This window comes from Chloracidobacterium sp. (assembly GCA_015075585.1).
In the GTDB taxonomy this organism is placed as follows: domain Bacteria; phylum Acidobacteriota; class Blastocatellia; order Pyrinomonadales; family Pyrinomonadaceae; genus OLB17.
The window spans coordinates 749,728-807,398 of sequence record JABTUB010000001.1 but is presented as its reverse complement, the minus strand read 5'-3'; the positions used below and the strand labels follow the sequence as shown (position 1 = coordinate 807,398).

Genomic DNA, 57,671 nt, shown 5'->3' with positions numbered 1-57,671 from the left:
GGATCGCGAGCGAGGTGGATATCTACGACAAGGTGATCCTGACCTGTCCGTCGAATGTCGCGGCGCGGCTGCTGCCCGATCTGAGCGGATCGGAACGTTCCGCTCTTGAGAATATTCGTTACCAGGGCATCGTCTGTGCTTCGGTACTCACGAAATGCTCGCTCTCGAATCATTATGTAACGAATATCACAGATGAAGCGCCGTTCACAGGCATAATCGAGATGACCGCCCTTGTCGATAAACGTGATTTCGGCCGTAATGCTCTGATCTATTTGCCGAAATACGTTTCGTCGGACAGCGAACTCTTTGACAGGACGGATGATGAGATCAGGGAGCTTTTCCTCAGCGCTTTGGAAAAGATGTATCGGCACTTCAGGCAAAAGGACGTTCTTGCATTCAATGTTTCGCGTGTGCGGCAGGTATTCCCGCTGCCGGTTCTCGGCTATTCGGACAGGCTCGCACCGATGCGGACATCCATTGACGGTGTCTATGTCGTAAATTCATCGCATATAGTCAACGGCACGCTGAACGTGAACGAAACGGTCCAGCTTGCCGAGCGGTTCATCGAAACGGAATTCTTGGGTTAAGCTCATGCGGCGACTGTTTTGACACGCAGAACCGCAGACCTAAATGGTACGCTAAGTATAATGAAGACGAAGGCGAGTCTTTCACTCGATCTCGACAACAAATGGTCGTATATGAAGACCCACGGCGATGTTGGCTGGGATGAGTTCTCGTCGTATCTCGATATTGTCGTACCGCGTGCACTGTCATTCTTCAAACAAAAGGGGCTCACGATCACGTTCTTCATCGTCGGCCAAGATGCGGCTCTTGAGAAGAACCGCGAGGCGATCGCATCGATCTCCGCCGCCGGACACGAGATCGGAAACCACAGCTTCAATCATGAGCCGTGGCTGCATTTATATTCTAAGGATGAACTCGTATCGGAGCTCGAGAGGACAGAAGACGCTCTGAGCGATGTTACCGGCAAGCGTCCGGTCGGATTTCGCGGGCCCGGCTTCAGCCTCAGCCCGACGGTGCTTGAAACTCTTGCGGAACGCGGCTACGAATACGATTGTTCAACTCTGCCGACATACATTGCACCGCTCGCCCGTGCATATTATTTCTTCCGCTCGCCGCAGATGTCCGATGAAGAACGCGAAAAGCGAAAGAAGCTCTTCGGTAAACTTTCTGACGGTTTTCGCCCGCTAAAGCCGCACATCATCGAGGCAGCAGGCCGTGAGATGGTCGAGATACCGGTTACGACATTTCCCGTTGTAAAAACGCCGATCCATCTGAGCTATCTGATCTACCTCTCAACCTTTTCTGCGGTGGCGGCAAAGCTATATTGGCGATCGGCTCTTGCGGCGTGCAAGGCAATGGGCATCGGGCCGTCGCTGCTGCTGCATCCGCTCGATTTGATGAGCGGCGAGGATGTCCCGGAACTTAAGTTCTTTCCGGGAATGAATATGCCGACAACGCGCAAGATCGAGCTTTTTGAAGAGTTTCTCGGCATCTATACTGCAAATTTCGATGTGGTAAATATGCGCGCACATGCTGATGCATTTCGTACATCGTTGAGTGGCGAGGCCGCCGCAAGGACCGTGACCTTATGAAGGTTTTGGAGGCAGATCGTCCGGCAGTGCTTTCCGTTGGCCAAAATCTGAGGGGCCTTTTGATCGAGATGCGGCCGCGCGAGTGGTCGAAGAACCTTCTTGTCTTTTCAGGCGTCATATTTTCGCGTTCGCTCACCGACGTCCACAACCTTTGGATAAGCATCCTCGGCTTCCTAATATTTTGTGCCGCGAGCAGCGGCGTTTACATTTTTAACGATCTTTGCGACCTAAAAGCTGATCGCAGGCATCCGATCAAAAGAAACCGCCCGATCGCATCCGGACAGCTCAGCATTTTGTTTGCGCGCGTCGCAATGGTATTGCTTTTCGGCATTGCGGCATTCGGTTCGCTCGGCCTCGGGCATGGCTTTGCGGCTGTGATCGGCATTTATCTCGCGACGTGTCTTGCATATTCGGCTAAGCTCAAGGATATCGTTATCCTTGACGTCATACTGATCGCCGGCGGCTTCGTCCTGCGGGCGGCGTCAGGCGCCGTTCTGATCAACGTAGAAGTATCGCACTGGTTGCTGATATGTACGTCCATGGTCGCCCTGCTCGTGGGCTTCGGCAAACGCCGCCATGAGCTTGCTCTGCTGAAGGAATCCGCCGAGGGTCACCGCCGAAGCCTTAACGATTATTCGATCGAGTTCCTCGACTCAATAATGGCGATCTGTGCCGGTGCGGCTATCGTGATGTATGCCCTTTATACACGGGCCGATGAAACGATAGCCCGCGTCGGTTCGCAGGGAATGATCGTAACGCTCCCGTTCGTAATCTACGGCGTTTTCCGCTATCTGTTCCTTATTCGTGAACGCCAAGCGGGCGGCGATCCTGTGCAGATCCTTTTTCATGACCGGCCGACGCTGCTGAATCTGCTGCTGTGGATCGCCACCGTCGGCGGTGTTCTTTACTTTCCGAATTTCTTTACCGGCAGATGAACAAGACGACGATAGCTTTCGTCGTGCTTTTTATTCTGGCCGGCGTGTTCCGGACAGCCGATGCCCTGCGTCCGCTCGATCAGGCGTCATGGCGTGAATCCGACATCGGCAGCATCGCACGCAATTTTGTACGCGAAGGAATGGATCCGCTCGAACCTCGGATCGATTGGCGCGGCAGCGGTCCGGGCATCGCCGAGATGGAGTTTCCGGCGTATCCGTTTCTCATCGCGCTTTCGTATGAGATATTCGGCATCCACGATGTCTTGGCTCGACTGTGGTCGCTCGTTTTCTCGCTCGTTACGCTAGTCCTGTTCTTCAAACTTGCAAGCGAATACCTGAGCGGCGCCGCACTGGTGATTGCGACGGCATTCTTTGCGTTCGGCCCGCTGCCGGTCGAGACCGCAACGTCTGCACAGCCCGAGGGGCTGATGATGCTGTTTTACATCGCGGCGGTGCTGTGCTTTACACGCTGGCTTCGCGATGAGAACAGGCGTGATCTTGTGATCGCAGCCGTTGCGACCTCGCTTGCAATTCTTGCCAAGGCGACGGCGGCACACATCGGCCTGCTTTTCGGTATTCTGCTGTTCGAGAAATTTGGATGGACGCTTTTCAGACAGTTACGCATCTGGCTTTTCGGCATTATCGCTCTTTTGCCGGGCGCTGCATGGTATCTCTACTCGAAAAGCCTTTGGCTGACCTATGGCAACTCGCTCGGCGTATCGAACGAGTATCATTGGATCGGCCCCGACTTTTTCACCAACCCATATTTTGTTACCGGCATTCTTCGGAATGAGCTTATTCATGTGTGGTTGTTCGTCGGCATCATCCCGGCAATAGTTGCGGTATTTTACGGCCGGAGAGAGCGATATACACGCGTTGCACTGTACTGGTTCACTTCTGTTTTTATACTTTTCCTTGTTGCCGCGCGTACGACCGCCGACGAATGGGCAAGCTATTATCACGTCTTTAGCGTGGCTCCGGCTGCCCTGCTGTTCGGAGGCGGCATCGACAGCCTTTGGAAGTTCCTTCGCCGTTCTGCCGATACATTCAGTAGCCGCAGGCTTAGCGGCAACCTGCTGAGGTTGAGCTTCGGCCTCGCGATCCTTTTATGTACAGCGATGACATTCGCACTCATCGCTCGCTCCGCGCGTGCCGCCTTTCTTACAAAGCGCCACGCAGACCCTGCGTTCGCATCCGCCGCTGCGATAAAGCCGGCTCTTTCGGGTCAGGGGCTTATATTGGTCTCCGGCGGCAATTGCCGCGATGAGGACGGCTATGCGTTAGCGTACAATGCCTCATATATGTTCTATTGGCTTGATCGCAAAGGCTGGAACATCTGCATCGAACAGCAGTCGATAAGCGGCGTTAAAGAGTACGCGCGTCTCGGTGCCCGATATTTTATTGCGCAGAGTTCCGCGGTCGAACAAGTTCCCGGCTTTGAGGCTCAGCTTGAGAGTACATTTCCAATGGTAATTGAAACGCCGGACTTCATGGTCTTTGACCTTCGATGAGCAGCTATGCCGCAAGCTAAGATCAGCAAAATCTTTATTGCCGCATTGGCAGCGGTTCATCTGTCGATCGTGATACCGATCGTTTTGCAGGTCAACATCTGGGCTGACGAGGCATCAACGCTTTTCACCACAGAACACGGCCTGCGATATGCGCTCGAGACCGCAGCGGCAAATGAACGTCAAGCACCGCTCTACTTCTGGATCCTAAGCGTTTGGCGAACGATAGACGGTTCGATCTTTTGGGCTCATATTTTCTCGATACTTTGCAGCGTAGCCGCGATCCCGTTATTCGCGTCTCTTGCATCGAGGCTCTTCGAACGCCGCACTGCACTTCTGGCCGCCACATTTTTTACGTTCCATCCGTACTTGATATGGGCATCGCTGGAGATACGTGTGTATTCCCTGGTGATACTCATCTCGATCGGACTGATGTGTCTGTTCGCCGGCACCTTTGATAATGAGAGCGACAGCCGTTTCAGGTACATATTCTTTGGCGTCCTGTCTGTCATTGCGCTTTATACGAACTACTACTTGGGCTTCCTTCTTCTCGCCTTTGCCGTATCACTGGCGGCGACGGGGCGATGGCGGCAGCTCGTACGATATTTGATCATCATGTGCGCCGCGGCGGCGGCATTTGCTCCGCTGGTTCTCACCGTGATCGCACAATTCTCAGCGAACGCAGGAGGCATTGCCACGGATCGATCATTGACAGAGGGTCTCCGTAATCTGTGGCATCATTTCGTGACCTTCGCCTTACCGGTCGAGCTATTTCCCAATGATCCCGAGGCCGCCATTCTCGCTGTACGAGCTTGGATCGTAAGGCTTGCCGTCATCGGCACCGCGATCTTTACATTCGTGCATCGGCAGCGTCTCAGCCGACGAACGCTACGATACTTCTCGATCGCCGGCACTCTCCTCCTTTGTTTGCTTGCGGCTTATTTTGCACTCGGAACGATCTATGTCGAGATACGTCACATGGCGGTCGCATACGTGCCGTTGATCGTCGCTATTGCCTCCTTGATCGACGACATAGGCACAGGTGAAAAGGGCATCATTGCAAGGATAACGCCTCCCGCAGCGATGCTGCTCATTGTCGCATCATTCTTAAGCGGCCTTGTCACTCTGTATCCGAATAACACAAAACGAGGTGATTGGGCCCGTGTTGCAGAGTTCATTTCGCAAAATGATGAGCGCGCCCGCCCCATAATAATATTTCCGGTGTATGACGCTCTTGCTTTGCCGTATTACTACAAAGGCAACGATCCGATCCTGCCCGCGGAACGCTTTTTCGATTTTGGATTTGAAGGTACGGGAAGCAGCAATGAGACCGGCGAACACGAGACCGGATATGTGATATCACAGTTTCCTGCCGATGCAGATGAGGTCTGGCTTGTCACCAGCGACAAGTGCAGCGAGACGTCCGCGTGCTCCTTATTGGATAATTTCGTCGAAGCGAACTACACTGTCATTACGGAGCAAGTTCTCTACAAAGAAAAAGTACAACTTTTGAAGCGAAAGCAATGAACGACACTATCGATCACACGACCATCGACAAGCCGGTCACGCGCTGTGCGCACTGCGACCGTGAGGTCGATCACTACAATATCTTCATCTCGCCGTCGGGCGGCAGCCGCGTGATCTGCTGGGAATGCCTCGCCCGCGAGGAGAAAGGCTTTAATGCCGCACGCGGCTACGCACGCCAATCACGTCAAGGCCTCATTCCGAGATAATGGCGATCCGTAAGATCACTGAGTTTCCTGCAGAAGTACTTGGAAAGCTCGGGCAGCCGGTCGAAGCCTTTGACGGTGAGCTCGAAGCTCTTTGTGCCGATATGTTCGAAACGATGTACGCAGCCGAGGGCGTCGGGCTTGCGGCGCCGCAGATCGGCCTTAACTTGCGGCTGTTCGTAATGGACTGCGACGGAATAAAGCTTGTCGCTGCAAATCCTGAGATCGTCGCTTCCAAGGGTGAACAATCAAGCCAGGAAGGCTGCCTTTCGGTCGGCAAAGTTCCTGCAGTCCTCACACGTCCGATGAAGGCTACGCTGCGTGCGCAGGACGTGAACGGCGAGTGGTTCGAGACGGAGGCCGAAGGCTACGCCGCACGCTGCTTTCAGCATGAGACGGATCACTGCAACGGCACCCTGTTTATCGACCGTCTGCCGAAGATGCGCCGCGATATGGTCATTAAACGCTTCAAGAAAGAAAAGAATTGGAAGTGAGGGCAAAAAGGTCAGGGCCCCGGGCGAAATGCCGTCCGAAACACCGGCAGCAATTTTCCCTCTACAGCCTTTTCGCGTTCGGTTCTTACGGGAAAAAGATCGTCTGCTACCGGCTCCTCAGAAAAATGTCCGGATGATCGAAAAAGCTCGCTTATCTCTTCCGCAAGCGGTTCGATATCGGTTTGAATAAAAACCAAGCTGCTCGGCGAAAGCCTTCGGGCGAGGCATTTGACCATCTCTTCATTCACCATTCGCCGCTTTGCGTGCTTTTTCTTGAACCACGGATCCGGAAACTGTATGGCCGCGAGATGAAGAATATCGGCAGGGATCCGGGATAAAAGCATATCGAGCCACAACATCGCATTACAGAATTCATAGTGCAGATTTGTTAAGCCGGCTTCTTTGGCAAGACGGTTCGCCTCCGCAACAAGCGGCTCACGTATCTCGACGCCGAGATAATTCCATTCCGGCCGCAGTCCGGCCATTTTCAGCAGAAAACGCCCGCGTGCGCAGCCGATATCGAGCAAGATCGGCTTCGTCGGATCGGCAAAGCAAGTTGCGATATCTATCGGCTTCGGCTGCTGCCGATAGTATGGCGAAAGCGGGTTGACATGTTGATGAACTCGAACGCGGGGCATCAGACAATACGAAATATGAGCAGCGAGGCAAAAACGCAGACAGCACCGTAGATCGCCAAAGACAGCAGCCCGAATGCTTCGACCAGGCCGGAAGCATTTCTCGGGTCGGTATATCGGTCACGCGGAACTTGGAACAACGCATAAACCGCACCGGCGAGAAGGCCGCCGATATGTGCAAAATTATCAACCGCCTGCGAAAGCAGAAAGCCGTAGAACAAAATAAATCCGATATTGAATATCAAGCTGTTGCGGAACTCTGAATTTATGAACTCACGGCGTTTGAACGAGTAAACGACAAGATAGCCGACAAGGCCGATGATGCCGCCTGACGCCCCGACAGAGATGCCATGCGGATTCACAATAAAGCTCAATACGCCGCCGGCAATGGCCGAAAGCAAAAAGATCACGGGTATGTGCCAACGGTTTGTCAGAACTTCGCAGATCCTGCCGAAACTGTAAAAGGCGTAAGTATTAAATCCGTAATGAAGCAAACCGCCATGCAGTGCGGCCCCGGTGAGCAGCCGCCAGTACTCGTGATGCTGTATGAACGCATCCTTATCGTCGCCGGCAGCAATGATCGAATGTTCGAGGCCGGTTGTCATCTGTACGATGAAGACGACGGTGAAGCACGCGATCAAAGCGATCGACGCCCACGGCTGCGGCGTCACGGGCCGGATGGCCGCAGCGTCGGCAGCTTCGTCGGTATCTTGTTGATACTTGAGCGACATACAGCGGCTACATTGCGAGGCCGCCGTCAGCCTGAACTACTTGACCGGTAATGTACGCAGCCGCCGGCGACAGCAGAAAGCACGCGATCGAAGCGGCCTCATCTACTCTGCCGAGCCGCCCCAACGGTATCGAAGCAAGTATCTTCTCGCGGTATTCGGCATTCATTTCCGTTGCCATTTCGGTTTCTATCAGCCCGAGAGCGAGGGCATTAACGGTGATCTTGCGGCTTGCAACCTCTTTAGCAAGCGATTTTGTAAGGCCGATCATACCTGCCTTCGATGCAGAATAATTCGATTGCCCGAGCATACCGACGACGCCTGATATCGACGTGATGTTCAAGATCGACCCGCCGTTGTCGTTCCGCATCATCGGTCGAATGGCCGCTTTTGCAAAGTTCCACGCGCCCTTCAAATTCGTGTCAATGACCGCATCCCAATCATCTTCCTTCATTCGGAGTATGAGCTGGTCGCGCGTGATGCCCGCGTTATTCACCAGCAGATCAACCGTGCCGAATTCTGCCTTGACGGCAGCGACGAACTCCGCGGCGGCTTCCGTATTTGCCACGTCACATTGTGCAGACATCGCTTTTACGCCAAGCTTCTCGATCTCAGCCTTCAACTTTTCTGCCTCGTCGGCACTTTTTGAATAATTGAATGCAACATTTGCACCGTTTCGTGCAAGCTCCAGAACTATCGCTTTGCCGATACCGCGGGTTCCGCCCGTAACGATAGCCGACTTCCCTTCAAACTGCTTATTACTCAACCTTTTCCTCCCACGCCTGAACCGATCCGCAAATACCGCAGATCAGTCCTCAAGTACACTTCTCTGTATCTCAAAGAGCTTTGCGACACCCTTTTCCGCGAGTAGAAGCATCTCATCCATCTGCTCACGCGAGAACGGCTCGCGTTCGGCGGTGCCCTGCAGTTCAATGAACTTCCCCGCACCGGTGCAAACGATATTCATATCGACCTCGGCCTCGGAATCTTCGACGTATGCGAGATCGAGGATCGGTGTATTTTCAATGATGCCGACACTTACCGCCGCGACCTCGCTGACTATCGGGTTCATCATTATGACACCCGTCCTTACGAGTTTCCTGCACGCAAGAGCCAACGCAACATACGCGCCCGTAATTGAGGCACAGCGAGTTCCGCCGTCAGCCTGTATCACATCACAATCAAGATAGATCTGACGTTCACCGAGTTGCCTTTGATCCACCACTGCGCGTAGGCTGCGGCCTATAAGCCGCTGTATCTCCTGCGTCCTGCCGGACGGCCGCTGTGTCTCACGCTGTGTGCGTGTGTTTGTCGCACGCGGCAGCATTGCATATTCAGCGGTTACCCATCCGAGTCCTTTGTTCCGCATGAACAGCGGTACGCGATCTTCTACACTTGCGGTGCAGATGACCTTTGTGCCGCCAACCTCGATCAACGCCGAGCCTTCGGCATAAGGCGAGATATTCGGCGTTATCTTTACGTTGCGAAGCTGGTCATATGCACGATCGTCAGCTCTGTTGTATGCCATATTCAAATAAATCCCGTCACGGCGGACGTATCAACTCAGTTCATCACTGCCGTAAACCTCGACAGCCTCAAGCTTCGACGGTTTGGTGCCCAAGAACCGCTCAGCCACGCGGGCAAAACGGTCAGCGGCGTCCGTTACATAAAAGTGATCGAGGTCGTCGCATAAGGAACGTTCTTGATCGGCCGCGTCGGGATGTGCAAGCCCTTTTGTGTCAAGCAGTGCAGCTACCTCATCGGCCGTCGCCTCGCCTGAATCGACAAGTTTAACATTTTCACCCACCGTCTGCTGGATCACACTGCGAAGGATCGGATAGTGCGTGCAGCCCAGCACGAGCACATCAGGGCGGAATTCGTTGAGGCCCGCAAGATACTTTGCGGCAATGGAGTATGTCTCCGGCTCGTTCACCCAATTCTCTTCGGCAAGCGGTACAAAAAGCGGGCAGGCCGCCTGCATCACTTCCGCCGTGTCTGAGGCCCGCCGGATCGCTTCGTAATAGGCGTTGCTCGCAACCGTTGCTTCAGTGGCGATGACGCCGATCTTTGAATGCTGCTGTTCCCTCGTCATTTGGACGGCCTTGCGCCCGCCCGGGCCGATCACCCCGACAACATCCAGCCCGATCTTTTCGCGGATCTTTGGCAACGCAAGTGCCGATGCAGTATTGCATGCTACGACAAGCATCTTGATACCGCGAGACGCAAGGAACTGAGAATTCTCGATGGCATACCGCTCGACGGTCGCCATAGATTTCGTGCCGTACGGCACCCGAGCAGTGTCCCCCAGGTAAATGAACCTCTCGTTCGGCAGCCGCTTATGCAGCGCGCGATAAACGGTCAGGCCGCCAACACCCGAATCAAAAATTCCGATAGGTCTATCTTTCATCCGACAACCACAAACCAAGAATGATAACGTATCGCGGCCGTACGGTCATTTCAGCCCGGCGGAATGCCCAAAAAACTAAGAGACGGCCGGCTATCAGCGTGTTCGAGGCCAAGTCAGGCTCGGCGCTTTCGTCTTCGATCCAGAATGACCGCAAAGATGACAAGAATTGCCGCGACGGCAACTGCTGCGATCACAATGATCCGCATATTCACGATGTTGCCGCTCACATCCGATGTTTCCCTATTCTCAGAACGCTGTTCACTCTGGTGAGCGGGGCCGCTCATAAGCCGCAGTTCTGCCGTCTTTAGGACATTGGCAACCCGAGTGACCGCCTCTTTCTCGACCACTCCGCGAGCCACTCCGCCGAGGATCCCGCCCAGAGCATCGGATCGCGAACGGTCGGCGAAAATAATGTAGCTTTCCGTCGTCTCACCTGCCGGAATGCGGATCAAGGCTGCGAGCGAGATCGACGCGTCCAGGTATTTGGTCGAGTAGAATTGCCGCGTTACTATGACCTGCGGCTCGTCACCCGATGCATCGCCGCTGAACAGAGCAGTATGCGTAAGTACGACCGTCGGATCGAGGCCGAAATCCATCGATGACCAGTAGAATTCGTTTTGGATGCGGGCCGAGTCGGCTGCGGGAAAGCCTTCCATGTATTGTCGCAAGCCGCCAAGGTCATCGATCAATGGCAGATCTTTCAGAAGCTCAGCGTGGGCCAACCGCAGGTCGAATGGCTTGTTTCGGTTACTCAGCGTACCGAGCGACGCGATGCCGCCCGATCGATATCGGAGCAGATACTCCAGCAGCATCGTGCGAAAGAGTTCGGTCGCCCGCTGCCGATGATCAGTGGAGTTCGGGGCGATATCCGTATTGAACCGCTCGATCCACTCCTTTGACAAATTGATGTTGCAGTTACCGGCGGTACACTTTCTAAGGTCTTCAATATCGCGATCTTCAAGCTCGAATTCGGCAAGGTCTGCGAGCTGAGGCGGTTCTGAGAATCGGCCCTTTGCACCTATTTCCTTATTTGCTTTTTGTGAAAGGCTGTCGCGGAACGCCTCCATCGAAATTCGGGGCAAGTTCGTGTTTCGAACGATGCCGAAAATAGCGATGTCTTGTTTATTCGCGGTTTTGACCGCTTTTACGACGATCTCGCCTCTATCCATTGCGGCAAGATCAGCCTCAGAATATCCTGCGTACTTCACAAGCGTGGTACGAAGCTTGGCTGATGTGAACGGAACTTGTGCCTGCTGAGCAAAGACCGGCACCAGCAGCAAGCCGCCTAACATAACAAGCCTGTGCGCATTCACAAAAATGCTCATCACCGACATTATGCTGTATTTTTGCTGTATTTTTCGAAAAAAGAGTGGTGGAGGCGGCGGGAATCGAACCCGCATCCAAAGGTTGCGACCAGTAAGATCTACACGCTTAGTCGATTCACTTGAGATTCGCCGGCGGCAAGCAGATGAATCGACAAGACCTCGCCTCCGGCTAACCTGACTTATGTTTTAGGAATGTCCGCAGGTGGTGAACAAGCCCTAGCCTGAACTGAGTGATGCCTTATCCGGTCGCATCAGGCGAACTTCCGGTAAGACATTGCTGTAGCTAAAGTTAATTAGGCAGCAAGAGCCAATTCTTGGTTGGCATTTGTGTTTTGCGTGTTGTTTTAACGAGCTAACAAGCAAGCCCGACGTGCTCTCAAAGATCTATACAAGCCCCTGTCGAAGCCTGTCGCCCCCACGATCAAGGAACCTCATTTTACGACATTTCGATGAAAATTGACAGGCAAAAGTTGGGTCAAAAAGACGGCCTTGCTTTTCTGCTTATAGTGGATTATTCTGCTGTTTGTCGTTTCATTCTTGCAACGGCGTTGCACACAGCAATGTCATCACTGAGCCTTGTAAAACCATTATCACACTTACGCGAAGAAAAGGAACACGTCAGCGAACTGCTGACCGAGGGCTTTGCGATACCGGCCGCCCATGGTGCGATAACCGAGATATCGGGAAAGAGCAGTGTGGGAAAAACAGCATTTGTCCTGTCGCTTTTGGCGAGGCTGTCGGCGGACGGAGGCGTTTGTGCAGTGATAGACGGCAGCGATTCATTCGATCCGCGTACGGCGCGGCTCGCCGGTATTGAGTTGGACGGCATTTTGTGGGTCAGATGCGGCGGCAATGTCGAAAAGGCCTTTATGGCGGCCGATCTGGCCGTGCAGGCAAAAGGGTTCGGCTGCATCTGGCTCGACCTGTGCGGCCTGCAGGAGCAAAAACTCCGCATGGTGCCGCGGACATATTGGTTCCGCTATCGCACACGCATAAAGGAAACTCCGACCGTCATGCTTGTTACAACGCGTGAACCGCTGACAGGTTCGGCGTCGCACAGGTCTTATCAATTCGAACTCGAATCGGCCGTTTGGTCAGGCTCCGGCAAATTCCAACTGCTTCGCGAACTGCGTGTAAGGACAGGCGACAAAGGGCGGCCTTTCAGCGAGCCTGTCTCGTCAGTGATCTTTGCGGATCACGGTGAACCGGAGCAAAGCCTTCTTTTACCGTGATCTTATATCTCAAAATCCCGATCAATGCCCAAACTTTACGCATGTATGATCTCGCCCGACGCCGGCCGCAACAGGCAAACGCTTGTTGCGGCGGCGCGTAAATTCGCATATCGGATCGAGGTGTTGACTGACGGCATATTATTCGACGTAAGCGGCCTCGAACGCCTGATCGGCAAGCCTGAGAATGTGGCGCAGGCGATATTCGATGAGATAAAGCTGTGTAATACAGCCGCGAGCGTTGCGGTCGCCGCGACTCCGGATGCGGCAATTCTGCTTGCGCGGCAAAAGGGCGGTTTGTGCCATTCGATACACGAAAGTGAGGGCTTTGCTCAGCTCCCGCTCGGCGACCTCGGGCTTGAGGACAATATGCTCAGCGTCTTCGACGACCTCGGCATTCACCGCATCAAAGATCTTTTGGCGATCCCTCGATCTGACCTTATTGAGCGTTACGGCCGCGAATTCGAATCTGTCCTGCGGCGTATCGAACAAAGCGGCGACCGCCTGCTCGTGCCGAATGTGAAAGAGGAAAATGTCTCGTGGGGCATTGATCTCGATCGTTCGGTCGAGAATTTCGAGCAGCTGATCTTTGTGATAAATCACGGGCTTAGCCTTCTTTTTGAACACACAGCTTATCTGGGCAACAGCTGCGAACACATAGACCTGAGGCTCACACTTAAGAACGGATCGACACGGCTTTATGCGGTAAAAACATCCTTCCCGACGCTTGAGAGGCCATTATGGCTGAAGCTCATTGATCTGCGTGTCGCGATCGCACCGCCTGACGCTGATATAGCCGCCGTTCATGCAACCGCACATTTCACAAAGGCCAGGCCTGAGCAAAAAGGCCTGTACGCGGCATCGCGTCCCGAGCCGGAAAGCCTTCTGCTGACCGTCAACAAATTAAAAAAGCTTGTCGGCGAAAGAAATGTCGGCGTACCGAAACTGCTGAACAGCCGCACGGCGATGCCTTTCACGCTTGATCCGGCGGCGATCCCGAAAGGAGTGAATTCAGGGGCCGTCAAAAAGCATCTGCCGTGTGCCGCCTTCAAGTATTATCGGCCGCCGGTACATACACAGGTACTTATTCGCGAAAAACGCCTTGTATTCGTTAAAAGCCGAAGCATCAGCGGCCATGTGGTCAAATGCAGCGGCGTTTGGAAAGGAAATTCGCATTGGTGGGATAAGAATTGGCGAACTAACGAATGGGATATCGAGGTCGAAGGCAGCGGCATCTATCGGCTCTGCAAGGCAGGCGATGAGTGGTTCTTGACAGGAGAGTACGACTAACGCCAAAGGCACGGATCAACGGTAATTATAAGATATAAGATGTTCTGCGAACTTCACACACGCTCGGCTTTCAGCTTCCTGTCTTCCGGATCACAGCCGCAAAGGCTTGCCGAACGCGCGGCTGAATTAGGGATGAAAGCCGCGGCACTGCTCGACAGGGACACGGTCGCCGGTGCCGTGCGTTTTCACTTTGCGGCAAAGGATCTTGGCGTACGGCCGATCATCGGCAGCGAGATCACAATGGAAGGCGGCGGGCTTTTGCCGCTTATCCCGGTCAGCCTCGAAGGCTATCGCAACCTTTCAAAACTCATCACCACAATAAAACTCCGTCACAAAAAGGGCGAGCACTTCGCCACGCGCAAGGATATCGAAGAACATTCAAAAGGCCTCTTATGCTTTACAGGCGGCGAAGACGGCTTTGTACGAAACGGCATACGCAGCGGTGCGGGCATCGCAGGCCTTGCATGGCTCAACTATGTCTTTGCGGGCCGCTTGTACGTTGAATTCCAGCGGCATCATCTGCGTTATGAAGAATATCTGAATCAGATATTGCTCGGCTACGCACACAAGCTGCGGCTGCCCTATTTTGCAAGCAACGGCGTATATTATGCCGACCGGCACGACCGTGAGCTTTTTGACGTCTTTACCTGCATAAAGAATCATACGACCATCCATGAGGCAGGAACGCTTCTGAGCGAGAACAATGAGCGTTATTTGAAAACGCATAAACAGATGCTTGACCTTTTTGCCGATATGCCCGAGGCGGTCGAGCTGACCGAGGCGATCGCATCACGCATCGAATTCTCAATGGACGAGTTGTCATACTCCTTCCCGCGATACAAACTGCGGCCCGGCGAGTCCGCATCGTCGCTTCTCAGGCAAAAGACGACCGCACGGTCGCACGAACGCTATCTTCACGAATCTCCGGCGATACGTTCGCAGGTATTGTCACGCCTTGAGAAAGAATTCCGCGTTATCGAGATGAAAGGCCTTGAGGGCTATTTTCTGACCGTTGCGGATATTTCGGATTTCTGCAAAGCGAACAACATACTCTCGCAGGGACGCGGTTCGGCAGCGAACTCGGTCGTTTGCTACACTCTCGGCATCACAGCGGTCGAGCCGATAAAGAATAAGCTCCTGTTCGAGCGTTTCTTGTCCGAAAAATACGAGAAATATCCTGACATCGACATAGACCTGCCGTCCGGCAATGACCGCGAAAAGGTCATACAGCATGTATATGAGACCTATGGCCGCCGAGCCTCGGGAATGACGGCAAATGTCATAAGCTACCGCGGCAGGTCGGCAGTGCGTGAGGTCGGCAAGGCCTTCGGCTTTGACGACGATACCCTCAAAAAGCTCTCAAAACTCAATTCACATCACGAAACATTCAAAGGAGAGGAATTCAGCCGGCGTTCAAAGGAAGCGGGCATCGACATCTCGGCAAACCTAACTTTGTATAAATTCGCCGATCTCTATCAGCGCATCCTCGATTTTCCGCGGCATCTGGGCCAACACTCCGGCGGCATGGTCGTTTCGTGGGGCAAGCTCGACGGCATCGTCCCTCTCGAACCCGCGTCTATGGAAGGCCGCACGATCATTCAATGGGACAAGGATGACTGCGAAGCGTTAAAGATCGTCAAGATCGATCTTTTAGGCCTCGGGATGATGGCCGTCCTGCGCGACACGATCACTTTGATACGAGAGCATCGCGGCGAAGATCTCGGGCTTTACAAGCTTCCGACGGATGATAAAGAGGTCTTTGATGCCCTGCAGAACGGCGACACCGTGGGCATGTTCCAAGTGGAAAGCCGGGCACAGATAGCATTCCTGCCAAAGTCTAAGCCAAGCACCTTTTACGACATTGTGGTCCAGGTCGCGATCATCCGCCCCGGCCCTATGGTCGGCAAAATGCTTCACTCCTACATAAAGCGGCGGCAAGGCCTCGAAGAAGTAACGTATCCGCACCCTTCGCTAAAGCCCGTCTTGGAGCGCACGCTGGGCGTGCCGCTGTTTCAGGAACAGCTCCTGAAAATGGCAATGGAGATCGCGGACTTCAGCGGCTCAGAGGCCGAAGAACTGCGTAGAGTGATGGGCTTCAAACGCCCGGACAGAAAAATGGGCTTGGTCAGTCAAAAGCTGCGTGAAGGGATGTCACGCAGAGGCATTTCGCCGCACATTCAAGAACAGATAATAGATTACACAAAGGCTTTTGCGAATTACGGCTTTCCTGAATCGCACGCTTACAGCTTTGCCTTGCTTACTTACGCATCGGCTTACTTCATGATCCATTATCGGGCATATTTTATGGCAGCGATGTTCAATAACTACCCGCTCGGTTTCTATTCCGCCGCAACGCTTGTCAAAGATGCCCAACGGCACGGCCTGCATTTCAGAGCCCTTGACATAAACCGTTCGCAATATGATTTTACGATCGAAGAAGGCGAGGTAAGGGTCGGCCTGCGTTTTGTACGCGGGCTTCGCGAAGACATCGGCCGCGAGATCGTATCAAACCGCCAAAGCGGCTATACAAGTGTTGCCGATCTGATCGGCCGCGTTCCCGCGATCAATAAACGCGAGATCAGAGCACTCAGCCTCGCCGGTGCATTGAATTTTGAGAATACGATCCATCGCCGACAAGCTCTGTGGCACTCGGAGCTTGCGATACGCCCGCAAGGCAGCCTCTTTGACCAACGTAATGATGAAACGCCGTCCGAGATACAGCAGCCACAGTTCCTAAAACGTTTGGAAGGCCTTGAACTCGTTGACGCCGACCTTCGCAAAATAGGCATCTCGATCGGCAAACATCCGATGGCATTTGTCCGCAAAGAGATGATGCGGCGCGGCATTCTATCGGCACACGAAACACTTAGCCTTAAAAGAGGCCGCGTGGTCTCATCAGCAGGTGCCGTGATCATCCGTCAGCGTCCGATGACCGCTAATAATGTGGTCTTTATCACACTTGAGGACGAAACGGGCTTTTCGAACTTCGTCGTTATGCCTGACAAATTCGAGCAATATCGAACCATCATCACACACAATGATTTCCTGATAATAAAAGGCGTTTGCGAAGACCGAGGAATGCTGCGGGCGATCCACTTCAAGCCGCTCGACCTGCTCACGACCGAGGTCATCTCACACGATTTCCACTAGACGCAGCCATGGCGGCACAAAAACGCCTTAGGAGCTTTCCAAAGACCCTAAGGACGGCCTGTGCTGAAATATCATCTTGAGCCAGCTACTTCTTCTTACCGAATTTCACTCTTAAGCCCGTGGACATAAGCACGTCGTTCGTTTTCAGATTGCCGGTCGGATAGCTGTTGTAGCGGTCGGTAAATGAAAGATGCCAGCCCAACCAATTATTAATATCGCTCTGGAGCGACGAATCGAAAACGGCTCTTACTCGGCCGGGCATAGATATGCTCGGATAGAACGAGAAGCGCTGATTGAACCGAATGCGGCTGTTCAGCCTTAATTTCAGATCGTCGCCAACCGTACCCTCTGCAGAGAACCGCTTGAGGCCGGTGTAGTAATTCTCCCTGTTAGCTGAAGCACCGCCGAAAATATCAAGCTGGATCCTCTTTCCGACCAATGCCTTATACCCGAAGCCGGCTCCCAGGACGGTCCTGAAACGCAGTTTCTGCATACGGTCGTGTTCCAGATCGATCCCACCATAAACAAACAGTCTCGGATCTATGTTTCGGTCGTATCGAACGCCGGTCCACGCTCCCTTTGCCGTCGCAACCGTCGCCCCGCGCGACTTGCTCTGCGCCTGAATGGCATTGAAATAAAAGACGATCTTATTCCGCACGGTCTCACGCTGTGCCCGCGTATTGATGTTCAACGCCCGCGTTGTCGAGTTACCCGACGTCAGGCTGAAACCGACATCGGCAAAACCTGTCCAAAGCTCCGCCAGCTTCGGGTGTTCACGAAGCCTTACTTCCGCATCATAACGCTTCTGCTCATCTTCGCTTCGCATCACCTCGATCTTATCTGACGCGATATGCACCGTTTCATCGGTCGAGGTCGTTACCTCAACACCGTTGCCGTCAGAATAGACAAGCCCGCTCATCTGCTCACCATCCTTTGTCTTAATGACGATCTGCCCTTCACTGACGATGCTTTTTACATCGGCCCATGCAATGCTGACCGTTCCCATCGAATGTGTTTCGACAACCAGCTTATCGCCGTCCTTCTTGACGATCTTCCCCGTCAAGCGGTCTCCGTTATTAAGATAAACCTGATCTGCAAGGGCAGGAACCGACAGCACTGACAGCAGAACGATCAGGAAAAGCGTACTCGATCTCTTCATAACATCACTTCTTCGCCACACACGAGCGAAATTCTTGATTTCAACAAATATAACCGCGAAGAGCAACCGCGAATGCAGCGGCAATGTCGTTCCGCATCTGTAAGATACTGAGACTAAAGAGCTTGTAGATATTATGCGGCTGCGTGGTCGGCCAGCAGTGTCGGGTATTTGCCGCTCCAGCAAGCGGTGCACGCGGAAGCTTCGTCCAGGCCGATCGCCGACAGCATGCCTCCGAGCGAAAGGTATCCGAGCGAATCGGCGCCGATATAGCGGCAGGTCTCGTCCACTGTCATCCGAAAGGCGATCAGATCCTCGCGGTCCGGAGTATCCACGCCGTAATAGCAGGAATGTGCGGTCGGAGGACAAGAGATGCGAAGGTGGACCTCGGCCGCTCCGGCATCACGGACCATCTGAACTATTTTTTTCGATGTTGTGCCTCGGACGATCGAATCATCGACCAGCACGACCCTGCGGCCCTCGATCAGATCCTTTATGGGGTTGAGTTTAAGCCTTACTCCAAAAGAGCGGATCGACTGCGACGGCTCGATAAAGGTACGGCCGACATAATGATTGCGAATGATCGCCTGTCGGAAATTGATGCCTGACCTTGCAGAGAATCCTATCGCCGCTGCAACCCCTGAGTCCGGCACCGGGACGACAATATCCGCATCAACAGGCTGTTCGTCGGCAAGCTGCCTGCCCATCTTATGACGCGATTCATTGACCGACCGCCCAAAGACAACAGAATCCGGCCGCGAGAAATATACATGCTCAAATGTGCAGACCGCGTGCTTTTCCGTCTTTAACGGAAAGCCGGACTCGATCCCGCGATCGGTAATTATGACCATTTCGCCGGGTGCGATCTCGCGAATATATTCTGCGTCAATGAGGTCAAACGCGCACGTTTCAGACGCCACGCACCACGCATCACTGTACTTTCCAAGGACAAGCGGCCGAAAGCCTCGCGGGTCGCGAACGGCGATCAAGGCCTTCGGGGTCAGGAACAAAAGCGAAAATGCTCCTTCAGTATCAGCGAGGACCTGCCGTATCGCATGTAAAATATCGGGAGCCTTTGCTCGTGCAATGCCGTGCAGGATCGTTTCGGTGTCAGATGTGGATGAGAATATCGCCCCGTCGCGTTCCAGTTCTCGGCGTCGTGCATCCGCGAACGGTAAATTACCGTTATGACAAACAGCGACCTTACCGTGCTGACATGTGGCCGAGAATGGCTGCACTTCGCGGATCGTATTTCGCCCCGCCGTCGAGTACCGTGTGTGCCCGATCGCTGCGGAGCCGCGAAACTTTGTAAGTACATCAGGCCCAAGAACGTCGACAACGAGGCCGTTCCCGCGATGCTCAAAAAGATCGGTGCCGTCGGTCGACACTATGCCGCACGCCTCTTGGCCGCGATGCTGGAGGGCGAACAACCCGAGTTGCGTAAGGGTTGCGGCCTCTTTATGGCCGAAGATGCCGAAGATGCCGCATTCTTCGTGAAGTTTATCGAGAAACTCTTCCATCCGTGTGATGCAAGTATTATTGTAAACCTTTATGCGGCGTTCGTGCTCGTTCGGATGCGGCTTTTTTTAGATCGTCCGGCGTATTCACATTTAGGAAGGTATCCAAGCCGCGATCATCGGCCTCGACGACCTCGGCTCCGATGCCTTGCACGAACGATATGAGCGACTGCGGGCGATCGGCCGCCGCCAGCAATGCCTCGACAGACTCAAGTACCGGCCGCGTCCGATAGACGGCACACAGCGGCTGGAGTCTTCCGTCAGGCTGAAGCGGCACTGCTGCACGTTTACCGCTTGTTTCAACCGCATGTGCAAGTTTGCAAAGCAGTTCTGCATTAATGAGAGGCAGATCGCACGCGAGTATCAAGCAGAATTCGCATTTCGATGCTGTCAGGGCAGCGTGAACTCCGCTCCAAGAGCCTATGCCCGGACGCCGGTCAAAGATAAGATCCTGCGTGAACTGCGCTGCCGCGAACTGCATTTCATTGGCCGCAACAAAGCTGATCTCGGCCGCCGGAAATGCGGTTCGGACGATCCTCGCCGCATTTTCGGCAAGCGGCACCGAATCAAGATCGGCGAGGGCCTTGTCCGAACCGAATCGGGAAGACCGCCCGCCGATTAATATGAATGCGTCGAGATCCACTGTATGCGATCCGCCCGCTATTGCTTCGCAGGTGCAGGCTTCTGCGTGAGGATGCTCAGATCGACGTTGACGACACTTCCCATGAAGTCGGGGTTGTCCTTTCGGCCGTATGAGATGCCGTAGTCGTTCCGGTTGAGCTGAAGCGTCGCATTGAAACCGCACGGGCCGTCGACGGCCGAGGCCTTCTTATCCGCACAGCTTCCGCTGATCGTGAACGGGAACGAGATCTCTTTCGTCACGCCGTGCATCGAAAAGTCTCCGGTCAGAATGTACTTGCCGCCCTTCTTCTCGACCTTCTTGCTCTTGAAGGTGATCTCGGGATATTTCTCGACGTCGAAGAAATCCGCGGTCTTCAAATGATTGTCCCGAGCACCGATGCCGGTGCTGATACTATCGGCCTTGATCGTCGCAACGACCGACGACTTGGTGATATCAGACTTATCGAAATTGAGATCGGCCTTGAACGAGCCGAATTTCCCCGTAACTTTCGACAAACCGCCCAAAATAGGCAGGCTGAAGCTTACACTCGAGTGATTGGGATCCACGGCGAGCGGTGCCGAGGCCGCATACGCCGCGACCCAAAGCGTTGCGACCAATGTTGCCGCGAAGATCTTCTTGAACATAATTTTCTCTACCTCTTGTTCTAATTTCTTTGCCAATTCTATTCCGCGGGAACGATGCGGCCGCGGCATTCGCCAAGGCCGATGCGTCGGAATCCTTCCCGTTCGCAGTAGCCCTTCATAATGATCTCATCGCCGTCCTCGAGGAAACGCCTTTGTTCGCCCGACGGCAGGTCGATCGGCTCTTTGCCACGCCACGTGAGTTCCAGCAGGCAGCCGCGTTGATCCTTGTCCTTTCCGCTGACGGTTCCCGTCGCCATCAGATCGCCCGTCTGCAGGTTGCAGCCGTTCGAGGCATGATGAGTGAGCATCTGGCCGATCGTCCAATAGAGGTCTTTCGTATTCGAACGGCTCAGACGAAAAGGCTCGATATTCTCGTTCCGCATCTTTTCGGTTTGGATATAGACCTCAAGGTTGATATCCAGGCCGCCGAATTTACGATCATGCTCGCTGCTCAGATATTCGAGCGGCTGCGGATCGTCCGAGGCACGTTCAAATGCCCCAGTTCGGAAAGGTGCAAGTGCCTCCATTGTAACAACATACGGCGAAATGGCGGTGGTGAAACTCTTGGCGAGGAAAGGGCCGAGCGGCTGATATTCCCATGCCTGAATGTCGCGTGCCGACCAGTCGTTCACCAAGCAAACGCCGAAAATATGATCCTCCGCATCCTTGATGTCTATCGGTGTCCCCAGCTCGTTCCCGCGCCCGACAAAAAAGCCAAGCTCCGTCTCGTAATCCAAGCTTCGAGAGGGCACATAGACCGGCGGGTTATCCGCATCGCTGCGATTTTGGCCGTGCGGGCGTTTAACGTCCGTCCCTGACATCACAATGCTCGATACACGGCCGTGATAACCGATCGGCACGTACTTATAGTTCGGCATCAAAGGGTTGTCAGGCCGGAACATCGACCCGACATTCGTCGCATGATAGATCGAGCAGTAAAAATCGGTGTAATCGCCGATGACGGCCGGAACGTCCTCGAGGGCGCATTCGTCGGCGGGCACGAGATGCGGCTCGACACGCTGCCGGTAGGCCGAACCTTCACGAAGGAATTTGGAGAGCCGCTGCCTCAATGCCCCGCGTTCCGCCGCAGGAAATTCCATAATGCCGTCCAAAAGGCTCCAGAACCGGCCGCTGCCGAGCGACTCCGAGTCGAATTCATCGAGCAGGCCGGCGTCGGCACACGCATCCACATTGAGGATCGAATTGCCGATCCGTACGCCGATGTGTATCTGGTCATCCACACGATCCGACCAAAACACACAGAACGGCAGGTTCTGAATAGGAAAATCCGTCAGTGGCTCATTTGCCGAACCCACCCAACTCCTCAGCGTCGGGTCATGTGTTTCATTGATCTCGTATGTCATTATTCTTTAACTGCAAAAAGATCGGCGACGGCAGAATCGATCCGTACGAAGCCGCATCAGAGGACGCCAAGCATCCGCAGGTCCGCAACCGGCTCTTCGAATGAACACGAACCGAATGCATGAATACCGCGTGTCCGTAAATTGTTGATCTTAGCAAGGTTAAGTGCGTAGTCCTTGCGCCATGCGATCTCCGATCCGGTAAATTCGAATGCTTCCGCTGCCTCCTCGTGCATCACATCTTCAAGCAGGCTGCTGCGATATGCGTCCAAAGCAAAGCCGGTCATTACGAAAAGATTAAGAAATCCGTTCATTGTTCCCTTAGGGCCGTCAGACTCGTAGGTCAGCGGACGGAAACAGCGTATCGGATGGTGCAGCCCGGCAGTCGCCTTGAACGGCACATCGGCAGCAATACACGCTTCAACGAACCGCACTATATCAGCGGTCTGCGGAAACGCTTCCGGCACTATGCCGCCCGTCCTAATCTTTGCTCGGTGGCCGAATGACGCAACCGCGGACAGCATACCTGCAAGGTCGCCCTTCGGATCCAACTCGAAATAGACCGTAAGGTTTTGAGGCAGTCGTCTCGAAAGCACTTCGATCTCGAACGGAGCACTGACCTTGACCTCAACAGTGTCACAAACGATATCGGGGCCGAATTCCCTGTTGAATAGATGTATCGTCTTTACCGAAGCTTCGTGATCCTCAGTGGCGACACCCGCGAGATGCCAGCCTGCCCCTTCATCCAACTCGAGATCGACAAGCGTTTCGCGGAATTCTGAAAGGCGAGCAGCACTTACGACGAACCGGCCAAGCATCCACGCATTGCCGCTGGTGCGGTATGCCGCATAATTTCCGATAGCCTCGGCCATCGAAACTGCCGACGGCGGAAACAAGCCCGCATAATCGACCGCACCCGCCAATAAATGGCGTACAGACTCGGGAACATTCGATGCGGGCCTGTCGGTCATGATCGCGAACAAAGGTCGAACCTTAATAATATGCAGAGTTCGCCGATTATTCAACCGTATCCGATCTGCTTGATTTTCGAAGGAATATTGATGTAGTCTTGCTTGAAATCGGGACATTTTCGATCGACTAATGCGTGTTTTGGGTATCGATCCCGGCAGTGAAACGCTCGGGTGGGGAGTTGTTGACGGCAAAGGGTCTAAGTACGCCCTTGTCGCCTACGGCACCGTCAGATCGGACCGCAGGGATGATTTCTCAAAGCGTTTGCTCCATATCTATAACAACGTTGCAGAGATCATGGCCGAACATTCACCCGATGTACTTTCGGTCGAGGACACGTTCTACGCAGCGAACGCACAGGTCGCACTCAAACTTGGGCAGGTTCGCGGCATTATGCTTTTGCTGGCCGAACAACGCGGAATTCCCATAGCACAATATGCACCGCGATTGATAAAGCAAACCGTGGTCGGGAACGGAAATGCGGAGAAGCATCAGGTAGGCCAAATGGTCAAGATACTCCTCGGCCTTGCCGCGGTGCCCACGCCGCATGATGCGGCCGACGCGCTTGCCATCGCGATATGCCACTTTCACCACGCCGGCACTCAACAACGGATCCAAGCCGCTGCCATTCGAAGGAGGTGATATGAGGCTCCTGAAATATGCTCTTCTCGTAAGTATCGTTGCCATCGTGGGCGGACAAGCGAATGCTCAAACCAAGCCGCGCCCGGCCAAACGGGCGCCGCAGGCAAAGGCCAACTCGATCCCGAGATCGGGAGTTGTTATCGACGAAACGCTATCCGTGCTTCGAAAAGAGCCAAGTCTTTACGCCGAGCAGGTTCATCGGATGCAGCGCGGACGCAAGGTGCAGATTTTAGGACGCGCCGAAGCGGACGGCGTTACCTTTTACAAAGTGGTGGTTCCGCCGAAGAATTACGGCTGGGTGCAATCCGATGCCGTATTTACGGCATCACGGCAAGGTGATGAAGATAGATTCAAGCAGCTGCTTGGCCAGATGAGCGGATTTGATCAGATCGAAATGATCGCGGAGTTCTTCTCGTTATATCCAGATTCAAAATACCGGCCCGAGCTGCTCCTGCTTTTCGGCAACAGTATCGAGGCGATGGCTCCTTCACTTTCCAAGACCGCAGCCGGCCGTTTGAAAAAGGGTGAGATGGAGGCTTCCGGTGCTCCGATCCACAGCTATTACCTGAACTTCAACTATCTTGACCGGTATCGGAAGCTGGGGATCATCTTCTTGTTCGACCCAAAGGCGAAACAATATCACTACGACGGAGCGAGCTGGCTGGAGATACTAAAGCGTTTCCCTGACTCAGCTCAAGCCGCCGATGCGCAAAAACGCGTTAACGACCTCAAAGCCATCATGGGTGTCCGTTAGCTTTTCATCGCGCAGGCGATCTCGGCGGCAACGCCGGCGTTATTCTTCAAGAGTTCGATGTTTGCCGTGAGTGTTCGGCCGCCGCTTCTCGACGACATCTCGCTCAAAAGGAACGGCGTGATATCCTTCCCGCGAATACCGCGCTCATCCGCAAGTGCCATCGCATCCGCAAGAATACCCTCAACCTCGGCCCTTTCAAGCTCCGATGCCTTCGGCACCGGTACCGTAACAAGTATCGCGTTCCTGAGGCCCGCCGCATCACGAGCCTCAGCAATACGGGCAACGTCATCAGCGCTCTCTACGCGTTCGTCGATACTAAGCCCGCTCGTTCGTGAGTAAAAAGCAGGCAGTTCGTCGCATTGCCAGCCAAGCACGGTAACGCCGTTGGTCTCAAGCCATTCGCGGGTCGCCGGCAGATCGAGCACGATCTTGGCTCCGGAGCAGACGACAACGATCGGTGTTTGGGCGAGCTCAGGCAGGTCCGCAGAAATATCTTTGTCGTAGCCGCGATGAACGCCGCCGATACCGCCCGTCGCAAAGACCTTGATACCGGCAGCATTTGCGAAGAACGATGTTGTTGCGACCGTTGTGGCGCAATTCAATTTACGTGCGATCGCCACGGGAATGTCGCGGCGCGATATCTTGCGAATATCCTTTTCGGCAGCAAGAAATTCCAACTCTTTATCGCTGATACCGACCCGAATCTGACCGTTCAGCACAGCAATCGTCGCAGGAACAGCACCGCCGCTGCGAACAGCTTCTTCAAGAGCACGAGCGGTCTCGAGATTTCGCGGATATGGCAGGCCGTGCGAGATAACGGTCGATTCCAATGCTACTAGCGGCCGGCCGTTTTCTTTCGCATCGGCTGCCTCATTTCCAAATTCCGGATCCATATACAATTACCTTACCAGCGTGCCGATACGGCCCAGGCGCGGATGGGTGATGCAGCCGAAAAGATCGCCGTTCGAAGCTCCGCGGTCACATGACCAATAAACGAACATCGCCCTGCCGATGATCAGCCCACGCGGCACAAATCCCCAATACCGGCTGTCCTCGCTGTTGTCGCGGCTGTCGCCCATTACAAAAAAGCTGTTCTCCGGCACGACCATTTTCTTTCCGGCGATACCGAATTCCATGCCTTCGCGCGAGACATGCTGACCGGCCCTTATCGGCTCCATCGTCCTTCGCGAATAATAGACGGTCCACTTATCATCGGGTTTCCTTCCCTCGAATTCGTGCACATCAAGCGCCGACAGGTTGTCGGGAGCGTCACCGATCATGCGGTGTTCCGGCAGCAGTTCGCCATTAATATAAACGCTGTTATCCTTGAACTCCACCGTTTCGCCCGGAAGGCCGATGACACGTTTTACATAGTTGATCTGATAAGGGACGATCGGCGGCCGCCTCGACGCGTCTAGATCAGGATGCAGCTTGTTGCCGGGATATTTGAAAACGATGATGTCGCCGCGCTCGATCTCACGCTGCGGCAGGAACGGCAAACTGCCGCCGCCGGGCGTGAATATGAACTTATTTACAAGCAGGTAATCACCAACGAGGATGGTATTCTGCATCGAGCCGGTCGGAACCGTAACGGCCTGCAGAATGAACGTCATACCGAAGATCGCCATGATCAAAGTTACGACGAACGACTCGAAATATTCGCGGATCTGCGACTTAGGCGGCCCGAGAGATCTCGGTGTCTCGGTCTTTTCTATTTCCTCTTTATCAGTACTCATAGATACGCGTCAGCGACGCGGTGCTGCATCCTTTGTTGCTGCCGCAGCTTGCTTTCGGATGATCTCTAATGCCGCGGCAGCCGCCTGCATTTCGGCTGCCTTTCGCGAGCTGCCGCTGCCGCCCGAACTGCCGCCCGCCCACACTGCCTCAACAAAAAAGACACGCTGATGCGGCGGCCCCTCCGTTCGGATTACATTGTATCGCGGCGTTTCGAGTTTTTCAGCCTGCAGCGTCTCTTGCAGCATGCTCTTGAAGTCAACGGCCGCATCCGGAGTGGAATTCTTCAGGTCTTCGGCGAAAATACCGCTTACAAAAACCCTTGCTGCCGTATAGCCGCCGTCCAAAAATACCGCTCCTATCACAGCTTCGAGCGTATTTGCGAGCAGAGTGCTCTTTTTCCGCCCGCCCGTACGTTCTTCGCCTTTGCCCATACGCACGAACCGCCCGAGTTCGATCTCGCCGGCAAGGCGCGCAAGAGTGGCCGTACTTACGAGATGATGCTTCATCAAGGTCAGCGCTCCTTCACTCTTTCCCGGATGCGAACGATACAATTGCTCAGCTATTACAAGCCCAAGTACCGAATCGCCGATGAACTCCAGCGACTCGTTCTCGGCTTCGTGCTTTTCAGAATCGGTCGCATCCGGCATCACCTCAAAGATCCATGATCGGTGCGAAACAGCACGTTCAAGCCACGCAATATCCTTGAATCGGTGACCGGTAAGAGCCTCGAGTTGTGCGATCTTTGCGTCCACTGAAATCAAAAACCGGACGCCTCACAGAGGCGCCCGGCCAATTATACTAGAAACTGCACCGCCTTACCGCGCGGCCTTACGCACTTTTGCGACCGAAGGCTTCGCCGGAACTGTCTTCGCGGCCGGTTTTGTTGCCGGAACAGCGGACGGCTTTGGCGCAGCAGGCGTCGGAGTCGTCGGTGGCGTGACCGTCTCAGAGGCTGTTGTCGGTTCGTCCACAACAGGCGCGATCGGCGTCGAAGGTGCAACCATCGGCTTTGCTGCGATCGTCTTGATCAGAGCGTCTGCACCGTCGGGCTTCTCATAGCGGATCTCATAGATATCCTTGAAGGATTTCAAGACGCCGTCCTTGTAAGCCTTCTGCTTAGGATCGTCTCCTGCCTTTTCGTATGCACGGGCATAGGCATCGAGTGCACGGTCTGCAACTCCACGCAAAATGCCGACCTGTGCCTTAAGAGCATCCGTCTTTTGCTGTTTCACTTCTGTAGAATCAGCCTTATCGTCAACCGCCGGCAATGCCTTCAGTTTGGTGATCTCAGCATTGAGTTGGTCAACGTAGTAAGACGCAATACCGCTATAGATATTAGCCGCAGTATTCGCCTTGCTGTCGATCTTGGTTACCTTGTAAAGATAGTCAGCCCCCTCCTTCTTTTGCTTCTTATCAAAGGTCAGGAGATAACCGACAGTGTAGTTCAGCCAGCCGAGAGCGTTATTCTTGCTGCCGTAGTTGAACTCGCCGTAGCCGTACATTTCAACCTTCTTCCACGATTTTGTCGGAGCATCATAAATGGTGAGCTGGAAAGGCTTGTTCGCTTCAAGGTCGGCAATGCCCTGCTTCGCGAACTTGATGGTGTCGTCATTGAATTTCGGATTCCCCTTCTGACTCTCGTCAAGGCCGATCGAGCCGAGAACGAGTTCGAACGGGCGGTAATCCTCAGGCCATTTGGCAAGAGCTTCCTTTGCCGCCGCATAGACCTGATCCCAATTCTTCGCCTTCATTCCCTGATCGAAACGAACTTCAACGTCCGTTCGCTGCTGATTGTCGATGGCTGACGCAAGGTTCTTCTCCCATTTCGGAACATTTGCCTTGACCCAGTCGGCCTGATCTTTCTGGCCATCGCAATTCGAGTATTTCTCGATCCATGACTTAGCGGTCTCAATGACCTTTTTGCGTGTGGGAATATCTTTTTTCTGATAGTCGTCGAGAATCGTCTGATAAACAGTAGAAGCGTCAGTACACGGGTCGGGCGTAGAGCCTTGAGCGTAAACAAGCGTTGTGCCGGCAACTAAAAGTGTCATCAGTGATGCACCGAAAAACATCTGTCTAAAGGTTGTTTTCATTTATCTTAATTCCTCCGCCAAACCATGTCGGCAATCTATCTGTTCTCCGCGCACCCGAGATACTCGGTTTCGCGTGAACTCAGATGAATCGCAAAAAAGATTAGTTGCTAATTGTTCGCAACGAAAAATTTCGCGAATGAACGGAATTCACGCGGGAATGCGAGAAAACTAAATAATCCTGTAATTTGCCCGACCGTGTCAAGCGTGAGAGATGCAGAATGTGTCCGCCGCAACCAGGCAACAACGGTCAAAACCGCTGTTACTGTTTCACGACGCGTTCGCGCTTTTTCTTTCCGGCATCGTTGGTTATCGTGGTTGTCGTGCCGTCCTTGGAATAGGTGATAACAACGGGCGGGAACAGCGGTTGAGCATCGCCCGTCCGCTGAACAAGCTTCTTATCGTCGGACCTTGGAGCACTCGGGACGATTATCACGCTCCGGCCATCCTGATCCGCGGGCTGTGCCGCTTGACCGGCAACCATTGAACTCGCATCGGCGGCATCGTCCTCGCCCTCTTCGTCAGCCGCCTTTGCCGCTGTCGCATTCATCACATTCTGCTTAGGCTGCAGGTGGAATTCGGTCTGTGCCAAATTGCGATCCGTCCGAACGATCTGTGAACCCAGCGCCCTATAGATCTGTCCGGCGACTGCCGCCGCATATCGTCCGCGTTCCTTTTGGCCTCTGAGGATGACAGCAACGGCATATTTTGGCTGCTCGATCGGAGCAACTGATGTAAAGAGGCCTACCCACGAACCTTTATCGATACACGAGCCGGTTTTGCCCGCAATGCCCTGCGAGGCATCAACTCCGCGATGTGCGGTGCCGTATTCGGCAGCTCCCATCATTCCCGGAATCATGCGGCGGACATTTTGCTGCGGCAGGTTGACCTCAGCTTTGACGACAGGCTGAAAGCGTGTTTGTTCGGTCGTATTTCGCGGAATACGCGGAAGCACTCGATGCCCGCCGTTCGTGATCGCAGCCGCCATCACCGCAAGCTGAATGGTCGACACCTCGGTATCATCACCATGGGAATAAATGCGTGCGCTATCATTCAGGATCGGAAGCCTTCCGGGAGTTTCTCCATCCAGATTGATGCCTGTCGGCTCGCCGAGGCCGTATTTATGGCCATATTCGACCAACTTAGCGTTGCCGAGCTGTGCTCCTACACGCTGGAAATATGTATTGTCAGAGAATGCAATGGCCTCATCAAGGTCTCGCCGCGTAACTGTATTGCGAACTGAGCCGTCATCCTTGCTGATAACGCCCTCGTTCAGGCCCGCAGCGGCAGTTACGAGCTTGATTGTCGAACAAGGCCGGATTGCCGAACGAACCGCCCAATTCTGATTGACTATGGTCAGTACCTTACCGGTCTGGGCTTCCATAACGACCACCGAACCCGCGTGGTCGCCAAGAGCATTGATCGCAACTCGGCGAATAGCCGGATCCTCGCCCTCAGTGTTGTCCCGGGCGATGTTCTCGACCGTCTCTGTTCGAAGCCCGCGCTCAAAAGCGAGCTTTCGTGCTATCGCCTCACGCCTTGCAGCTTCGCGGCGGCGCTGCTCCTCTATGATCGCTGCGCGACGTTCGGCTTCTTTACGGCGGCGTTCTGCCGCATCCTTCTTTGATTCCGCGCGTTTTGCTTTCGGGTTGTCCTTTTTCGCTTTTGCATTGGCCAAGTGTTTGTCATCGTTCTTTGAACGTTTGTCGGCCGAGCGGTTCTTGGCGGCATCTTTTTTGGTATTCTTCGAGGTGGCGTTTTTATGCTTAGCATCCGCCTTGTTGCTTGTTTTGGTCGGTGTTGCCTTTTTTCCGGCAGTTTTTGACTGTGCGTTGATATCCGAAGACGCAGCAAAAAGCACCGTGAACATTGCTAATATCGCAACGGCACGGAATTTCTCGAAAAACATAAATTTCATGCTTTACCTCTGTCTGATGTTTGAACGGAATGCAAAAGAAACCATTGAAAAACGCGGAAGGGAAACTTCGTCGCACGCAAAGCCCGCGAATTTGCTTTCAAGCTGAAAGAAACTATAACATTCAAGCGATATCATGGCAAGTAGTAATTATCAGAGATCCTTTTCGGGTTTATGAATTTTCTTTATACATTCAGAGGAAGGCTTCTGCTTATCTTGGCTTTGCTTCTGATCGCAACACTGGGCATCCAATATTATCTGAATCTTGTTGCGCAGCGTGAGAACATCGACCTGCGTGAAGCCCAAACACGAGCCCTGGTTGCAGGTGTGGCACTCGGCTCTAACGGCATCACATCAAGCGACTATATGTCCGACATCGTCGATCGTGACGGCCAGACCTTCTTCGATCGTGATGCCCGCAAGCGTATCAAGGATGTAATAATAATTGATAACAAGTGGCAGATACGCGACAGCCTCGACCCGCAACTTGCACCGCGAATGGAGAACGGCACGGCCGTTTACAGAAAACTCTCAGAGCTGACTGACCTGCCGCGTTTGATCGAAGCCGACCGGCTCGGCCCTGATATTGCATCCTTTCCCAATCACGGTGTCGGAAGCGATATCAGCGATGATGAGGCTCATGCGATCCCGGTAAACACAACGACCGACGGACGCTGGTACATCATCGTTCTGCTAAAGAATGACCGAAGCCAAGCTGCATGGCAGGCAGCGCGTCCGCTTGTTTATACGCTGGGGATCCTCCTCGTCTCATCGCTGATCACTTTCCTGCTCGTGTGGAGATTTACTGCACCGATCACGGATCTGTCCGATGCCGCAAGACGCGTAGCAAATGGTGACCTCTCAGTAAGGGTGAGGACGGGCCGCCGCAACGAGCTTGGCATCCTAGCAGGCAATTTCAATGAAATGACGGCCGAACTTGAGCGAAAGCGCAATATCGAGACACAGCTTCAGCAAGCCGAGAAATCCGCCGTTGTCGGACGGCTGGGGTCTGCGATCGCTCACGAGATACGCAACCCGCTAAACTACATTAACCTGACCCTCGATCACCTTCGGAACAAATACAGCCCCGCCGATCCGGACAAGAATGCCGAATTCCAGAAACTCACGTCGCAGCTAAAGGGCGAGGTTGCAAGGATTAATCGGCAGATATCTGATTTCTTGGCATATTCGCGTCCGGTCAACGCCGATCTGAAACCCATTAAGGCGCGTGACGCGATAGCCGAATCGCTGCGGCTCATCGGCCCTCAAGCAGATGAGAACAATGTAACGGTTGGCGTCATCGAACACGAGGGTGTGCCTAACATTTTGGGCGATGTAGAGTTCCTACGCTCTGTTTTCAACAATCTTCTTGTGAATGCAGTGCAGGCAATTGGCAACAACGGCGGATACATTTCGATCAAAATAAGTGCAGAGGACCAGAGCCGGTTTGTCGATTTCGAGGTTGCCGACAACGGACCGGGCATCGCAAAAGAAGATATAGCCAAGATCTTTGAGCCGTATTTTTCAACAAAAGAGACCGGCACGGGCCTTGGGCTGGCGATCGCGCAAAAGGTCGTTGAGATGCACGGCGGCACGATCGAGGTCGAGCAGGCTGAGAGCGGCGGCACCAAGTTCATCGTCCGGCTGCTGAAAGAAAATCAAAGCAAAAATTGATGAAATCGTGATATATTCTTTTTTCGATCCTATGTATCCCAGACATTCTGCGAACAAACTATTTCTATGAGAATACTAATAACCGGCGGTGCCGGATTTATCGGAAGCCATTTGGCAGACAGGCTCCTCGACGAAGGGCACGAAGTAACCGTCATCGATGACCTTTCTACGGGACGGTATGCCAACATCTCTCACCTCGAGGGTCATCCGCGCTTTGAACTTATCATCGACACGGTGCTGAATGACAAGTTGATGGAGCGTCTCATTCGTGATACTGACCGCGTCTTTCACATGGCAAGCGCGGTCGGCGTACGGCTGATAATGGAGCAGCCCGTAAAGACGATAAACACGATCTTTCACGGAACGGACGTTATTCTGAAATTCTGTTCACGTTACCGCAAACGTGTCCTGGTGCCAAGCACGTCAGAGGTTTACGGAAAAGGCGTCTCGGTACCTTTTAACGAGAACGATGACCTGTTGACCGGCGCGACGGACAAACATCGCTGGGCTTACGCTTGTGCTAAAACATTGGACGAATTTCTCGCCCTTGCCCACTGGAAAGAAACACAGCTGCCGGTCGTCGTCGTTCGCCTTTTCAACACTGTCGGACCGCGACAAACGGGACAATACGGAATGGTCGTTCCAAGATTCGTGCGGGCCGCTCTCCACAACGAACCAATCGAAGTACACGGCGACGGAACGCAGTCGCGATGTTTCGGCCATGTGGCTGATGTCGTTGACGGTCTGGTGAAATTACTGGAAACCCCAGAATGCTTCGGCCAGGTGATCAACCTCGGCAATAATGAAGAAGTTTCGATCCTCGATCTTGCAAAGCGCGCCATTGAATATGCCGGCAGCACAAGCGCCATCGAGTTCATCCCATATGAGCAGGTTTACGGCGAGGGTTTTGAGGATATGGCGCGCCGCGTCCCCGATCTTCAGAAGGCAAAACGATTGATCGGTTACCAGCCAACCCGAACCCTGAATGACATCATCAATGATGTTGCTGCCGGATTTGGAGGAAGTGCCGCGAAGCAAAGACAAAATGCGTAAAGTCCTGATCTCGATCTTTCTGCTCCTGCCGCTTGTAGCCGTCGGCTACGGACAGGATACAGGCGGTGTAAAAGGCAAGGTGCGTACCTCGTCCGGAGGCGGCATTGCCGGTGCAAGTGTTACCGCGCGCCAAGACGGCAAGGATATTCGCTCGGCAACCTCAGATAAGAAAGGCGATTTTGTACTGGATGGGCTTCGGCCGGGCCTTTATAATCTCGTCTTCGAGGCGGCCGGCTATTCTAACGGAGTGCTCTACAATGTCGAGGTCAAAAAGAAAAAAGTGGCCGACCTTGGCGATCGTTTAATGCTGACCGTCGATCGCGGTACGCAGGTGCTCGTCCATACAAGCGTCTTTTATTCGGACGGCACGAGCATTACTGCTGCAAAGGTTGAATTGTTCAATGTCAATTCGGACGGAACGACTCGGAGGTTGGCGACCGGAACGACCAATATCAGCGGCGAATATACGTTCCACTTGAAGGAAGGAACCGCGAAACTACGCATAACCGCATCGGCTAACGGCGTTTCTGCTTCGAAAGATATCGACGTAAGCGAGGCGGCCATTTATCGCCTCGCCATTTCCCTGAATACAACACGCCGCTGAAAACCGTTAATTGACGGTATCGCTGACCTCATCGGGCGGCAGTCCGTTATTAAAGCTTGCCTGATCGGTAACGATCAACGGCATTTCGTCAAGCAGAACGGTATTGGCGACGGTCTGAACCCAGTATGTGCCTGCGGCCGGGAATACAACATTCACAAAGAATGAGACATTGTCGGTAAAGCCTCCCGGTGCAAGGTCGATCGTCGTCGGCTGTGAGCTTACGACCAAATTTGACTTGTCCGGCGAGAGTATTCTCACCTCTGTTTGATGCGAACCTTCGCCACGCCAATGGTTTATCACTGCAAATTTTATTAGCGAAACCGGAAGCTTCTCGACCATTATGTTCTGAAAGATCCCCATAAGCGAGATCTTATTACCCATTTCGATACGAACATCATCGCACAGCAGCGTGTATTCGAGTTTTAGTTCAGGAATGTTTGCCATTTTATTTTCCTTTTAGAATGCACCGTGGTTCTTGAACCACGATCGGAGTTTAGCCCAAGCATCCTCCGATGCTTCTTTGTTATAACTTGCGCGATAGTCCGCATGAAAGCCGTGTTCAGCGTTCGGATAGATCACGATCTCGGAGCCTGAGCCGTATTTCGCCAGTTCGTTCTCGAAACGCCCGACACCGTCAAGCGATATTCCTTTATCATGGCCTCCGAAAAAGCCGATGACCGGCACCTTCAATTCCTTAACATGATCCATAGGTGTGGTCGGCTGCGCTTTATTCACAGGCGAATTCGGAGTCGGCACGACGCGGCCGTACCAAGCGGCTCCGGCTTTGACCTTTGGGTTATGAGCAGCATACATCCATACTGTTCTTCCGCCCCAGCAGAAACCTGTTATCGAGAGTTTTTTTTCCTTTCCGCCGTTCTTGCCTGCCCATTTTACTGCCGAGTCGATGTCGGCCAGCGACTGTGTGTCAGGCATCTGCGAGAAGATCTTCATATTGATCTCACGCGGGTCCCGAAGATCCTTGACCTCGCCTTGACGAGCGTATAATGCCGGTGCGACTGCCATGCAACCGAGTTTCGCAAAGCGGCGGCAGACATCCTGTATCCACTCGTTGACGCCGAAGATCTCATGAATAACGATCACGATCGGGAATTTGCCGCCCTTCTTATCAGGCATTGCACGATACGCGGGCATCAGTCCGTCGGCGACCGGAATTTTCACTTCGCCGGCAACAAGGCCCTTGCCATCGGTCGTGATCTTGGTCTGTGCGGCTATCGGTTCGACGGCGGCGCCGTAAATGCCCGCCGCAAGTATCGTTGTAACCAAAAATTCCCTTCTGTTTAAGGCCGGAGCATCCGGTATCGAGTTGATTATATCTTCCTTCATCTCAATTTTTCTCCTGAAATATCGATTCTCCCTTTTCAAGTATCAAACTACAAGAGTATAATTATTCTAACTACAAGGGGCATGTTTACATATTTTCTAATCGGACTTTCGCTAGTGCTTGTTGTTCTTGCCGGCATGCAGATGGTTCATCTGTTCTGCTTGGATCGTGCGATCCGCGAGAAGAAGCAGCAAGTACGCGATATGGAACGTGCCAATAAGAAACTCCGCGAACGTCTGACTGTTGCTGAAGAGAAGGTGAGCGAGCAGGCCGAACTCATCGCCAAGATCATGCCCGACTACTCATCGAATGAGGATACGTGGGCAGAGATAATTGACGAGATTTGACCTCGCCGGCAAATTAGGATATCAAACCTCAAGATGTGCGATCGTGGCTCCCCAACTGCCTGAGAACTCCGGCGCATTCTTGAACTCGCTTACAAAGTGCGTTTCAGCAAGCACATTACGCACGATCTCACGCTGCACACCAATGCCCTTTCCATGAATGATCCGGACTATTTTGAACCCTTTCTTGTGAGCCTCGATCAGATAGGCTTCGACAACCGCCCGAACCTCACTAGGATGGAATGAATGGAGATCGAGCGAATCGGTTATCTCGATCTCAAAAGGCTCCTCACCACTATCGGTTCTATTCTCAGCCACTATTTTTTCTTCGGCGGCGTAGTTTGATACTGTGCGATATCTTCCGGCGGCACAACCTTCATTCGATTCTTATCACGCGATACATTAAAGATCTTTGTATCGAGCGAGCCGTTCGGGCTTCGCAGCTGCATCGAGAACGTCTTGTTATCGCCTTTGCCTTCAACTTTCAGCGGCAGCATACCCCAAACCTCTGTATTATTCGGCGTACGCCACACCGTGTAATAGCTCTGGTCGTATTTATCGAACGCCAATACCAAAATGCCGTCAAAGTCCGGTTCGACACCATCGATGGCCTTGACCGCATTCGTCCGCGTGAGAATAACCCAACTTCCCGGCGTGCCCGATCTACCGCTGCCGTTGGTGTCGGCATCCAACCGCTGCCATGTTACGAATTTGCGATTATTCTGCTGGAAGAAAACGATATCGCTCGGAACCTGCAGTTCGACCTGACGGCCGAACAGCCATCCCGCCGGTGCGGGCGAGACTGACGGATCGAGCCTGACAAGGTACCAAATATCGTACTTGTCCTGTATATTATCCGGCTCGCCGGCCTCTTTTGCGGCCTCAATGTCAGCATTCTTGGTACGCTTGCCGGTTTTCCGCTGTCCTTTCGGAGCATCATCGACATCGGGCACTTCCTCTTTCGGCACGAACTTCCAATCCATGATGTCGAATGTCGAACCGTTCGCAAGCTTGAACAGTACGTTCTCTGGATTCATGTCGGACGCAGCACGCAGGTTCGAAGCTGAACGGATCATACCTGCGGCCTGCGGGGCTTCACCCTGAAAGTCCTCCGCCAATTTCTTACTGCGTTCAAGCGTCTCACTCGTAATGACGTTCTGTGCCTCGATCCATCCTTCGGTTTGCGCATCGTCATGCGCGCGAACACGGTACCAGTAAAGGCCTTTAATGTCCGGAGATTCGACCTGATCGAGCACGTCCAGCTTATCGCCGCGTTTGACCTCCAAAAGATCTGCTGCGACCACAGCAAAGGATGTTCGTATCTGTGCCGTTTTTGCGATCACGGTCGCCGTATCGCTTGCACCAAAAACGCCGGCGACACCGCTTACGGATTGATCTATAACGGTACATCCGCCTGCAAAAAGCGAAAAGACAAGCAGTAAAAGAATTGGTAAAGCCCTTAAATTCATTTCAGGTCCTTCGTTGAACTTCGCCAAGCATTATAACCCAATTTGTCGAGCAACGCCTTTTGCCGCGACGAGAGCTTCTGCATGGCAGAGAGCTTATGGGCCGTCCCCGCGACTGCATCGGCGATACCGCACTTCCCGAGCAGTTGGATGACATTAACGGCCGGAACGTCTCGCTTTGCTGTAACCAAGGCATCAACAAGCGGTGTCAGTTCACCATATTTTCCGAATTCGGCAAGCAGCGCCTGCGTTGCATCACGTCCGGGCCTATTCATCGGATACTCACGATAAAGCTCCCGCAGTATGTCCCCGAATGAGGACTTGCCGTTTGATCGCTCAAGCCTTGCAATATCGAACAAAAAGGCGATCGTCAGCCCGCGTGCGTAAGTAAGAATGTTCGCCGCGACAGGTCCGCCGTACATCATGGTCAAATCCTGCTGCGGATACGCTGCCTCGATCGTCATAGCACGGCTGAGTGTATCCAGCATATCCTCGAACCTGATCGTCCCGGTGCGGACCGCGGTCAGAAGCGAAACATACTGAGCGGCTCCTTCATAGAACCAATCATACCTGCCGCTGAGAGCAACGCCGTTCGGAAACCAAAGATGAAACATCTCATGCCGAAGCTGCTCATTAAGCCTCTGAAGCGACTGCGAAGCGAACGGCATATCCGATGATGTGATAACTATCGTCGTGCCTCGTGTTTCCGCTTCCCATTGTCCGGGCGGCGTGCCCTGCGGCATTCGAAACATAACTACGGCCGGCTTCTCGGCTCTCAGCGGCCCGATCGACGCTGCGTAAATATTGCCGATCTTTGCAGCAACCGCGACCGCCTCCGCATCGCTGAACGGCCATTGATCGGCAATAATGAGTTCGACGTCATTCTGCCGCGCTCTTAGCGATGAACGCCTCCAATCCTTGCCGATAGGGATCACAGCTTTGGAGGCGTCTTGAAACGTAATAGCTTCGTTTTCCGAATATTCTCCGGTAACGTTCCATTCGACCGGCAATTCTACTCGTACAGCAGCTCCGTCACGGCCGTTCTCAGGCAGCAGGTCGCCAAGCATCAGTATGCCGTTCGTCGCCGCGATCCACGACCGATGTGCCCGTAAGGCACCGATATCAGCACCCAAAACGGATACGGAATAAATGCACCTAACGACACCCTTAAGTGCGACGAATTGCCGCGGCCGAGCCTCCGTAACATCGCTCTTGCGGCCTTCGCGATCGAAACAATGCAACTCATCGGCAGCCCATGAGACTGTTTCCGGCAGTTTCACGATAAATACCGATTCGGAAAATACAGCATCGATCTCGGCTGAGTGTTTGGAAGGATCGGGTGAGATCGTTGCTGTAAGATGTTGAGCGTGGGCACCTAACGCACCAAGCAAGGAAACCAGAAACAGCAATAACGTACGCGCCAAACCCAACCTTTTCCGCTTTCCGGCGTTTACTGATACCATCGTCCCTAATAGCTTTGTCTGTAAAGATTTGTAAATCAAGCAAATTTTCCCGCCATGCACCCGAATTTTCTTTGACATGCCGACACTGACAAGCATAAAATGCGGCTTTAGCACAAAGGGTACCAAAGGCATTTTCGGCCAACCGGGGTTAGACTGCAAATAGGATATGAGTTTGATAAAGATCATAATTTTTACGCTTGTGCTGGTTTTCAGCCTTCTGTTTCTCGGGCGACTGTTTTAAGTGCGGTATGCACCGACAGCCCATTTACTGAGATCAAGAGGCTTGGAACGGCGTACTGTGCGTAAGCCTCGCAGCTGAATTTGGCGGCCATCGCAGGCCGCCTTTTTTATGTCAGAGCTAAGAAAGATAACGCGTGCGCTGATAAGCGTTTCGGATAAGACAGGCCTGCTGCCGCTTGCTCAGGATTTGACGTTACGCGGTGTCGAGATCGTTTCAACCGGCGGCACTGCAGCGTTCCTTCGCAACAGCGGAATAACCGTAACCGATGTATCTGAAGTTACCGGTTTCCCTGAGATGATGGACGGCCGCGTAAAAACGCTCCATCCGCGGGTTCACGGAGCACTGCTTGCACTTCGCGATAACGCCGATCATGCCGCGTCGCTCAACGAACACGAGATCTCGCAGATCGACCTGCTTGTTGTCAACCTGTACCCGTTCGAGGCCGCGATCGCAAAGGCCGGAGCCACGTTGGAAGATGCCGTCGAGAATATCGACATCGGCGGGCCTGCGATGATCCGTTCGGCGGCGAAGAATTGGAGCAGCGTTGCCGTTGTTACCGATCCGGCGAGGTACGAAGGGATCATCAATGAATTAGCAGCGAATGACGGTTCGCTCTCGCTTGAGACACGAGCAGCGTTAGCGGCGGCGGCGTTCGCGCGCACCGCAGAATACGACACGGCGATCGCAGATTTCTTGAACGCACGGCAAGACAATGAACAGTTCCCGGAAACAGCAAGGCTCACGCTTGCAAAGGCCTCCGACCTGAGATACGGCGAAAATCCTCATCAAAAGGCGGCTCTCTACCGCACCGGCACGGGCGGCATCGCTTCTGCCGAACAGCTTCACGGCAAGGAAATGTCTTTCAACAATTACGTTGACGCTGATGCGGCATTCTCGCTGGTGAACGACTTTGACGAAACTGCCGTAGCGATCATCAAACACACAAATCCTTCCGGTGTCGGGATCGCGGAAACACCTGCCGCGGCATACAAAAAGGCTCTGTCAACGGATCCCGTATCGGCGTTCGGAGGCATAATCGCGTTCAATCGAAAAGTTGATGCTGAAGCGGCAAAAGCCGCGATCGAGATCTTTTCTGAAGTGATCATCGGGCCTGAATTCGACAATGAGGCTCTTGAAATATTTCGAACCAAGAAGAATTTACGGATACTCAAAGCCGCGTATGGAGATGTTTCAGCATCCGAGAGCCTCGAATACAAGCAGATATCAGGCGGCTTTCTTGTCCAAGACAAGGACGTTCGCGCCATCGCTGCCGACGAACTGCATATCGTGACCGAACGTACGCCCTCGGACGAAGAGTTTCGCTCGATGATGCTTGCGTGGAGGGTTTGCAAACACGTTAGGTCGAACGCCATCGTCCTGGCAAGTGCCGATCGAACACTCGGCGTCGGTGCCGGTCAGATGAACCGTGTGGATTCTGTCAGGATCGCGGCAATGCGTGCTGAGAGGTTCGATCTGCCGCTAAGCGGCTGTGCTCTCGCATCGGATGCATTCTTCCCGTTCCGCGATAATGTTGATGAAGCGGCTCGCATCGGCGTAACCGCGATCATACAGCCCGGCGGCTCCGTCAGGGATGAAGAATGCATTGCCGCAGCCAACGAAACCGGCATCGCGATGGCGTTCACAGGCGTCCGTCATTTCAAGCATTAGCCGATCGGAAATATTTCTCTTGACAATATATTGTGGTAGTGTTAAAACTATTCACAATTTAGGACGACTGAAAGAACGCTCGGAAGGTTTTGTGAAAACGCATCCTTCGGCGTTTTTGTGCGCTCGGCAGATCAATTCCCTCCGTCCGCAAAGCCTGCCACGCTGATATCAGTGCCGTCGCTTGAAATGCTGATCATTCCGTTATCGCCCGTTGTCAACACCGAAGCACCTGCATTCTGCCAACGCATTACTACATCATCATGCGGATGTCCGAAAGGAGAGTATCGGCCCACGGAGATGATCGCATGTCTCGGACGAACCGCATCGACAAAGGGCTGCGTTGACGATGTGCGGCTGCCGTGATGAGGAGCCTTTACTACATCCGAAGCCGAAAGCATCCCTGTCGCGGCAAGTTCCGCCTCGGTTCGCCGTTCGATATCGCCGGTCAGCAGGAACGTATTGCTTCCGTAACGCAGCCGCAAAACAACTGAGTGGTTGTTATCCCAAACTGCGTTCGGGTCCGCGGCCGGAGCAGGATTTAAAACCTCGGCGGTAACACCGCCGATCTCGAATGTGTCGCCGCGCGCGATCATCTCGACAGGAATATTCCGTTTCCTAAGCTCAGCATCAAAGGCTGCAAATTCCGCGTCGCTCACCGGTGAGCGGGCGATATAGGCTGTGCCGATACCGAAATTGCGCACAACCTCGGTCAGCCCTTCAATATGGTCCGCATCCGCATGGGTCGCCAATATCCTGTCAATATACGAGTAGCCTTTGCTCCATAGTACGGGCGAGACGACGGCCTCGCCGATACCTTGAGTGTCGCGTTCGAACGCTTCAACACCTTCACCGCTCCGATAGTCAAATCTTCCGCCGCCGTCGATCAGCATGGTCCTTCCGTCGGGAAAAGTAATGAATATCGAATCGCCTTGCCCGACATCAATAAAGTCGATGTGCAGTTTCCCGTCCGGTCTTGACACGCTGAACGGATGCAGAATGATAATGCAGGCGAGGATCGGCGTCGCTGCGAGCGAAATCCGCGTTAAAAGGTACCTTCGTCGATCAGCTTTGCCGAGAGCGAAAGGGCTCCATTGAAAGGCCAATGCGGCAATGATGATGAGCGGTATGAAGTAGAGGAAATATACGGCAAACGCTGTATCATGATAAGCCGGTATCCTCGGTGCCCATCCGCCGCTCGTAAATACCCGAGGCAGTGCGAGCATAAGCCCGTTCGCGGCGTCCGCGATGAGAAAGAACGGCCTGGCGAGCACACCTGCTATCAGCGTCAAAAACGATCCGATCACTGCCGCAAAACTCTCGACAGCCAAGATAGCTCCGACCCAGATATTCAGGATCACCGAGGCAAAGGGAACGCGGTGGAAGTAGATCACTGACAGCGGCAGCATACTTACCTGCACGATGAATGAGACGATAATGCCTTCGGCCGCGTAGCGAAGCAGCATCTGAGCCGAGCCTCTCACTCGGCCGCCAAAATACGGCCGTTTCTCGATCGTTCCCGTCCAGATATTGTCTTTCGAGGCGATATTCCACGCCAACGGATCCCAAACTGCGGTTTCACAGGCACGAAGAAGCCATTGCGGGACATTCGGCGGAAATGGCGAGGCTGCATCCGGCGTCCATGCGCCGATCGAATAGAGCTTTTTCAGCAGCGGCTGAGCGATGGCCACGATCGCGAAAACGCTTATCACGGTAAGCTGGAATGACGGCCCGAAAAGATCCGCCGGGCGCCATATAAGAAGGATAATGATGCATAGACCAAGCGAATTCAGCAGATCTGTTCGCCTGCCGACAACGTAAGCGAACATAAGAATTGTGAACATTATCGCTGCCCGCGTTACCGGAACTGCGGCTCCGACGCCAAGCGTGTATGCCCACAAGAAAGCGATCACGACGAGGAATTGGATCAACCTGTTTCGCGAAAGCCGTCGGATGAACCACAGCATCACGCCGCCGATGAATGTGATATGCAGGCCGGAAATGACAAGGATATGAAACGTGCCGCCGGCCCGAAACACATCGCCGGTGTCTTTATCCAGGAAATATTGGTCGCCGAGCAGGCTTGCTATCATCACGCCCGCAGTTTCCGGCCGAAGGTTCGCCTGAAAGCTTCGGATAAGCCGGCCGCGTACATCGTATGTCCAAGCTATCGGCAGAAATACGCTCTCATCCGCGATACGCTCGACAAGCAGAGGTGAGCGAACAGTCGCTGTCGCATCAATCCCCATACCGTCAAAAGCATCACGCGTGTTCCGTATGCCGGGATCGCGAAACTTATCCTCACGCTCAAGGCGACACAACACACGGATGCGTGATCCGTATCTGAGATCGCTGAGCGCGTCAATGCCGTCCTGCGAAGACGATGCAACGAACAGCCTCACGCGGCCGCTGACCTGCCTTTCCGCGCCCTTGAGTAAAAGTGTGTCAGCGGCCATTGTAATGAACGCACCTCCGATGGCCGGCTCCGGAGCAGCGGCAGCAACGCCTTCCAGCTCGACAGGCGTTCGAGATGCGATCGCGCCGCTGTCGTAAAGCACTCTCAAGCGATCCGGTGAAATACTAAGCTGATCCGCGCGATATGCTGCCGCTCCCGCGCTGAGAAATGCGAAGCAAATAAGTATGGCTGCGACAGAAGTGCGGCTTACGAACGCGGCCGTGATGCCGAATGATGCGGCAAGGATAAGCGATACTTGGAAGCTGACGGCGGAGTAACGGCCCAGGGCAATACCGAGAGCGAAACAGCAAGCGAGAGTAAAGAGCGGACGCGGCGAGAAATTTCGGGAGCTCATTTTGGCCATCAGCGTCCTACTCGGCCTTTAGCGACGATCGTAGTTCGAAAAAGCGCCGCTCGCTGATGCCGCGGATCAGCATAAGGCCTTCGACACGGCGGAAAGGGCCGTTCGCCTCGCGAAAATCGACGATCGCCGCTGCTGTACGACGGCCGACATAGGGCATGTGTTCAAGCTGTTCGACGGTTGAGGTATTTATGTTCGCGCGCGGATCGCTCGCATCCGGTCGGGGCCGCTCGTAAACTACGCGTGAAGTACAGGCAGTACCGATCGCTGCCGACAGAAATATGAGGACAAAAAGCCGCATCGATATTCCCTTGATCGATGAGAATCTTAACCGACACAACCGCCCTTTTGCAATCGAGGCTCAGGCATCAACGCCGCGTGCACCTTCATCAAGGTCTTGCAGGTACTCGTATGCTTTATCCAGGATCGGGCGCGCTCGGGTTCCTCCGTCCATTTCACCGACAAAGCCTTCTGCAACCATCGCGTCGATGAGGGCGGCCGCGCGGCCATAGCCGATCCGAAGCTGCCGCTGAAGAAGGCTCGTCGATGCTTTCTTGAACTGAGCGAATAACCGCAGGGCGTCGTCAAAATAGACATCGCGACGGCCGGGCGATTCGCCGTCGTCACTCACCTCTTCTTCGGTCTTTGTGATGGTTAGATCGTACTCGGGCCTGCCTTGGTTCTTTATGCTCTCAACAACCTTCTTGATCTCGTCCTCGTTGACGAACGCACCGTGGACACGCACAACCTGTGAATTACCGGGCGGCAGAAATAACATATCGCCTTGGCCGAGGAGACGCTCGGCTCCGTTTCCGTCAATGATGGTGCGGCTGTCCACCCTTGACGACACGCGGAAAGAGATGCGCGACGGAAAATTCGCCTTGATAAGGCCCGTAATGACATCGACGGAAGGCCGCTGTGTTGCCAATACAAGGTGAATGCCGACCGCACGCGCCATCTGGGCAAGCCTTGTGATCGACTCCTCGACCTCTTTACCCGCAACCATCATCAGATCCGCAAGCTCATCGATGATTATCACGATATACGGCAGGTTTCGGTGCTTATCGCCGTTCTCGTCATACTGGCCGAGGTCATTTCGCCGTTTCGCTTCGACATTATAGCTGTCGATGTTGCGCACACCGTATCCGGCGAGGTCCTTGTAACGCTTCTCCATTTCGCGGACGGCCCACTTCAAGGCGGTTGCGGCTCGTTTCGGATCGGTTATGATCGGTACCGACAGATGAGGAATGTCCGCGTAAAGCCCTAATTCAAGCCGCTTTGGATCGACCATGATGAACTTCACTTGGTCGGGCTTAGCCTTGTAAAGGATCGACATTACAAGCGTGTTCACGCCGACCGATTTTCCGGCACCGGTTGCGCCGGCGATCAGAAGATGCGGCATTTTTGCGAGATCGGCGACGTATTTCGTGCCGTCGATTGTCTTGCCAAGCCCAAGCGTCAGCAGGCTCGATGCCTCTTTGAACTTCGGCGAATCGATCACGTCGCGCAGATAGATCATCTCGCGCTGTTTGTTTGGAACTTCGATGCCGACGTATGCCTTTCCCGGTATGCGGTCGATGCGGATGGACGGCGCCGCAAGCGCCAGGCAAAGGTCGTCGGCCAAGCCCGTAACACGCGAGTATTTCACGCCGCTTGCAGGTTTGAACTCGAACGTTGTAACAACAGGCCCCGGCGAAATGTGCATTACCTTTCCCGGCACACTGAATTCTCCCGCCTTTTCCTCGAGCTGTATCGCAACACTGCGAAGCTCATCTTCCTTATGGCCGATCGAGGGCGGCGCTTCGGTCAATAATGCGATATCCGGAAGCTTGTAGCTCGTAAAATCCTGATCGCCTGCTCCTGCATCCGGCAGCACTTCCTCGTCTTCCTCGGCAGCACTCGCACCAATAGCCGCCGGTGCTGCGTCGTTTTCAGACGTACTTTCCGTTACGGGAACAGCCTCGTCGATCGTTGTTGCATACGGGTCGTCCGCCTTTTCGATCGTCGGCACCGAATCGAACTGCTCGTGCTCAAAGAGCGGCTCGCCGCGAACTGCGTTTGCGGAAGGAACCTCAGGAACCGCTATGGTCGGCGGAATAACCGCATCCTTCTCTGCGAGACGCTTCCGCCTTCGCTCCTCCGCACGGATATGGGCGGGGCTTGCCCCTTGAGCAGACCGCCGTCTCTCACGCCATTCGTCAAAGCGGATCTTGAAATTCGCCCAGGCCATATCAAAGTGGCTCAAGAATGCTGCGAGCGACGCATCCGTTACGAGTAAGAGCGAGCAAACAAAGATGGTTAAAAGCAGAATGCCGGCACCGATACGCGACAGATAATGTGCAAGCCCTTGAGCCGCGGCTTCACCGACAACCGCACCATAACCGCCGAGAAGCGAGAAGATGCCCGAAAGAGCGACGGCAAAAAAGATAAAACCGAGAACCCTCGATACACGCGGCACAAGCGTATCGGCACGATAAACACGGTACGCCGCCATCACTATCAGGACAGGCACAAAATACGCCGACCAGCCGAGCGAATTGTAAAGGAGCGCGAAGATCGTTGCGCCTGCAACGCCGATCCAATTCTTGATCGGAGCACCGCTCGAACTCGACGGAAGCCATGAACGGTCGTCAGGGCTGCCGCTCAAGAGGCACAGGAGTACAAGTATCGCAAGAGCAACAAGCAGCAGAGCGACGATATCGTTTACGATCGTGTGCGTCGCGGCTTTCGCACGCTTGCTTTTTAACAGCGTGCTGCCGTCCGCAAGGCAAAAATTCGTCTCATCGTCGTAGGTCTTCTTACATGTCGGACAGGTTTTCATCCTATGTGTGCGGTACTGCTATACGGCCGGAGCCTCACCTTTCTTGTAAACCAAAAATTCCTGAATGAAATCGTCCAGCTCACCGTCCAGAACCGAATCGACGTCCGACGTCTCGTGCTTTGTACGAGTGTCCTTGACCAGACGGTACGGATGCAGCACATAATTGCGTATCTGCGAGCCGAATGAAATGTCCATCTTGCCGGCTTCAAGCTCGGCGGCACCCTCGCGGCGTTTTTCCAGTTCGAGTTCGTACAGCTTCGAGCGCAGTACCTGCATCGCAACGGCTCGATTCTGGATCTGCGACCGCTGGTTCTGACAAGTTACCACAATTCCCGTAGGAAGATGCGTAATTCTCACTGCCGAATCGGTCGTGTTGACGTGCTGGCCGCCTGCACCGGTTGAGCGGTACGTATCCACTCTGAGGTCCTTATCCTCGATCTTGACCTCGATATTCTCGTCTATCTCAGGACTTACGAACATCGATGCGAACGACGTCTCGCGGCTGCCGCCCGAATTGAACGGCGAGATACGCACAAGCCGGTGGACGCCCGCTTCAGCAGCAAGAAGGCCGTAGGCATACTCGCCTTCTACGCGGAATGTCGCCGACTTAAGCCCTGCCTCGCTGCCCGCTTGTTCATCGAGTATCTCGGCCTTGAAACCGCGTTTCTCACACCAACGCAGATACATCCGCAGGAGCATTTGGCAAAAATCCTGAGCATCGGTCCCGCCCGCACCTGCCTGCAGCGAGCAAATGGCATTATTCGCATCGGTCTCGCCCGACAGGAGCGATTCGACCTCGGCGGCCGTAACCTCCTTTTCGAGACGCTCCAGCAATGCTTCAAGCTCGATAGCCGAATCACCGTCCTCGGCCGCGAATTCAAAAAGCACATCCGCATCAGATACGCCGGTATCAAAACGCTTCTGCCGCTCAAGTGCCTTTTCAATACGCGAACGTTCCTGCACAACCTTTTGGGCCGCTTCGTTGTCGTCCCAAAAACCGGATGCAGATATCTGCTGCTCGAGTTTTTCTAGTTCCGCTTGTTTTTTTGGCGCGTCAAAGAAACCTCCCAAGTTGGGTAACTTTTTCTTTGATCACTTCGAATTTTGTCTGCAGGTCCGTAAGTTCCATTGATGATATTCTACACGCCAATGCCCCGATCGCAGAGTGCCTCAGATGCTGTTGCTAGGAACGGACAGCTTCGACCGGCTCCGGCCTCTTTCGCCAAAAGCACATCAAAAGCATGGCCAACGTCACCGCCGTGCACAGCCACGCGAACCAATCGCCGTATTTCACATAGAAGGTCTGCGAGCCGTCGCTCTTTGAAACACTCCATACACGCGTAGCCTCTTGGTATGTCGGAGCTTCATCGAGTACCCGGCCGCGTTCGTTTATGTAAGCCGTGATGCCGACATTCGTTACGCGTATGACCGGACGGTTCGTCTCGACGGCACGAAAGACCGCATTCGCAAGATGCTGCCGAAGCACAGGCGTCGGGCCGAGATAACCGTCATTTGTCATCTCTATAAGGACATCGGCACCGTTAAGTACGAATTGCCGCGAAAGTGCGCCGAAGTGCGACTCAAAGCAGATCATTATGCCGGCCTTGGCGTCCCCGACCGGTACAAGATCGTGATCGCGGCCGTATGCGAAATTTCCTACAAAGCCTCGCAGTATCCCTTCAAGTGGCGGCGGCACACTTTCGCCGAACGGCAGCAGATATATCTTGTTATATTGTGCTGCCTTGAGGCCGTCCGGGCCAACGAGAACGGCCGAGTTGTAATATTGCGTGCCGTTAGGCTCGGGCTCCGCTGAATTGAACAGGACGCTCACATTGTTCTCGCGGGCGAAATCACCTATGAACCGCCGAAATTCACGATCATCGGTGTACATAAAGTTCATCGGCGATTCGGGCAAAACAACGATCTTCGGCTTCTTCGCGTAAATTTCGCGGTAGAACTCCGCATCGCTCTCATCATAGATATTATCCAACATTCCCAAATCGTTAGCTTCATACCGGGCAAGATCCTTCTCGAAGGCTGATCTTGAACTCTCGATCTGTTTGTCGCGAAATAATTCGAACTTTGATTGATCTAGGCCGCTCATCGGCACATTTGGTTGGACGGCTATTATGAAAGTATCCCCGTTAGGGAACCTTCCGTAGGAAAAGTTCGGCACTATCGTAACGATCCATACGAAAAAGGAAAATACCGTAGGCACAAGCAAGATCGCCAACAGAGTTCTGATATTCCTGATCCTAAATACCTTCGACGCTTTTCCGTAGTCACCCAAGACGTGTAAAAAAAGGAAAACAACCCCGATTATTGGGAAAAGATATGTGGTACTGCTTAGTTCAATCGCTGAATTCGGGTCAGATCGTTCTATAACATCGTCCGACTTGACAGTCTCAGTCGATAACCCGAGAGTCACTATGTCACTTTCATCTATGACGGGAATCGTTTCGCGACTTTGTTGAATGTTACGAACCTTCCTTCTCGCCAAAAAAACACTCGCAAAGAGTAAATTGAAAACTAGAATTGAGAACCCAACTAAATACACTCCCCCGACTTGAGCCGGCAATAAACCCTGCTCTGTAAACCATGTAAATGCCTGCGAATATCCAACCGCATTCCAATTATTTCCGGTCAGCCAGTAGCGCAGAAATTCAGTAAATACCCATAGGAACGGAGCCGCGAGGTATGCCCGATCACCGAAGCGTCGCACCAGCAGCGATAGAATTCCGGCAAACAATGCCGGAAACAGCCCGACGAGCAGACACACGCAAAGCAGCAAAAAGTACGCCAGCCACACCGGAAAGCCCGCGTAGTGTATCGGAGCATAGGTCAGCCACCAGCACGAGCCGAAGAAAAACAGCGTCCCGAACAGCCAACCCGTTAGGAACGAAGCGGGTGCCGATGCTTTCTCACGCTCAACAGCGTACATCAGCGGCACAAGCGCGAACCATGCTAAGTACCATTGATCAAAATCCGGGAACGCAAGGATAAGCAGACCCGCGCCGGCGATCGCCATCAGCGCGCTTTGCCACGAAGGAAGAAACCGTCGGCGAGGTGCCTGAAACACCTCAATATATTAACATCAACGGCGCGTCCGCACCGTAATTTCACCGCTCAAATGCTATATCACCGTCGCAGACCGTTCATTCTGACCGTAATCGTTCATTTAGAAACAAAATTTGTCACTCCGGACTGCCGCGATCTGTCATCACGGCACGAACAGCGAGCTAAATACGGTCAACTTGAACGCATCACTGTCCGCACCTTTCCACACGTTCACTCAAACTGAACGAAAATGCCGCAGAACCGCCTTTTTATCAATAAATGCAAGTAAAGTAAGGCAGGCCCGGCCGTTTAGATCGGCCGAGCCTGTAAAGGAAGGACAACTGAAGGAACGCTCGGAAGGTGTACAAGCACAGTGGCAAACCGCGCTCGGAGTAGTGGTGGCGGCGGGGTCTTGATGACTGTCATCAAGCTAGCCACCCTCTACTTAGCACTTAGCGTGCCAAAGTTCTGCAAGATCGTTGGAAAATTATTTAGAGATACTCTACCAGAGGGCTAACTCCTTATGGAATAAGCGATTTTACCATGTGAAATTTTTTGGAATTCCTCCGGATTATAACTAGATGATACCTTCCGCCGCATACCAATTACTCATTTCGAGCATCTTTCTGACAGTCTTTGTAATGCGATGGCATCCGGATCTTCAGAATTGATGTCGAGTGCCGATGCGGTATAGTTCTTTGCCTGAAGACAATCGCCTTTCTCGACATAGATCTTGCCTAGCGCGACATGTGCCTCGATCATACGATTGTCCCAGAAGATCGATGTCTTGAACGACGATATCGCCTGTTCGAGGTCGCCGCGTCGCAGGTGGATCTTGCCGAGCAACAGATAACTCTCTGCCGACATTGGTTCGCTCGCGAGGATGCGGCGCAGCGTCGCCATTGCATCATCGTCCTGTCCGGCTTTGACTTGTGCACGTGCGGTCGTAAGCAGATCGTCGGTCTCGGTGACCTGCGCCTTTGCCGCGGCGGCACCATAGCTTCGGCTCATTATGACGCTTACAAAATCCTTTCTCAGCGGCACCTCAACACGCAACGCGAGATTGGCTATCGTCTTTGAGCGTTGCCATTCGCGTTCGAGAGTAGCATAGCGGTTATTCGCCGTCAGATATTTGCGGGCCTCATTGTCCATATCCTTGGCAAGCGGGTCTTTGATCGCCTCTAACGCCTTGGACAACATAAAGTAAGCCTCGCCGTCGCGCGGTGCGGCAGAGATCGCCTGCCGAAATTCAGGCGCCGCATCTGCCATATTTCCGGCCAGAAACAGTGCTGCTGCGTAGTTGAAATGTATGTTCGCATCATCAGGCGTTGAGTCCGCGGCCCTTTTCAGCAGTTCGAGTCCTTCGGTTTGAAGAGCGGCGGCCTTGCCTGGGTTCTTTTTCTCGGTACGCGAAGCCTGTATCGCGATCGCCCCGAGTGCGTTATAAATGCTCGTCAGCTTGAGATCGTCGGCGAGCGGCCGCAGCGTTGCCAAAGCAGATTCATAATTACCCTGCTGCCACTGCAAAATACCGATATAAAAAGACGCTTCGGCATACATCTCGTCGCGGCAATTCGGAGCCTTGCTTTCCTGTTTGGCCCTGTCCACGCAGCGATTATGAGCGGTAATGACCTGCTCGAAAGCGTCGATCGCCTCGTTGACCTTTCGGCGGCCCATATTTATATGGCCAAGTTCGAGATCGGCCTCGCTGTAAACGCCGCCCGATGTCGCCTCGCTGTAAAGACGCACCGCGTTGCGGAAGTAATTCTCACGCACATCGATCTGTGATATCGGCGTTAAAAGGCCTTTTGTATATGCCTCGAATGCACGCGCGGGCACCTTTGTCGCCGCGGTTATCATATCGTTCTGTGAGTACGGCAATGATTTATCGCGTTGATAAAGTATCTGATATGCGATCTGCCCTTGGATGGTCTGAAGGTTGCCCAAGGCATCACTGACCCTGATATCCCGTGTAACACGGCTTCCGTCGGGCATTTCCTCGCTCAAAAAACGGCCCTCATTCACACGCACGACCTTTGCCGTAACGATGATGGCGGCGGCCATATCATTCGGCGATGGTTCAACATTATATTGGCCTGAGATAAGGATCGTTGCGTTCGCTTCGCGGGCGAGTTTCAGCGACGTCGCAAGGCTCGGCAAAGCCGTGAGAGGTATTCGCAGCCGCTGCTGGATAAGTTTACGCTCTTCATTCGTAACAACATTAAGGCCCGGCACCCGCAGAAGGTCGCTGAGCGAATCCGCAAAGCTCTCGCCCACCCAATTAAATTCCGAACGCGACGACGTGTTCTCGAACGGCAGCACTAATGCGACATCCGTCTGCGCCCGTGCGCCGGCAGCGACAACGAGCAGTAAGGTCAGGCACAATAACGAGCGTTGCAACATCAGCTTCTCCTAAAACAAAAATTCGCTTCGGTTCCGAAGCGAATCCATCGTGTTCATTTGATGCAGAACACACAGGCTAAGATGGTATCCGGTACGGGATTTGAACCCGTGTTGCCGCCGTGAAAGGGCGGTGTCCTAACCCCTAGACGAACCGGACATAATTATCTGCCCGCCCCAGAAGGCGAACGATAAGAATATCGGACGTAAAATTCGTTGTCAACCATCGCGCACAGTGAGCGGTCCATTCTGCCGCCGCGGATAATTTCTGCTAAAATCGCCATAAATGAAACGTGTCTTCTTGATCGATGCGATGTCGCATATTTACAGGGCATTCTTTGCTCCTATGGGAATGCGTCAAGACCCTTTACGCAACAGCAAGGGCGAGGTAACGCAAGCTGTATTCGTATTCACGAACATGCTCCGCAAGCTCATTAATGATGAAAAACCCGAATACATCGCCGCTGTTTGGGATACGGAAGAACCTACATTCCGCCACCAATCGTATGCTGACTATAAGGCGAACCGCGAGGCTATGCCTGAAGACCTCGCCGCTCAATTGCCTTACATCGAACGGGTTTGCGAGGCTTTCGGCGTTCCCATTTTGAAGATGGACGGCTACGAGGCCGACGACATCATCGGCACATTGGCACGGAAAGCAGCGACGAAAAAGATGCAGGCCGTTATCGTGTCGAACGATAAGGACCTTTGCCAACTCGTACGCGATCCTTACATCATCGCCATGCGGAATAATGCCGCGAACATTCGCCGCAAGGTTCCCGTGCCGCCGGTCGAGTGGTGCGATGAGGCTTGGGTCTTGAATAAGTTCGGCGTGCCGCCGGACAAGGTCATTGACCTGCTCGGTTTGATGGGCGATGCGGTCGATAATATTCCCGGTGCTCCGGGCATCGGGCCGAAAGGAGCCGTCGAACTCGTGCTCGAATTTGGCTCGGCAGAAGCCGCGATAGCGAACGCCGATCAGATCAAACGCAAGACATACCGTGAGAGCCTGCAGAACAATGCGGAACAGGTCCGCCGATCGCTCGAACTCGCGACCATCCATTGCGAGGTGCCGATCGAACTTGACCTCGACACCCTCGCATATAAAGGGCCGGATAGGCCAAAGGCTCATCAGCTTTTCAGTGAGCTTGAGTTTCGCACGCTTACAAAAGAATTTGCGGACGGCACGGCACAACCTTCGTCAGTTTCGAGCGGCCTGTTTGACAGCCTTCCGGCGGCTGAAAGCATTACGACGCATTACGGGTTGATCGATGACGAACCGGCGGCTGAAAAACTGATACGCAGGCTGTTCGAGGCCGAGTTTTACAGTTTCAGCATCAACGAGCCTGCGGACAGCGGCCAAACAAGCTGCTACGGCAAGGCCGCGCCGCTCGGCATCGCCATAGGTCTCGGCAGCGGCGAGGCGTTCTATATTGATATTTTAAATTTTAAGGACGGCAGCGCCGTCGCGCAGCGATTCATAAGCGATATTTTTACAAATAAATATCTCCGCGCGGCGACGTTCGATAAAAAGCTGGCGATAGGTTCGCTGCTTGCACTCGGTATCGAATCTGTCGCGATCAACGATGACATACTCATCGCCGGCTACCTTCTTGACGCTTCAAGAGCGAGTTATTCGATAGGCCTTCTCGCACAGGCGTACGCCGAAACCGACATTTCCGCGACGATACCTGACGGCTGGGACAAGCGTGCATTTCGATCGGCGGAGGCGGCCGACCTGACCGCACGTCTTTTGCCGATCATGCGGCACAAGCTGCGTGAACTCGACCTAGAAAAGCTGTATCTCGACATTGAGATGCCTCTGATACCCGTGCTGGCGGATATCGAGCTTGCGGGAATGAAGGTTGATGCCGAAAGCCTAACAAAGTTCTCCGAAACAGTAAGCACCGACCTCGCAGAACTCAGCAAGAAGATATTCGCCATCGCCGGCCGCGAATTCAATATCGGTTCGCCAAAGCAGGTCGGCGAGGTGTTCGGCGAGTTGAATATCGAGACGGGCCGAAAGACGGCGACGGGCCAGATCTCGACAAGCCACGAGGTACTGGCCGAACTCGCGCAAACCTACGAGATCGCACAACTCGTGATCGACTACCGCGAGATGGACAAGCTGCGTGCGACATACGCCGATGCTCTGCCCAAACTGATAGCCGACGACGGCCGCATACACGGCACACTTAATCAGACGGTTGCCGCGACGGGGCGTTTATCATCCACCGAGCCGAACCTGCAGAACATCCCGGTACGCACCGAACTCGGACGCGAGATCAGGCGTGCGTTCATACCCGAAACCGGCTGCAGGCTTATATCTGCGGACTATTCACAGCTTGAACTGCGCATACTCGCACACATCACGCGCGACGAGCGGATGCTGGAAGCCTTTAAGAATAACGAGGACATACACGCGCAGACGGCGCGGCTCGTATTTGGTGCAAAGGACGAAAAGGACCTGAAAGAGAAGCGCCGTCTTGCCAAGATAGTCAATTTCGGTATCGCGTACGCCGTCGAGGCGTACGGACTTTCGACGCGCGTAGGCATCAGCCGTACCGAGGCCCGCAAGGTGATCGACGACTATTTCGCTACTTATAAAGGCATACGTGCCTATATGGATCGCACGCCTGATGAGGCACGCGAAAAGGGCTATGTAACGTCGATCTTTGGCCGCCGCCGCTACTTTCCGGGCATAAACGACCGTAATTTCACTGTCCGCTCACGTGCCGAGCGTGAAGCGATAAATATGCCGATGCAGGGCACCGCAAGCGATATCGTAAAGATAGCGATGATCCGTGTCGCCGACGCATTAAAAGATGCCGGCCTGAGCACGCGTATGATAATGCAGGTGCACGACGAACTGCTCTTCGAAGCTCCTGAAGCCGAGGTCGCCGCCGCCTGCGACATCGTAAAGCGCGAGATGGAATCAGCCGCCACGCTCGACGTACCGCTCGTCGTCGAGATCGGCTCCGGCACGAACTGGATGGACACGAAGTAGCGCGTAAGATAAAACGACACGATCCGCGTTCTTTTCCTCGATGGTCATATTTCCAACCGCCGTCGCTCCTTCAGCCTGATCTTTTCAACAAAAAACGAGACTGCCTTTTCAGACAGCCTCTTTGCAAAGCAGGACGTTTGGCCTATCGACTATTCGGCGACCGCCATTTCCTTTTCTTTGGCTTTCTTTTCGCGTTTTATGCCGCCGATCTGGACCGGGCTGTCGGCCTTCAGATTGTTCTTCTCCATGATCATCTTGTTATAGAGTTTGCGCATCATCTGCATCTCTTCGGCCGCCGTCTTCGGGCCGTCCATCGTCGGCTTGTTCGGGCGAGTCATATCGACCTCGTTGAGCGTCAGGCCGTGCTCCGTGGAGTCAAGGTCAACGTGCTTGCCGCGTGCGAACACTTCGTGACGGCCGTGGTCCTTATACCACTGTGCGACGGTCGCGTTCTGGTGCATATTCTCGATGATGTTGCGCCAGCCGATACCTGTGTTGTATGCACAGAACGAGATCTCGCCCTCCTGCGTGCCGTACGGGATGATGCACATCTCGGTGCGGCGGAAATCGTAGTTGAACAGGTCCTGGAACCACATTCCTGCAATAAAGAGGAAGTTCCACGGATCTTGACGGCGTTTCTCGACGTCCTCGATCGTGCGGTCGGGGCCGACCTTGCCGTAGTCCTTGCCCGACAGGCCGAACGACTTGTCGAACTTCTTGAGGATGGCGCCAAGCGTCAGGCTCGGCGGTGCACCGTACGGATCGTAGTTCTTCAAAAGTGCGAGGCCCATCATGATGTTCGAGAACCACTTGCCGCGGTTCGTATCGCTGATGTGCTGCATATCCGTAACAAGCCCGCGGATGTCAAGGAACTGCGGAACGGGAGCCATTTCCTTTGTTTCCTTATTGACCATCATTGCCGTACCGACACCGCAGTTCGGATGGCAGCCGCACGAGACCTGCCCCCAATTGGCTTCCTGGCCGTGAACGACGTCCGCAAAATCAGCGAACGCACCCATAAGGCTGAGCGGGAACCAATCACGCGTCGGCTCGGTAACGCCGAGCTGCTTTTTGACATCGTGTGCCATGTGCGAGAGCGTGTAACGCTGCTGCAGCCGGCGGCGCTCAGTGATCAGCTCATCACGGCCGGTGAACGATACGGGCTGGAATGCGATGAACGAGATCTTTTTAGGATTCTCAAGAGCAAAGCGGATGATCGAACCGACCTGATCGTTATTGATGTGGTTGACAAGTGTCGTTACCAAAATGATATCAACGCCCGCTTCATGCAGGTTGTTGATCGCACGAAGCTTCACATCAAAAAGGTTGCCGATCTGACGGTGCGAGTTGGCATCGTTGCCGATACCGTCGAACTGCAGATATACGAAGCGAAGGCCTGCTTCGGCGGCCTCGCGGCAGAATTCCTTAGACTTAGCGAACTCGATGCCGTTGGTCGCCGCCTGAACCGAATTGTAGCCTACCTTGCGTGCGTACTTGATCGCATCGATAAAGTGCGGGCTGAGCGTCGGCTCGCCGCCCGAGTACTGTACCGACATCTGGCGGCGCGGCTTGATCTGGATCGCGTTGTCAAGGATCTCGGTAACGTCCTCCATCGAAAGTTCGTGGACAAAGCCGACCTGATTGGCATCCATAAAGCACGGGTCGCACATCATGTTGCAGCGGTTCGTGAGGTCGATCGTGAGAACCGCGCCGCGGCCGTACTTGACCGACGACGAGCCGTGGTTGTGCAGCTTCTCATCATTATGAGCGTCGATATCCCGGCCCGGGAAGAGCGATTCGACATGCTTTAGGAACTCAGCATCGATCGCCATCATATCTTCAAAGTGGCCATGCTTCGGACAATCCTTGATCATCCACACTTCGCCGTTGCGCTCGATGATCTGTGCCTTGATCTCGCCGACCTTTTCATTTACCAGCATCGCAACATCTTCTTTGCCGCTTAGGATCGACTCACGCGCCTCGATCACGCAGTTCGGGCAAAGCGAATCCGTCTGACGCGGGAAGCCGAGGATCGGCTTTGTCTTCTGCCACGACTTCAAGATCGGCTTATCCGACCATTTCGGTATGAATGACGGATTGGGTTTGAACTGGTTCACGGATTTGACGGCTCGAAAGACGCCGCCGGCGATGTAGGTCAAGCCTTTCTCAAGGTGTTTTACTGGTCTCATAATTTCTCCAAATATGTAATGCGATCACTGCTGAAGCCGATCTCTCGACTCATTACGCCAATTTTTTGATGATCAAGCAGGCGCGGATTTAGTCGGTATACTGGAGGCAAACTGTATGCCACATTGGCCGATCGGGATAAAGATATTTAACCTCTTTATGATCAATAAGTTACGTTATCACAAGATACGCCTCGCCGCAACCTTGCCGTATCATTCTGATACGCACTGCCAATTGATCGCCAACGATTTGTCTAATTGACACATCTCGGAGAGAAAATATAACAAGCATCAATCAGTAACGCGGTTAAAAAAATATTTTAAGCACTTGTGCGCGCATAAGCAGGCCAAATGCTAAAGCATGCCGATTTTCAATGGTCAATATATTGTAGGCATTTATCGAATTTTCATATTTCTTTTCCATATATTGTATGTACCAAAATCATAAGCGCAGAGCTGACCTTTCACATCATCATCTGGCTCGGAACTGTTGCAAATAAAAATTTTAGAAATATTTAAATATGCTCTTTACAAAGCGATATTTCTTATGCTAATGTTTCAAACACTTCATGCAGACGCTTCAAGCAGTTCCGTTTGTTTGGAGGATTTAAGTACGACAATCAAGATATTTTAGCAGCGATCTTCTAAAGGGATCGAACAGGCAAACCTCGGTTGCTATGACGATCAAGTTCGGAACATCCGGCTGGCGGGCGATAATCGCAGACGAGTTCACATTTGATAATGCGCGGCTCGTCACGCGTTCGATCTGTGGATATTTGAAAACTCATCAAAGCAACGATACTACGCTCGTGATCGGCAATGATTCCCGGTTCATGGGTGAAAAATTTGCCGATGTCGCCGCCGAGATCGCCGCGGATTATGGTTTTACCGCACTAAGATGTACGGGCGAGACGCCGACTCCCGCGATCTCACACGCGATACGCTCGCAGAAAGCGGCAGGCGGTATAAATTTCACGGCTTCGCACAATCCGCCCGAGTTCCAGGGCATAAAGTTCTCGACAGCGGACGGAGCACCGGCACTGCCTGAAGTTACCAAAGTGATCGAGCAGTACATTGC

General features: G+C 53.6%; 48 protein-coding genes, 1 tRNA gene and 1 other RNA gene (2 of these 50 only partly in view). 19 read left to right on the top strand and 31 right to left on the bottom strand.

Annotated elements, in window-relative coordinates:
* The 7 genes in view from HS105_03640 to def are tightly spaced (at most 60 nt apart) and all read left to right on the top strand, a layout consistent with a single transcriptional unit that may run on beyond the window.
* On the top strand, positions 1-587 hold the 3' end of the coding sequence (locus HS105_03640) for an NAD(P)/FAD-dependent oxidoreductase (protein ID MBE7515691.1). It extends 871 nt beyond the left edge of the window; 587 of the gene's 1,458 nt are visible here — the last part of the coding sequence; its start codon lies beyond the left edge, outside the window; the stop codon is at positions 585-587.
* 60 nt (positions 588-647) lie between these two features.
* Positions 648-1,616: a polysaccharide deacetylase family protein gene (locus HS105_03635; GenBank protein MBE7515690.1), complete on the top strand. Its 969-nt coding sequence runs from the start codon at positions 648-650 to the stop codon at positions 1,614-1,616.
* Positions 1,613-2,551 (top strand): decaprenyl-phosphate phosphoribosyltransferase, encoded by a 939-nt coding sequence (locus HS105_03630; protein ID MBE7515689.1) that lies wholly within the window; start codon positions 1,613-1,615, stop codon positions 2,549-2,551. The genes HS105_03635 and HS105_03630 overlap by 4 nt, the downstream gene beginning before the upstream one ends.
* Positions 2,548-4,062: a glycosyltransferase family 39 protein gene (locus HS105_03625; protein ID MBE7515688.1), complete on the top strand. Its 1,515-nt coding sequence runs from the start codon at positions 2,548-2,550 to the stop codon at positions 4,060-4,062. The genes HS105_03630 and HS105_03625 overlap by 4 nt, the downstream gene beginning before the upstream one ends.
* A gap of 6 nt (positions 4,063-4,068) precedes the next feature.
* Complete coding sequence (locus HS105_03620) at positions 4,069-5,586, top strand: glycosyltransferase family 39 protein (GenBank protein ID MBE7515687.1); 1,518 nt, start codon at positions 4,069-4,071, stop codon at positions 5,584-5,586.
* Positions 5,583-5,792, top strand: coding sequence for a hypothetical protein (locus tag HS105_03615; protein MBE7515686.1), 210 nt, complete (start codon positions 5,583-5,585; stop codon positions 5,790-5,792). The genes HS105_03620 and HS105_03615 overlap by 4 nt, the downstream gene beginning before the upstream one ends.
* On the top strand, positions 5,792-6,283 hold the full coding sequence (def, locus tag HS105_03610; GenBank protein ID MBE7515685.1) for a peptide deformylase: 492 nt from the start codon (positions 5,792-5,794) through the stop codon (positions 6,281-6,283). Before HS105_03615 ends, def begins: the two co-directional genes overlap by 1 nt.
* Positions 6,284-6,294: 11 nt before the next feature.
* Here def and trmB read toward each other — a convergent pair whose 3' ends face one another.
* The 7 genes from trmB to ssrA form a co-directional block, all read right to left on the bottom strand.
* Positions 6,295-6,921 carry a tRNA (guanosine(46)-N7)-methyltransferase TrmB gene (trmB, locus tag HS105_03605; protein ID MBE7515684.1) on the bottom strand — a complete coding sequence of 209 codons (627 nt, stop codon included), beginning with the start codon at positions 6,919-6,921 and terminating at the stop codon, positions 6,295-6,297.
* Positions 6,921-7,649: a rhomboid family intramembrane serine protease gene (locus tag HS105_03600; GenBank protein ID MBE7515683.1), complete on the bottom strand. Its 729-nt coding sequence runs from the start codon at positions 7,647-7,649 to the stop codon at positions 6,921-6,923. Before HS105_03600 ends, trmB begins: the two co-directional genes overlap by 1 nt.
* 7 nt (positions 7,650-7,656) lie before the next feature.
* On the bottom strand, positions 7,657-8,412 hold the full coding sequence (gene fabG / locus HS105_03595) for a 3-oxoacyl-[acyl-carrier-protein] reductase (GenBank protein ID MBE7515682.1): 756 nt from the start codon (positions 8,410-8,412) through the stop codon (positions 7,657-7,659).
* Positions 8,413-8,454: 42 nt separating this feature from the next.
* On the bottom strand, positions 8,455-9,174 hold the full coding sequence (gene rph, locus HS105_03590; GenBank protein MBE7515681.1) for a ribonuclease PH: 720 nt from the start codon (positions 9,172-9,174) through the stop codon (positions 8,455-8,457).
* 30 nt (positions 9,175-9,204) lie between these two features.
* A complete protein-coding gene (locus HS105_03585; GenBank protein ID MBE7515680.1) occupies positions 9,205-10,053 on the bottom strand; it encodes a glutamate racemase in 849 nt (282 codons plus the stop codon).
* Between the two features lie 113 nt (positions 10,054-10,166).
* Positions 10,167-11,345: a hypothetical protein gene (locus HS105_03580; protein MBE7515679.1), complete on the bottom strand. Its 1,179-nt coding sequence runs from the start codon at positions 11,343-11,345 to the stop codon at positions 10,167-10,169.
* 78 nt (positions 11,346-11,423) lie between these two features.
* Positions 11,424-11,795: a transfer-messenger RNA gene (gene ssrA, locus HS105_03575) on the bottom strand.
* 143 nt (positions 11,796-11,938) lie between these two features.
* Here ssrA and HS105_03570 point away from each other — a divergent pair.
* The 3 genes from HS105_03570 to HS105_03560 are packed head-to-tail and all read left to right on the top strand — an operon-like array spanning position 11,939 to position 17,047.
* The gene (locus tag HS105_03570) at positions 11,939-12,610 is read left to right on the top strand and encodes a hypothetical protein (protein ID MBE7515678.1); all 672 of its coding nucleotides are present in this window, start codon (positions 11,939-11,941) and stop codon (positions 12,608-12,610) included.
* 24 nt (positions 12,611-12,634) lie between these two features.
* Positions 12,635-13,897, top strand: a complete 1,263-nt coding sequence (locus tag HS105_03565; protein MBE7515677.1) for a hypothetical protein — start codon at positions 12,635-12,637, stop codon at positions 13,895-13,897.
* Positions 13,898-13,936: 39 nt separating this feature from the next.
* Positions 13,937-17,047, top strand: a complete 3,111-nt coding sequence (locus HS105_03560; protein MBE7515676.1) for an error-prone DNA polymerase — start codon at positions 13,937-13,939, stop codon at positions 17,045-17,047.
* A gap of 85 nt (positions 17,048-17,132) precedes the next feature.
* Here HS105_03560 and HS105_03555 read toward each other — a convergent pair whose 3' ends face one another.
* From HS105_03555 to HS105_03530, 6 genes are all read right to left on the bottom strand, one after another.
* Complete coding sequence (locus HS105_03555; protein ID MBE7515675.1) at positions 17,133-18,206, bottom strand: DUF481 domain-containing protein; 1,074 nt, start codon at positions 18,204-18,206, stop codon at positions 17,133-17,135.
* A gap of 131 nt (positions 18,207-18,337) precedes the next feature.
* Positions 18,338-19,723, bottom strand: coding sequence for an amidophosphoribosyltransferase (locus HS105_03550; GenBank protein MBE7515674.1), 1,386 nt, complete (start codon positions 19,721-19,723; stop codon positions 18,338-18,340).
* A 16-nt stretch (positions 19,724-19,739) separates the two neighbouring features.
* Entirely contained in the window at positions 19,740-20,363 is a 624-nt protein-coding gene (locus HS105_03545) for a molybdenum cofactor guanylyltransferase (protein ID MBE7515673.1), read from the bottom strand.
* A 17-nt stretch (positions 20,364-20,380) separates the two neighbouring features.
* Positions 20,381-20,986: a YceI family protein gene (locus HS105_03540; GenBank protein ID MBE7515672.1), complete on the bottom strand. Its 606-nt coding sequence runs from the start codon at positions 20,984-20,986 to the stop codon at positions 20,381-20,383.
* A gap of 38 nt (positions 20,987-21,024) precedes the next feature.
* Positions 21,025-22,350 carry a fumarylacetoacetase gene (gene fahA, locus HS105_03535; protein ID MBE7515671.1) on the bottom strand — a complete coding sequence of 442 codons (1,326 nt, stop codon included), beginning with the start codon at positions 22,348-22,350 and terminating at the stop codon, positions 21,025-21,027.
* 56 nt (positions 22,351-22,406) lie between these two features.
* Complete coding sequence (locus HS105_03530; GenBank protein MBE7515670.1) at positions 22,407-23,330, bottom strand: hypothetical protein; 924 nt, start codon at positions 23,328-23,330, stop codon at positions 22,407-22,409.
* A gap of 118 nt (positions 23,331-23,448) precedes the next feature.
* On the opposite strand from HS105_03530, the gene ruvC reads away from it, so the two are divergent.
* Positions 23,449-23,958, top strand: a complete 510-nt coding sequence (gene ruvC / locus HS105_03525; protein MBE7515669.1) for a crossover junction endodeoxyribonuclease RuvC — start codon at positions 23,449-23,451, stop codon at positions 23,956-23,958.
* A 1-nt stretch (position 23,959) separates the two neighbouring features.
* Complete coding sequence (locus tag HS105_03520) at positions 23,960-24,712, top strand: SH3 domain-containing protein (protein MBE7515668.1); 753 nt, start codon at positions 23,960-23,962, stop codon at positions 24,710-24,712.
* On the opposite strand, the gene HS105_03515 is transcribed toward HS105_03520, so the two are convergent.
* The 5 genes from HS105_03515 to HS105_03495 all read right to left on the bottom strand — a co-directional run bounded on the left by HS105_03515 (position 24,709) and on the right by HS105_03495 (position 30,457).
* Positions 24,709-25,605 carry a pseudouridine-5'-phosphate glycosidase gene (locus tag HS105_03515; protein ID MBE7515667.1) on the bottom strand — a complete coding sequence of 299 codons (897 nt, stop codon included), beginning with the start codon at positions 25,603-25,605 and terminating at the stop codon, positions 24,709-24,711. The two genes, HS105_03520 and HS105_03515, sit on opposite strands and share 4 nt — an antisense overlap.
* A gap of 6 nt (positions 25,606-25,611) precedes the next feature.
* Complete coding sequence (gene lepB / locus HS105_03510; protein MBE7515666.1) at positions 25,612-26,448, bottom strand: signal peptidase I; 837 nt, start codon at positions 26,446-26,448, stop codon at positions 25,612-25,614.
* Positions 26,449-26,457: 9 nt separating this feature from the next.
* Positions 26,458-27,201: a ribonuclease III gene (rnc, locus tag HS105_03505; GenBank protein MBE7515665.1), complete on the bottom strand. Its 744-nt coding sequence runs from the start codon at positions 27,199-27,201 to the stop codon at positions 26,458-26,460.
* Between the two features lie 63 nt (positions 27,202-27,264).
* Positions 27,265-28,542, bottom strand: a complete 1,278-nt coding sequence (locus tag HS105_03500) for a hypothetical protein (GenBank protein ID MBE7515664.1) — start codon at positions 28,540-28,542, stop codon at positions 27,265-27,267.
* A 259-nt stretch (positions 28,543-28,801) separates the two neighbouring features.
* Positions 28,802-30,457 carry a hypothetical protein gene (locus HS105_03495; protein MBE7515663.1) on the bottom strand — a complete coding sequence of 552 codons (1,656 nt, stop codon included), beginning with the start codon at positions 30,455-30,457 and terminating at the stop codon, positions 28,802-28,804.
* A 171-nt stretch (positions 30,458-30,628) separates the two neighbouring features.
* Between HS105_03495 and HS105_03490 the strand changes: the two genes are divergently transcribed.
* The 3 genes from HS105_03490 to HS105_03480 all read left to right on the top strand — a co-directional run bounded on the left by HS105_03490 (position 30,629) and on the right by HS105_03480 (position 33,785).
* On the top strand, positions 30,629-32,128 hold the full coding sequence (locus HS105_03490) for a HAMP domain-containing protein (GenBank protein ID MBE7515662.1): 1,500 nt from the start codon (positions 30,629-30,631) through the stop codon (positions 32,126-32,128).
* A gap of 66 nt (positions 32,129-32,194) precedes the next feature.
* Positions 32,195-33,181, top strand: coding sequence for a GDP-mannose 4,6-dehydratase (locus HS105_03485; protein ID MBE7515661.1), 987 nt, complete (start codon positions 32,195-32,197; stop codon positions 33,179-33,181).
* Positions 33,174-33,785: a carboxypeptidase regulatory-like domain-containing protein gene (locus HS105_03480; GenBank protein MBE7515660.1), complete on the top strand. Its 612-nt coding sequence runs from the start codon at positions 33,174-33,176 to the stop codon at positions 33,783-33,785. The genes HS105_03485 and HS105_03480 overlap by 8 nt, the downstream gene beginning before the upstream one ends.
* A gap of 6 nt (positions 33,786-33,791) precedes the next feature.
* Here HS105_03480 and HS105_03475 read toward each other — a convergent pair whose 3' ends face one another.
* Positions 33,792-34,229 carry a hypothetical protein gene (locus HS105_03475; GenBank protein ID MBE7515659.1) on the bottom strand — a complete coding sequence of 146 codons (438 nt, stop codon included), beginning with the start codon at positions 34,227-34,229 and terminating at the stop codon, positions 33,792-33,794.
* 12 nt (positions 34,230-34,241) lie between these two features.
* Positions 34,242-35,129, bottom strand: coding sequence for a dienelactone hydrolase family protein (locus HS105_03470; protein MBE7515658.1), 888 nt, complete (start codon positions 35,127-35,129; stop codon positions 34,242-34,244).
* A gap of 114 nt (positions 35,130-35,243) precedes the next feature.
* On the opposite strand from HS105_03470, the gene HS105_03465 reads away from it, so the two are divergent.
* Positions 35,244-35,474 (top strand): hypothetical protein, encoded by a 231-nt coding sequence (locus tag HS105_03465; protein ID MBE7515657.1) that lies wholly within the window; start codon positions 35,244-35,246, stop codon positions 35,472-35,474.
* A 21-nt stretch (positions 35,475-35,495) separates the two neighbouring features.
* Here the strand turns inward: HS105_03465 and HS105_03460 are convergent, their stop codons facing one another.
* From HS105_03460 to HS105_03450, 3 genes are read right to left on the bottom strand one after another with little or no spacing between them, the layout of a single operon-like run.
* A complete protein-coding gene (locus HS105_03460) occupies positions 35,496-35,789 on the bottom strand; it encodes a Smr/MutS family protein (protein ID MBE7515656.1) in 294 nt (97 codons plus the stop codon).
* Positions 35,789-36,940 carry a hypothetical protein gene (locus HS105_03455; protein MBE7515655.1) on the bottom strand — a complete coding sequence of 384 codons (1,152 nt, stop codon included), beginning with the start codon at positions 36,938-36,940 and terminating at the stop codon, positions 35,789-35,791. Before HS105_03455 ends, HS105_03460 begins: the two co-directional genes overlap by 1 nt.
* Positions 36,937-38,400, bottom strand: coding sequence for a hypothetical protein (locus HS105_03450; GenBank protein ID MBE7515654.1), 1,464 nt, complete (start codon positions 38,398-38,400; stop codon positions 36,937-36,939). Before HS105_03450 ends, HS105_03455 begins: the two co-directional genes overlap by 4 nt.
* A 349-nt stretch (positions 38,401-38,749) precedes the next feature.
* Between HS105_03450 and purH the strand changes: the two genes are divergently transcribed.
* Entirely contained in the window at positions 38,750-40,309 is a 1,560-nt protein-coding gene (gene purH / locus HS105_03445; protein MBE7515653.1) for a bifunctional phosphoribosylaminoimidazolecarboxamide formyltransferase/IMP cyclohydrolase, read from the top strand.
* 131 nt (positions 40,310-40,440) lie between these two features.
* Here the strand turns inward: purH and HS105_03440 are convergent, their stop codons facing one another.
* From HS105_03440 to HS105_03410, 7 genes are all read right to left on the bottom strand, one after another.
* Complete coding sequence (locus HS105_03440; protein ID MBE7515652.1) at positions 40,441-43,116, bottom strand: ComEC/Rec2 family competence protein; 2,676 nt, start codon at positions 43,114-43,116, stop codon at positions 40,441-40,443.
* Positions 43,117-43,132: 16 nt separating this feature from the next.
* A complete protein-coding gene (locus tag HS105_03435) occupies positions 43,133-43,423 on the bottom strand; it encodes a helix-hairpin-helix domain-containing protein (protein ID MBE7515651.1) in 291 nt (96 codons plus the stop codon).
* Positions 43,424-43,483: 60 nt separating this feature from the next.
* A complete protein-coding gene (locus HS105_03430) occupies positions 43,484-45,943 on the bottom strand; it encodes a DNA translocase FtsK 4TM domain-containing protein (GenBank protein ID MBE7515650.1) in 2,460 nt (819 codons plus the stop codon).
* An 18-nt stretch (positions 45,944-45,961) separates the two neighbouring features.
* A complete protein-coding gene (locus HS105_03425) occupies positions 45,962-47,014 on the bottom strand; it encodes a peptide chain release factor 2 (GenBank protein ID MBE7515649.1) in 1,053 nt (350 codons plus the stop codon).
* A 112-nt stretch (positions 47,015-47,126) separates the two neighbouring features.
* On the bottom strand, positions 47,127-48,971 hold the full coding sequence (gene lnt / locus HS105_03420; GenBank protein ID MBE7515648.1) for an apolipoprotein N-acyltransferase: 1,845 nt from the start codon (positions 48,969-48,971) through the stop codon (positions 47,127-47,129).
* Between the two features lie 638 nt (positions 48,972-49,609).
* Entirely contained in the window at positions 49,610-51,403 is a 1,794-nt protein-coding gene (locus HS105_03415; protein ID MBE7515647.1) for a tetratricopeptide repeat protein, read from the bottom strand.
* 82 nt (positions 51,404-51,485) lie between these two features.
* A tRNA-Glu gene (locus HS105_03410) sits at positions 51,486-51,560 on the bottom strand.
* Between the two features lie 126 nt (positions 51,561-51,686).
* Here HS105_03410 and polA point away from each other — a divergent pair.
* Positions 51,687-54,407: a DNA polymerase I gene (polA, locus tag HS105_03405; protein ID MBE7515646.1), complete on the top strand. Its 2,721-nt coding sequence runs from the start codon at positions 51,687-51,689 to the stop codon at positions 54,405-54,407.
* A 149-nt stretch (positions 54,408-54,556) separates the two neighbouring features.
* Here polA and HS105_03400 read toward each other — a convergent pair whose 3' ends face one another.
* Positions 54,557-56,596: a radical SAM protein gene (locus HS105_03400; GenBank protein MBE7515645.1), complete on the bottom strand. Its 2,040-nt coding sequence runs from the start codon at positions 56,594-56,596 to the stop codon at positions 54,557-54,559.
* Between the two features lie 674 nt (positions 56,597-57,270).
* Here HS105_03400 and HS105_03395 point away from each other — a divergent pair.
* A protein-coding gene (locus tag HS105_03395; GenBank protein MBE7515644.1) for a phosphoglucomutase/phosphomannomutase family protein crosses the window boundary here: on the top strand, positions 57,271-57,671 show its 5' portion. 988 nt of this gene lie beyond the right edge of the window; only the first 401 of its 1,389 coding nucleotides appear in the window; the start codon lies at positions 57,271-57,273; its stop codon lies beyond the right edge, outside the window.

What these genes read in the sequence shown, in the direction of transcription:
- HS105_03485 (MBE7515661.1), top strand. Translation starts at nt 32,195, where the DNA reads ATGAGAATACTAATAACCGGCGGTGCCGGATTTATCGGAAGCCATTTG.
- HS105_03540 (MBE7515672.1), bottom strand. Translation starts at nt 20,986, where the DNA reads ATGTTCAAGAAGATCTTCGCGGCAACATTGGTCGCAACGCTTTGGGTC.
- rph (MBE7515681.1), bottom strand. Translation starts at nt 9,174, where the DNA reads ATGGCATACAACAGAGCTGACGATCGTGCATATGACCAGCTTCGCAAC.
- lepB (MBE7515666.1), bottom strand. Translation starts at nt 26,448, where the DNA reads ATGAGTACTGATAAAGAGGAAATAGAAAAGACCGAGACACCGAGATCT.
- HS105_03515 (MBE7515667.1), bottom strand. Translation starts at nt 25,605, where the DNA reads ATGGATCCGGAATTTGGAAATGAGGCAGCCGATGCGAAAGAAAACGGC.
- HS105_03450 (MBE7515654.1), bottom strand. Translation starts at nt 38,400, where the DNA reads ATGGTATCAGTAAACGCCGGAAAGCGGAAAAGGTTGGGTTTGGCGCGT.
- HS105_03635 (MBE7515690.1), top strand. Translation starts at nt 648, where the DNA reads ATGAAGACGAAGGCGAGTCTTTCACTCGATCTCGACAACAAATGGTCG.
- HS105_03615 (MBE7515686.1), top strand. Translation starts at nt 5,583, where the DNA reads ATGAACGACACTATCGATCACACGACCATCGACAAGCCGGTCACGCGC.
- lnt (MBE7515648.1), bottom strand. Translation starts at nt 48,971, where the DNA reads ATGGCGATCGCCGGCGCGGGTCTGCTTATCCTTGCGTTCCCGGATTTT.
- HS105_03475 (MBE7515659.1), bottom strand. Translation starts at nt 34,229, where the DNA reads ATGGCAAACATTCCTGAACTAAAACTCGAATACACGCTGCTGTGCGAT.
- ruvC (MBE7515669.1), top strand. Translation starts at nt 23,449, where the DNA reads ATGCGTGTTTTGGGTATCGATCCCGGCAGTGAAACGCTCGGGTGGGGA.
- HS105_03430 (MBE7515650.1), bottom strand. Translation starts at nt 45,943, where the DNA reads ATGAAAACCTGTCCGACATGTAAGAAGACCTACGACGATGAGACGAAT.
- HS105_03600 (MBE7515683.1), bottom strand. Translation starts at nt 7,649, where the DNA reads ATGTCGCTCAAGTATCAACAAGATACCGACGAAGCTGCCGACGCTGCG.
- HS105_03470 (MBE7515658.1), bottom strand. Translation starts at nt 35,129, where the DNA reads ATGAAGGAAGATATAATCAACTCGATACCGGATGCTCCGGCCTTAAAC.
- purH (MBE7515653.1), top strand. Translation starts at nt 38,750, where the DNA reads ATGTCAGAGCTAAGAAAGATAACGCGTGCGCTGATAAGCGTTTCGGAT.
- HS105_03400 (MBE7515645.1), bottom strand. Translation starts at nt 56,596, where the DNA reads ATGAGACCAGTAAAACACCTTGAGAAAGGCTTGACCTACATCGCCGGC.
- HS105_03415 (MBE7515647.1), bottom strand. Translation starts at nt 51,403, where the DNA reads ATGTTGCAACGCTCGTTATTGTGCCTGACCTTACTGCTCGTTGTCGCT.
- HS105_03495 (MBE7515663.1), bottom strand. Translation starts at nt 30,457, where the DNA reads ATGAAATTTATGTTTTTCGAGAAATTCCGTGCCGTTGCGATATTAGCA.
- HS105_03565 (MBE7515677.1), top strand. Translation starts at nt 12,635, where the DNA reads ATGCCCAAACTTTACGCATGTATGATCTCGCCCGACGCCGGCCGCAAC.
- HS105_03480 (MBE7515660.1), top strand. Translation starts at nt 33,174, where the DNA reads ATGCGTAAAGTCCTGATCTCGATCTTTCTGCTCCTGCCGCTTGTAGCC.
- HS105_03620 (MBE7515687.1), top strand. Translation starts at nt 4,069, where the DNA reads ATGCCGCAAGCTAAGATCAGCAAAATCTTTATTGCCGCATTGGCAGCG.
- HS105_03630 (MBE7515689.1), top strand. Translation starts at nt 1,613, where the DNA reads ATGAAGGTTTTGGAGGCAGATCGTCCGGCAGTGCTTTCCGTTGGCCAA.
- HS105_03550 (MBE7515674.1), bottom strand. Translation starts at nt 19,723, where the DNA reads ATGGAAGAGTTTCTCGATAAACTTCACGAAGAATGCGGCATCTTCGGC.
- HS105_03500 (MBE7515664.1), bottom strand. Translation starts at nt 28,542, where the DNA reads ATGAAAACAACCTTTAGACAGATGTTTTTCGGTGCATCACTGATGACA.
- polA (MBE7515646.1), top strand. Translation starts at nt 51,687, where the DNA reads ATGAAACGTGTCTTCTTGATCGATGCGATGTCGCATATTTACAGGGCA.
- HS105_03625 (MBE7515688.1), top strand. Translation starts at nt 2,548, where the DNA reads ATGAACAAGACGACGATAGCTTTCGTCGTGCTTTTTATTCTGGCCGGC.
- HS105_03435 (MBE7515651.1), bottom strand. Translation starts at nt 43,423, where the DNA reads ATGCGGCTTTTTGTCCTCATATTTCTGTCGGCAGCGATCGGTACTGCC.
- HS105_03555 (MBE7515675.1), bottom strand. Translation starts at nt 18,206, where the DNA reads ATGAAGAGATCGAGTACGCTTTTCCTGATCGTTCTGCTGTCAGTGCTG.
- HS105_03520 (MBE7515668.1), top strand. Translation starts at nt 23,960, where the DNA reads ATGAGGCTCCTGAAATATGCTCTTCTCGTAAGTATCGTTGCCATCGTG.
- HS105_03490 (MBE7515662.1), top strand. Translation starts at nt 30,629, where the DNA reads ATGAATTTTCTTTATACATTCAGAGGAAGGCTTCTGCTTATCTTGGCT.
- HS105_03440 (MBE7515652.1), bottom strand. Translation starts at nt 43,116, where the DNA reads ATGAGCTCCCGAAATTTCTCGCCGCGTCCGCTCTTTACTCTCGCTTGC.
- HS105_03570 (MBE7515678.1), top strand. Translation starts at nt 11,939, where the DNA reads ATGTCATCACTGAGCCTTGTAAAACCATTATCACACTTACGCGAAGAA.
- HS105_03585 (MBE7515680.1), bottom strand. Translation starts at nt 10,053, where the DNA reads ATGAAAGATAGACCTATCGGAATTTTTGATTCGGGTGTTGGCGGCCTG.
- trmB (MBE7515684.1), bottom strand. Translation starts at nt 6,921, where the DNA reads ATGCCCCGCGTTCGAGTTCATCAACATGTCAACCCGCTTTCGCCATAC.
- def (MBE7515685.1), top strand. Translation starts at nt 5,792, where the DNA reads ATGGCGATCCGTAAGATCACTGAGTTTCCTGCAGAAGTACTTGGAAAG.
- fahA (MBE7515671.1), bottom strand. Translation starts at nt 22,350, where the DNA reads ATGACATACGAGATCAATGAAACACATGACCCGACGCTGAGGAGTTGG.
- HS105_03455 (MBE7515655.1), bottom strand. Translation starts at nt 36,940, where the DNA reads ATGAATTTAAGGGCTTTACCAATTCTTTTACTGCTTGTCTTTTCGCTT.
- HS105_03580 (MBE7515679.1), bottom strand. Translation starts at nt 11,345, where the DNA reads ATGTTAGGCGGCTTGCTGCTGGTGCCGGTCTTTGCTCAGCAGGCACAA.
- HS105_03560 (MBE7515676.1), top strand. Translation starts at nt 13,937, where the DNA reads ATGTTCTGCGAACTTCACACACGCTCGGCTTTCAGCTTCCTGTCTTCC.